The following is a 55113-nucleotide window of genomic DNA, read 5'->3' as shown; positions in this document are numbered from 1 at the left end:
GATAATGATGGTGTTGTCAATGATAAAGATTCATGTGCTAATACACCCTTAAACATAGAAGTAGACAATGAAGGGTGTCCTGTAATCATTCAACAATCCTTAATTGTGTATCCAAACCCTTTTAAAGATAATATATCAATTAGTATTCCAGATATCAAAATAGATGAAACTACAGTTGATGTATACATATATGATTTACAACAAAAATTAGTTTTAACTAAAACATGTTCTATTTTAAATAGTGAAATAGAAGTTTCGTTGAGTGATGTTCCGAATGGAATATATTTTATAAAAATAGAAAGAGAGACTCCTATCTTTTTAAAAATAATCAAACAGTAAACATAGTTTTACATCCAGCAAAGGCATAGAAATTTTTTCGTAGAAAAATTTTATGCTCTTGCAGTTATAATAACGAGAATCACGTAAAAACTTTTTGCACGTATGTTTTATCGAATACGCAATTTATAAGCTACCCATATGAAATAGAATTACTGTGGGATATTTTACACGAGTTTTTATAATTGATCACAAATCAATTATAAAAAGCTGCGGGTTGATGTGGCTGGGAACATTATAGCTACTAATAATAAACTTGCGTGTCGTAAAACGGCTTTGATATAATATCAAATACGCGGTATCCGCCGTTTTACTTATATCATACATTTGTACTATAATGTACTTGCGTTATGTCACTTTGCTTTGGACAAAAGCAAAGTTTATTTCCTCTACATTTTCTTTAAAAGTTTTCTAACGAAAAGTTCATTTAAAAAAAGGTAATGCAACACTTATTATACGAGCCGACGGCAGGAGGGGAGTGTAATGTGTGTGGAATGGGATTAAATTTATTGCATTTAAATTTTTTCGAAATTATTATGTTATATTTAATGCTTATATCTTCTAATGAAAACTACACCAAATCAAGACAAAAATAAGACCTTAAAAATAATTATAATACCAAGTATTATAGCTTTAATTTTTGCGATATCACTTTTTCTTTGGAAACGTAACTTCTTTGATTTTGACTCAACTGTAGACGCAGGAATGCTTGGAACTTTAGGGGATTTTGTAGGTGGAGTAATTGGTTCTATTTGGGCATTGGTTGGAGTGATTTTATTTTATTTAGCTTTAAAAGAGCAGAGAAGAGATATTGCAACAAATCAAAAAGCACTAGCTAAACAAATTGAAGCATTAGAAATACAAACAAATGAATTTAAATTGCAAAAAAATGAATTAATTGAGTCAAGAAAAGTATTTATTGAACAGTCAAAAACATTAAAAAAACAGCAATTTGAATCTACATTTTTTTCAATGCTAAAATTGTACAGTGACAACATTAGAATTCTAAATTCAAGATATTCTAATGGAGAAGATTATTTTATAGAATTCATAAAAAATTTATTATCTAAAGTAAAAATATCTAATAGTCCTTTAGATAATCATAAGGAGACTTTAGAAACATATAATGAACTTTTTTTTGATTGTAAAGATGATATTTCTCATTATTTCAGAATAGTATACAGACTTGTGAAATTCATAGATAATAGTACTATGTCTGATGATGATAAAAAAATGTATTCTAAAATATTACGTTCTCAATTTTCGGAAAAAGAATTGCTTATGCTTTATTATAACTCATACACAGTTTTTGGAACTAAATTTTATCCTTTAATTTTAAAGTATAATTTATTGAAACATTTGCCAAATGATTCTAAAATTGAATTTAAAAATTTGGTTTGCAGTAAAGTTAAGATGGATTTCAATAGACTTTTATTAATACAAGAACTATCTAATTATTTAAAATCATACTTTAAAGAGTTTAAACAATTAATGAAACAAGAGGTTATTAATGAAGAAGATTTTCCTTTTGAAAGGTCTGTGAAAACAGAAGATTCTTCAATGATCATTCACGTTATAGCAGATGAATTAACAGAAATAAAAATTTCTTTTTTGAATATAAAAGATGACATAATAAAAGACAAATATGATTTAGATTTGAATAACTTTATGGAATATGTTCTACATCATTTATATCATAAATTTGTCTTTGCAACATATAATGATTTAGAAGAATTAGATTTTAATATTTCTGAAAATTTAGATTCAAACAATGTCAAATATTTAATTACAAGTATTAAAGGGGTTTCACTATAAATAATTATGGAAAATAAATCAATAACATCACAATTATCTCAAAAAGAGTTTGAAGGCATTTTTAAAAACAATATGAAGATATCTTCATATTCAATGTCTATAAAAACACTCTTTAGCGATAGAATGCAAAAAAAGATTGACTACAATCCATATTACCAAAGGAATTATGTTTGGGATAGAGCTAAAGCTACTTTCTTTATAGAAAGTATATTATTAGGTACAGATATACCTCCATTAATCTTCTTTAATTCTGGTGGGAAAATAGAAGTTATTGATGGTAGACAGAGGTTTGAAACTATGAAAAAATTTAAAGAAGGTGATTTATCTCTAAACATAAAAGGACTTTTAGAATTATCTCAATTAAAAAATAACACTTTTAACAAACTTGATGATGATATACAGGGAATATTTGAAGATGTTAAAATAAGGATTTTTGAGTTTGAAGTAATTAATGAACCTAAATTATCTGAATATGTTGAAGATAAAATTAAAAAAGAAATATTTAGAAGATATAATTCGGGAATTACAGCTTTAAATACTTCTGAAATAGATAATGCTGTTTATGACGATGATAAAATCACAATTGAATTCAAAAAAATTCTTAAAGAAAATAAAGGATTAACTGCCAGAATTACTGAAACTTTTCTTGGTAAGAAATTTAAAGATAAAAATATTGATTTCTCTAAAATTTTACAGTTATTAAGAAAACATTTTGTTCTAACAAGTTTTCCAATTTCTCATTATGCAAGAACAAATAATAGACAAAATACACTTAAGCTTTTGTATGATGTTGTCCAAGAAAACAAAATAGTTGATTCTTCTTTAATAATTGATTTCTTTGAAAATATTAAATTAGTATTAACCTTAAAAGACTTTTTTCATAAAAATGGGTTTGAAGGAAACAAAACCTTATATGAATGCATATTATGGGCGATTTGTATTCTCAAAATTGAAGTTGTTCCTGAATTGAAAGAATTTACAGAAGAAGAAAAAAGGAAACTTCTAAATCATTATATCAACAATAAAGAAGCTTACAACACTGATTTTTATCATTATTATAAAGAAATAATTAATCGCTTTACTGATACTGCACAGATTTTCAAAAGTATTTTTTCTTTTGATTTTAAAGATTATATAAGAGATGAAAAATTTAATGCTAAAGTAAAATCTTTAAAACAAAGTGAAAATCAAGCCAAACTAAAATTAGATGAACTTTCTACCTTAAGAGTAAATAAACCAGATCCTTCATTTATTCCTGTTGAAGAGTTAATTAACGATTTACAAACTAAAAGATATTTAGTAAGACCTACTTATCAAAGACAAGAAAGAATAAACGAATATAAGGCTTCTGCAATTATAGAAAGTATAATATTGGGTATCTATTTACCTCCAATTTTTATTTACAAAAACAAGAATGGAGTTAAAGAAATAATTGATGGTCAGCAAAGGATACTGTCTATTTTAGGGTTTCTAGGAAAACAATATCTAAATGAAAATAATAAGTTAGTTTTCTCAAAAAATAATAATTATAAACTTCGTGGATTAAAAGTTATTAAAGAAATTAATGGATTTAGATATAGAGATTTAGATGAAAATGAATATCAAGAAAAGATTTTAGATTTTAAATTACAATTAATTGAGATTGATAGCGCAATTAATGAGAATTTCCAACCTGTTGATTTATTTATTAGATTAAATAATAAACCTTATCCGATTAAAGAAAATTCATTTGAAATGTGGAATTCTTTTGCTGATAAAGAAACTATAAAATTAATTAGAGAAATAACTCAAAAATACGTTTCCTGGTTCTACATAAAGAGTACAGACAAAAAGTACTTTATAGATAGGATGGAGAATGCAGAATTAATAACAATATTAGCATATATAAATTATAATAATAAATACAGAAAGGATTATAAAAGTGTTGGATATTATAATAGAAAAGACAAAATAACAGGAAGAATTGGGGACAAGAAAGATGTATCGAATATCGTTGAAAGATTATCTGTAAATGCTCTTATGAAAGATAATTTTATTCAATGTGTAAAAGAAATCGAAACATTTATAATTTTATTATCAAAAATTTTGGAAGAAAAGGATTTAAAAGAAAAATTGAATTCCTTATTTAATGTTGGAAAAGCTAAAAGATCAAAAATTGACTTTTATCTCCTTTATGATTTATTGCAAAATATACCTATTGATAAATATAAGCATCTAGAAATAAAAGATTTAAATGACGATATTTCACTTTTATCTTCTATTCTAAAGAATACAGAACAGAATTTAATTAATGATGATTACAAAACGAATTTTTTATCTGTAAAAGAAAAATTGGTTTCGAAATATCAAACATTAGTTAATTAGTTAAATGTAGGTTCTCTTATTATGTAAAATAGAACCTAAAAGTTTAAAAAACGGCCTCATAAAACTTTGGTACAAACAATAGGCAAAGGAGCGTCAATATTTTAGAGGTCTAGTACTAAGGTTTAATCAAAGTAATACATATTTATTCTAGTTGTAAACGATCTTATGAGTTAGAATGTTTTCTAAAATATAGCGACTGCGCCGTACATTGTTTCCAAAGTTTTGTGCAGCCTTGATTTTTTTGTTTCTTTTTTTATCAAGAAAAAAAGATAATGCAAACTCTTAGAAAGTCTAATCTGTGTTCCTAAGATAGCATGTGCATAGAAATTATCTCGTTAGAGTAATTTTATGCTTATGCGGGAACATCACGAGAATCGCATGAAAACTTTTTTTACGTATGATTGATCAAATATGGGATTTATAAGCTACCTAAAAGTTTTGTTTTTTTGGCGTTGGCTATGCGGTAGGAAATTGTGTATAAAAATAAATGCCATAACAGGCATTTAAATTTTTATAAAACAATCGAGCGCATAGGCAGCGGCAATTTTACATAACGGCAAATTATAGTTACAAATATAAACGTGAGGTTTAATCATAAACGCCTTAAAAGAAATATTAATGACCCAAGTAGCTAATATTGCTATGAAATAGAATCACTGTGGGATATTTTACATAATACTACATTATAGTTACAATAGAACTATAAAAGCCAATTTGCTATACTATACATTTGTACTATAATTTATATTATGTAAAATAGAATATTTGAATACTTCCCTGTTATTGATTTAAACTATTACTAATTATTCGATACTGCGGTATTATTTTTCTCTTCCAGCTTTAATACCTTACCTCTATATCGTATCGATGTTCGGTGATTACTCTGTATCATGATATCACTTCTCAAATTTGGATATAGTGTTACCGATACTCTAAGCCATTCTGTAGCATTCCTAATTCCAAATTTCATCAAGTACCGTTGTTTTTTCTCATCATAAGTAACCTTAACATCTTCTGGCACGCCATCAAATTCTATATTATTGTTCCTATTGTTAAAGCCTGCAGATATTCGACGTTCTCCATAGTATGGTAAATACACAGAGATACTATCTCCCAGGATTCTAAAATGATTAAAATTTCCGATCAGATTTATATTATTTGCTGTACTTCCTGCAGGAAATAAACCACTATTCGACAACGCATTAAGACTGCTAGTTGCTAACGGTGCTGCCCAATCCGAGATGATTTCGAGTTTTTTTTGTGCTACTAATTCATCTAAAGCCTTACTTTTCTCTGTAGATACCTCCAGATTTTGTGAGCTTCCGCAACTAATTAGTAAACAGCTTGTAAGTATTAAAAAAAGAGTTTTCATTTTTATTGAGAATATACTAATAATTGCATCAAATAGTATACCATTTTTTAAAATATTAACACATAAAATGCAGTAAATCAGATTATAAATAGGATATTTTCAGTCTCTAAAACCTATATCTTCCTCGTACATATAATAAATTTGGGGTTCCATAATACCCAAATTCAGATGTGCCAAAGTCTAGATTATGATTTACCTCTAAAGAAAAATTAGCATCAAAATCATACCCCATACCATACATAAACCTAGTCCGTAATAACGGAACTTTTATTATATCGTGAACATCTGCATTTCGTGTAAGTTCTATTTCCAAACCAGAAAAAAGACGAAATTTATTTGTTAAATGTAATTTTCCTCTAATCGGCATTTTAAAAACATCTGCAGACAGATATGTATCATTATACCCCTGTAATTCTATAAACAAATTTGAATTTACTTCATAATTAATTGTAAAATATGCATGCTGTTCACGACTTGATAGCCCAGAATATGAAAACCCACCGATTACCAATTTTGATTTCTCATCTACCACCCCATTTGCATCTGTTTCTTTTTCTTGTGCATATATTTGTTTTCCAGATAAGAAAACAGAAAATACAACTACTCCTACTACAAGAACAGTATACCTTTTCCTAGGTATTCGAAACAGTTTTAACCTTTGTTTGTTGTATCTTAAAGCGTCACTATTTTTCATAATTAAGTGATGATATTGGTTAAAAAATACTATTCGCATAAAAGACTATCAAAAATGATGTAGCGTTACAGAATATAACATTCTACTATAATTCTTTGTGGGTCAAATACGTTACTTTTGCCAGATGCAAAAAAATAAGTTAGCCCAGTTTGAATTTGTTACTCTGATGGCATCCCTAATGTCTATTGTTGCTTTGGCTATAGATGCACTTTTACCAGCACTGGACATCATAGGAATTACCATTGGTACCCGACAGATTGCAGACAATCAATTATTAATTACCATGATTTTTCTGGGCCTTGGTATTGGTCCATTAGTTTTTGGTCCTATATCAGATAGTATCGGTAGAAAACCAGTCGTGTATGTGGGGTTTGTACTTTTTATTATAGCAAGCTTTATTTGCATTTTTGCTACAAGTGTAGAAATGATGGTGTTAGGTCGGATTCTACAAGGTATTGGACTATCTGCCCCCAGAACCATTGCTATTGCCATGATTAGAGATATTTATAGTGGTGATTATATGGCACGTATCATGTCGTTTATTACTGTAGTCTTTATTTTGGTGCCGATTATAGCCCCTGCATTGGGGAAATTTGTGTTAGATCATTATGATTGGCAAGCAATATTTTATATACAAGTGCTATTTAGTTTACTCGTGTCTTTTTGGTTTTGGAAACGGCAAGCCGAGACCCTGGAAATATCTAAACGGATTAAGTTTACATCTACTATTTTTATGGATGGCCTAAAGGAATTAATGCAATACAAAACGACTATGGGGTATACTCTTATTTCTGGTTTTATTGTGGGATCTTTTATGGTTTATCTAAGTACCTCTCAACAAATTTTTGAGCAGCAATATCAGTTAAAAGAAGAGTTTCCGTATATCTTTGGTCTTTTGGCAATCTCGATAGGTTCTGCTATTTTCTTAAACGGAACACTGGTATTAAAATATGGTATGGAGAAATTGGTTACCACTTCTCTACTCGCATTTTTTGGAATTTCTCTTTTGTATATCGTGTTATTTTATAATTCTTCAAATCCAAGTGTAGAGGTTCTATTGCTATTCTTCGGAATGCAGTTTTTTGCTATTGGATTTTTGTTTGGAAATTTAAGGGCTTTGGCCATGCAACCAATTGGTCATATTGCAGGGATCGGTGCTGCAATTACAGGTTTTGTTTCTACGATTATGGCTGTTCCTATTAGTACTTATATCGGGAGGTTTGTTTTAAACACTACCCTACCTCTATTTATAGGCTTTTTGGTTTGCGCACTACTTTCAATTGTAATTCTTGTGTATATAAAAGTAGCAGTAAAAAAACAGAGTGTTACTCGCTAGGAAAGCGATTACCTGCGTTCATTATGCTCTTTACTTTCTTCTGGGATAGATAAATCACCATTTCCAGCAATGGCAAACTGGTCTCTTTTTGATCCATATCCAAAATTAGAAGACCTACGGTATTTATTCTGGAAATCTGCGAATCGTCTTTTTCTAGTGGGTTTTTCTTTACTATTCATAGTGGAAAGTTTTAGCGAATCATGCGGTTAATAATTAATTCTCTTTCTAAGTTATCATTTTTTTTTAATTTTAGTCTACTCATTCGCAGTACTTTATATTTATTTTAAGATACGTACGAACAATCCTTCTTTTAGGATTTAGAGTTCAATTAAAATTTTCTGTTCTTCATTTGTATTTAGTAGTATTGAAATTTTCCTGTTTGCATACCCTTCTGCGATAATGAGTATATCATATTTTCCCGGTGTTAGATCATTCCAAAAAAAAGCCCCAACATCATTGGTCACTTGTGCTATATCTACTAACCTTGTCATCCCAGTGATAGTTAAAGTTATCACTGCTTCTTCTATAGGTTTTTTAGATTTCTGTTCTATTATTTTTCCTCTAATTGCGGCTCCCATTGATATTTTGTTTATTAAAGAATGAGCATTCTCTTATAAAATGCTCATTCTTTCTATTTTACTTACTATTTATATTTGTTTTTCCAGTTTTTAAGATTTTTAAATACTGGTTTTGTAATTCGGGTAGCAGAATTACCCAATGAATATCCATTGGTATGAATTCCTACAACATAACGTTTGCCATTCTTGATTCTCCATACCGGAGATCCGCTTTGCCCCCCTGCTGTATCAATATTATATACGAGAGTCCTTGATGTAACAGTTTTAATTTTTCTGGCATGCCACCATTGTGTACCAGCAGGCTTATCACCAGGATACCCAGAAAGGTTTACTTTTAGTCCTAATAAATCAAAGAAACCATAATTTCCATATCCAAAATACCCTACTTTGTTACCATACTTACAGTTTTTTGGTAGTATGATAGCTCCATAGTCATGACTTCGTTTTTTACTCTTGGTCCATCCTTTAACCGAATGGAAATGAGAAGATTTACATGACCCGTATGGTTTTTTGGCACCATTTCTTCCTGGTATTACTTCGATACTCTTGGCCCAGCCCCCATGCTTATGCATATAGACCACATGACCAGCAGTAATGACTGTACGAGGACCGATAAGAAACCCCGTACCAATCCAACTAGTACCATCTTTGGCTTTAATTCTTAATGAACAGATGGCTCGCCAAGGATACTTGGTTGTTCCTTTAATTTGTTTACGATCATCTTTACCAATGACTACTTCCTGCATCATTTTTTTACCACTTTCACTGCGCATTAGCATAGCAGCAGTTGGATCTCCAAATTCTGCATAATACGCATCCAATACATTTTCATCATTATCCTCTTCTTCGTTTTCCTGCTCTTCTAGCACCGAATAATCATATCCTGAAACCTTTTCCAGAGTTCCGTCTTCGGTTTGAGAGCCTTCTGTGGCACCACTTTCATTTCCTTCAAAAGGAGTTTCCAGATCTTCAAAATCCTGATCTCCTCCACTACTTTCACTACTCACCTCCAGGTAATCATTAGCATACTCTTCTGTTTCTTCACCCAGAGTATCATCAAATTCGTCGGTTTCTATTAGGTCACCTGTTCCTTCAAAAGATTCTTCGATAACCGCTGTCTCATCAGTGATCTGATCTTCATATATTCCATTTTTCTTCATGATTTGTGTCTTTATAAAATTTGTTTGTACTATAGAGTTTCTTCTGCATTAGCCCTCTATTTCTTTTAAATTGCAATTTTATTCAAGAGCAAAAGTATAAACAATCACAATAATCAAAAAGAGTTAAATAGCTATAAATCAATAAGTTGAATAACTATTAGTTTTATAGGTAAATGATGGTGTACTATTGGGGTAAATAAACCCTTGGAATGATTCTTGATTATTTCTAACTTAGTAAAATTATAATTATCCCCCTATGAGAATATTTCTCTACATATTGATTAGTATTGTGTATATACAAGGATTTGGGCAAGATATCATTCCTAATGTCACACAGTTACCGACCAGTCCGACTTCTGATTATGCATTAATCAATGATTATCAAGGTATCGTTTTTGACAAAGAGAAGTCAAGAGTTTCTTTTGATTTTATAGAAGATAAAACTTCTGGTACGATTGCTGGATTAGATTTTAAGATTAATTTCAACCCTAAAGACCCGGAGAATTCGGCTTTTAAAGGTACTGCCCTTATTAATACACTAGACACTGATAATTTTTTACGTGATGGACACTTAATGTGGGAAAAATTCTTCTATAGAAAAAAGTATCCAAAAATAAGCTTTACAAGTACTGATGTTGTTTCTTTTGATACCAATACTTATAAGGTTATAGGTAATCTTACCATCAAAGGAACACAAAAAGAAGTGATTATCACATTCTCTCTTGATGATAAAAAATTATTGGGTAAAACAACTATTTATTCTAGTGATTTTGGTGTGAATATTCACGATGAGCGCGAAAAGAATAAATTAGATATACGGTTTTATTTTCCGATACTTCAATAAAGAAAGCAGCACTGCTTTTGTTTAATTGTTAAACTGAAACGACAAATGCCGAGTATTTTCCGTGATGTGTTATAGATATTGGCAATTGCATTGCTGTTTGGTTGATATTTACTATCGGTATTCCGTTACTATCTTTAGTTAAACAAATCAGAGAAGCATCTACATTAAGCTTTCTCGTAATAATTTCTTTCAATTTAGAGTGTATATTCATTGGTTTATCATATACCGAAGAGCGATAATCTATATCAGACCCCATAGCAATGGTATACACATATTCATTTTGGGTTTCAGTAACCGTTTTATAACTGTAATTATCCACATAGACCTCTCCTTTTGGTCTACATCTAAAACTTTGGGGGTTGTACCTGCTAGGAAGGTTAAATCGCCTTTGGTGAGCTTTATATGCCGCCTCTTTCATGCTCCAAAATTTCCAGATCAGTAATTCTATCTTTTCTGAAGCTAAAATATATTGCTGCTCCTGAATTGTAAATATTTTTTGAAGCCACCCTCTTCTCTGCCAATCACTCTGTGTATTGGCCAATTGAAGATCTACAATATCATTACCAATCATTTGGAAGCTAATTTATCTTCTATAACAGCAATTGAAGCTTTAATAGTTAACATCTTCTCCATAGACTCATTATCAATCTCAATATCGAATTCATCTTCAACATCAAGTACTACATCTACCAGATTTGCAGAATTAATTTCCAGGTCTTTTATAAAATCAGTGTTTTCGGTAAGGGTATTAAGCCCTTCTTCATTTTGCACATACGGAGTAATGATTGTTTTTAATTTAGAAAGTAATTCTTCTTTTGTCATAATCTAATTTGAGTTGATTCAATACTTATTTTAATACTACTTTATGTGTATTTCTTAAAGATAACGCAAGCGTTTACATCTCCAAATCCAAAACTAGCTTTTGCTATAATTTTGGGAGAATAGTCAAATGTTTTGGTGGGAATTCGATCTCTGGATACCAAATTTTCTATTTCGGGATGTAAATCTTCACAATTTACATTCCCAAAGATGAAGTCTTCTTTTAATTGTAATACAGTTGCTACACTTTCTATACTACCAGAAGCCGCCAGGCAATGCCCTACCATACTCTTAAGCGAATTGATATACGGAAAATCTTGTCCCTTTCGCCCTAAGGCAATACACCAATTTTGTATTTCGACACTATCCATCGTTGTGGCGGTCAAATGACCATTGATGGCATCGATTTCTCCCGGATCTATTTCTGCATTGGTTACCGCTTTACGAATACAATGTTGTACTGCTTCGCTATTAGGAGCTGTCATACTTCCTCCTTTACGTTGTCCACCACTATTTACATGTCCACCTAAAATTTCTGCATAAATTGGAGCTCCTCTTTTTTGGGCACTATCCAGGCTTTCGATAACCAAAGCCCCTGCTCCACTCCCGGGAACAAAACCACTAGCTGTAGCGCTCATAGGGCGCGAAGCACTGGTAGGATCTTCATTATACTTATATGGAAGGATACGCATAGCATCAAAACCTCCCCATACATAAGGCCCACTATCATTTGTACTACCAGCCAGAATGATTTCTGCTTTACCATCGCTTATTCGATCATAAGCCATCAAAATAGCTTCGGTACCTGTACTACAAGCCGAAGAATTAGTGGTAACCACATTTCCGCATCCCAACATACCTCCTAAAAAAGCACTAATACCACTGGCCATAGTTTGAATAACTGTAGTACTACCCAACCTTCTTACTTTACCTTCATCTACTTTATAAATGGCTTCTCGAAATTTATCTACACCTAATATTCCGGTTCCAAAAATAACACCAGCATCCCAAAGTGGTGTTTCAGAATCATTGATAGGTAACTTGGAATCTTTCCAAGCATCCATACCAGCAATAACTCCATACTCCATACCAGAAGCATTCAATCCGCGTAATTGAATAGAGCTAAAGTAATTATTTAAATAATCTTCTTTATATATTGGTAAACCAGCTATTTGACATGAAAAATTAAGATGATTTAATTCATCAATATACTCTATACCACTTACTCCATTACGAACGTGATTTTTAAACACTGAAACGTTCGTTCCATTTGGAGCAACTACACCTAAACCTGTTATAACTACACGCCTTCTATTCATCATTCATAGCTGAGTTAATAATCGATACTATTTTCTTTATAGCAATTTTAGCTTCAGACAGTATAGGTAGTATTGGCCATATATGAGGCATTCCTTTTCCTTTAATAACTTCTATTTTACCATGAACTTTTTTCACTTTATCTATTAGCACCTCTTGATCCGGAGTACATATGTCATTCGTAGCAGTAAACAGGTGCACTGGTGGAAAATCATTAAAATCACCATATACAGGGGAAATCAATTGATCTTTTAATGAAGATTGACCTGCACACATCTTCTTTGCAGATTTCACTCCTTTCACACTAAGAATAGGATCTATCAAATCAATTTCTTTAATTTTTGGATTTGTTAAGCTGGCATCCATCATAGGTGTAATCGCTATTAATCTATCGGGAAGTGTATGCTCTTCTTTTAGCAATCGCTGTGTAAGAGTCATAATCAAATTTCCCCCTACAGAATCACCTATTAAAATAATTCTAGAAGGATTATATGCTTTTGTAGCTTCCAGATATACCTGATATATGCTTTCTGTTATCGTTTTAATAGTGTTTTCCGGCGCTTTTGGATAATCTACCATCCAAGTGTGAGAATGTGCTTGTTTTGCGATTTTAGCGATTGCTATCCAGTTTTCCCGAGTTGGACCATAAACAAAAGCCCCACCATGACAATACAACAATAAGAAATCTGTATTGGCATCTCTTGGAACAATACTAGTCACTCTACTACCACATATCTCTTTGGTTTCAAACGTACTACCCAACAAAAGCTTTGCATTTGGGGCGTGTACGTCTTGTTTTCTTTTTTTGCGATAATCAATAGGATCCTTAGACCAGGATTGCTTTTCTCCTTTCAGCTTAAGAACTAATTTCACTAACGAATACCCTATACTCATCTCTTTATTTTATTTTCTAAAAGCCACTCCCGCTACAATACCTTTAGCAACTAACACATCCTTAGAATTATACATTGCTACTTTGCATTTTAACTTATTAAATCTAAAATATTCTTTATTAGCAATTACAGTCACTTTCTCTTCAGGATAAACGGGTTTATAAAAATTAATATCACTATTGGTCATTGCCACTCCAAAATCAGCTTTGTCCCACTCCCCTTTTAAAAGATAAATCCCAAAACATGCCATCCCAATTTGAGCCATACATTCGGTAAGTATCACTCCCGGCGTAATAGGATTATCTTTAAAATGTCCTGCGTAGAAATATTCATCCTTTAGAAACGTATAGCTTCCTTTGATATGATCATCATCGATTTCCAGAATTTCATCTACAAACAAAAATGGTTTGCTATAGGGTAATTTTTGTATAATATCTTCTATAACCAAAATTAAACGAGTTTAAAATGCGCATCCATCCGGAAGCGGTTGTTTTATTTCTAAATTATTAGCAAATTCACTATCCAGCATACTTTCTGTAAATCCTTCATTTACACTTCCCTTAAACACTTTATTACCGTACTTACTGGTGTTCATATGTGCACGCACATACACTATTTGATCTTTTTTAATAGGAACCGGCCCGCCTGACCGTATAAAAGGTTGCTCATTCACATGGCTATGTCCTAAAATTCTTCTATAAAGCAATTCTCCATCTTCAGAAATAACTTCCCACCAATCTGCATATTGATTACATCCTGTATCCGGACTCTTGATACCAACACTAAAAGAATATTTACTTTCTTCTCCGTTAACAGAAACACTACTGATTTCTGCTTTACCACCAGTAGTACTGATATCACTCTCTATTGTCCCGTTATCCTCTTTGCAAGACATTATGTAGAGCACCAGGGGCAAACACAAAATTACTATATTTTTCATTTTATTTGTTTTAGTTTAAATGTTCTCCTCCATTCACTGGTATTACACAACCATTAATCCAGGAAGCTTCTTCCTTGCATAGCAAATACACCACATTAGCCACATCTTCTGGTGTCGTAATTCGATTAAACGGGTTACGCTGCTGGCTATGAGCTATAATCTGCTCATGACCGGGTATCATTCGTAAAGATTGAGTATCGACTGCTCCAGGTTGCAGACAATTGGCTTTAATGCCATATGGAGCAAACTCTAGTGCTATACTTCTGGTAATCGCTTCGAGAGCTACTTTGGCTGCAGATACAGCTGCATAATTTTTCCAGGCCTTGGTATTTCCTTCACTGGTAAAAGAAATAATTCTTGTATCTTCTGCAAACAATGCTGCTTTAAAAATCGATGTAACCCAATCATAAAGACTAATTGCCATAGCATCAATTGTTAAATGAAAATCATCATTCTTTAATACATGCTCGGCATCTATCATAGGCTTTAGATTTCCTTTTGCAACACTATGCACTACTGTTTTTACTCGTCCTTCATCTATAGTATCTTTTATTTCAGTAATAGCTTCTATTCGTTTTTCTGGTTTCAAAAGATCTATATTAAACGAAAGAAAACCAACTCCAGTTTCTCTTATTGTTTCAAAATCAGCTTCAATATGATTCATTTCACTTTTGCGATTGCGATGCACAATAACAATATTCATCCCATGTAAAGCTAGTTTTTTGGCAGAGGCTAAGCCTAAACCACTACTACCACCCAAGATGAGTGCCCATTCATTTTTATCTGTAAAATCTTTATTCACACGTTTCGTTTAAAAAAGTTTTGCTTTCGCGGAAATGAAAAATAGTCTTTTTTACCATTCCAGCAATATTCTTTGCGCAGAAAATCCTGGTCCAAAACTAAGCATAAGTCCTGTTTCTCCTGGCGCCGGGTTTTGCTCTATGAACCGCTCTAATACATACAACACAGTGGCGCTACTCATATTACCGTATTCCATCAGAACAGCTTTTGTATCCTCGATATTCTTTCCCAAATGCCCAAAAAGCTCTTCTACGGTCTGTACTATCTTTTTCCCACCGGGATGAAAAATAAGATGATCTACCTCTTCAATGGTCTTGTTATATTTTGCAAGGAAAGGATGAATTACATTAGGAAAATGAGCCGCAATGGTCTCTGGTACTTTAGGATCTAATATCATTTGCAAGCCTCCGTTAGTTAGTTTAAAACCCATCATTGTTGTTGCATCATAAAAATGATACATTTCGTCTCCTATAATTTTTGGACCTATAGCATCTTCTTCAGATGATAATAATGTACACGCCGCTCCATCACCAAAAATAGCAGCACTTACCATATTAGTCATACTATGGTCATCCAGCTGAAATGTAGCTGTAGGTGACTCTATAGCAATTACTGCTGCTCTCTTTCCTGGATTGGCCTGTAGAAAGTTTCTTGCATAAATAATTCCCGAAACACCTGCTGCACATCCCATTTCTGTAACAGGTAATCTCACAATATCTTGTTTGAGATTAAGATCATTAATAATAAATGCATCAATTGAAGGGATCATAATACCCGTGCAACTTACAGTGATGATGTAATCCAGAGATTTAGGATTCCAATCCACTTTTTCTAATGCTTTTTTTAAGACAGAGGTTCCTAATTTCTTTACTTCTCGAATATAGATATCGTTTTTCTCCTCAAAAGAAGTAGCCGAAAACACTTCTTCGATACTCATGATCCCATAACGTCGATCTACTGCAGCATTTTCAAAGATCTTAATCACTTTACGTTTGAAACGATCATTCTCGCCCGATAACCATTGAGAAACAAAGGGTAATATCTCTTTTGTCTCTCGCATATACTGCGGGAGTTGCTTGGTTACAGTAGTTATTTTTACACTCAAATTATCTTACTTTTTTAATTTTACTCACTTGTGATTTTTATAATCCACCGATACCGAAAAGCCCATTTCCAATCCACTTTGTAATCTTGTAGATGAAGTACTTTGGCAAAATATAATAACTCTTGTTTTTTGAATCCTCTTTTTATAGAAACCAATCCATCATTTTTTGCAACATATCCTTTAATAAAAAAGAAACTGAATACTTTAAAAAGATAGTATGCCAGTCTACTACGATGAAGGTCATTAATTACTACTGCAGTTGTTGCCAGGTCAACTGCTTTTTTCATAACTTTTTTGATTTCCTCGTCTCTAAGATGATGCAATGTTAATGTGCAAATAATGATGTCACAAGAAAATTCTGCCCCCTCAATTTCTAAAATATCTTTGTTGAAAAATGATATTTCAGGATATGAAGTGCTTGATTCAATAGCATAATCTAAACACCTATTATTCAGATCAATACCAATTAATTTTATATTCTTTTTTTCTTTTTTAAATGAATCAGAAATAGCTCTTAGCATTTCACCATCACCACAACCTAAATCAAGAATTGTAATCTCTTGTGATGGATTCTGATTTTTAACCAATGTGTGCACAGCTTTAATAGTAATTGCATTACCTCCCAGCCATTTATTTACTCTCGAAATATCAGATAATGCTCGTTGCAAAGCCTTTTCTTCAACCTCTGGGTTATCCATGAGTTCTACCTCATTACTCCTATATTGTAAATTTGCTAGCATATCAAGGGCTCTCCGTGGGTTTGTTTTATAATTTTAGGTACAATAGCCGGTATTGTATTAGCTATTGTGTAAGAAAGCTCTTGTAGCCTGCCATTTAATAAGATTTTTTGTAACGCTCTACCAGCATATAATCTTTTAGAAAATGCTTTATTCCATTGCTTGGTGTAGTCTATTTCTATTACTTTTCTTGGGGTGATCAAACCCTGATCATAATTTTTTATTAGCAACTCACTAAGTATCTGGGCACTTTGTATTGCCATTGCCATACCATTACCGCAAAGAGGGTGAATTAAGCCAGCTGCATCTCCAGTCATAAAGACGTGATCTTCAACAGGTTTTTTCTTATCAAAATTTATCTGACTTATAGTAATTGGTGTATTAAACAATGATTCTGCGCTTTTAAAAAATGTATTTAAATGCGGATTTTTGCACAGGACTTCCTTTTGAAAGATACCTAAATCTTTATATTTTTTAAAACTATCATAGGTAGCCAGATAACAAGCATTTACAACATTATTCTCTACCATAGAAAGACCGCAGTATCCTCCTTCAAAATTATGCAGTGAGACCGTATTCGAATCAAAGTCGGTCTTGTAATGTGCCTTAACGGCTAGCCAAGGGGATTTTCGATAACTAAAACTTCGTTGCAGTGTTTTATCAAGTTGAGTTCGTTTTCCATAAGCACCAATAACATAATCACTGGTTAATACTCGATTACCAGCCGTTTTAATCCGAAAACTATTATTATGATAGTGCACATCTGTTACCTGATCACATAGTAATTGCACTCCTGCTACTGCTGCTTTTTTCCAAAGATAGTGGTCTAGAACATATCTGCTAACTCCAAAACCACCCAAAGGTAATGTGCTTTGTATGCATTTTCCTTTTTGTGTAGTTATATTAAATTTTGAAATCCTGGTAGGTTGTAAAGCATCAATGTCTATATCCAAAAAATCAAAATATGGTAACACTTCGTTAGATATATATTCACCACATACTTTGTGTTTTGGATACGTATTCATTTCGATAAGTGTAACAGGAACACCTGCCTTAGCCAAGTGAATAGCATTGGTTAATCCGGCAAGCCCTCCGCCAATGATTATTATGTGTGAATACGTGTCCAAGTATTGAAGATACATTAAAAATTAAGCATAAAAAAATCCCGACTGTATAGTCGGGATTTTAAATGTTTTATTACAAAAGTTTATTGTTTTACTTGCTTTTGTGCATCTTCTTTCATCTTATCATTAGCAACAATACCAAGCTCAACTCTTCTGTTTTTAGCTCTTCCTGCCGGAGTTGCATTATCATACTTTGGAAGTGTCTCTCCGTGAGCATAAGTCGTTAGACGACTTATGCTTATCCCTTGAGATACCAGATAATTTGTAACAGCATTTGCTCTTTTTTGAGATAATGACATATTATAACTATCATCACCTGTACTATCAGTATGTCCTTCTACAATAATATTAGTATCTGGATATTCTTTAAAAATACCTGCTAGTTTCTTAAGATTTGTTTTTGATTTTGAATTGATATCAGATTTATTGGTAGCAAAATATACTCCACTATTCTCATCAAATACTACATCAATACCTTCTCCTACTCTTGTTACTTCGGCTCCTGGTATTTCTGACTCAATCTTCTGAGCTTGTTTATCCATTTGCTTACCGATAACACCACCAGCAACACCTCCTACAACACCACCAATTACGGCGCCAAGGGCAGAGTTCTTGTTTTTTACATTATTTCCTATAATTCCACCTATTACAGCTCCAGCTGCAGTACCAATTACAGCTCCTTTTTGTGTGTTATTTGAGTTTTTAACGGCCTCACAACTTGTTAAAATTGTAACAGCCATTACGGCAACCACTATTTTTTTAAGATTTGTCTTCATCATTTATAGATTTGAGTTATTGTAATTTATTAAAATTCATAGTGATTACAAAAGGCTTCCCTTCTAGACTTACAGTCATTTTCCATGTCATTGTAGCATCATCAAGGTGATCTAATAGCATTCTGTAACCAGCATTATTATTTGTGCTTTTTTTCTTTTCGTTTATTGGTTTAAACATAAAGTAATACTCTCCATTACCTTCTGGCTTAGGAATTGTAAATCTAAAGTTTCTTGCACCTGTAGAAACACAACTACTTTGATTTACTTCGTACTTTCCTGTATTATTATTTGGGATAAATTTCCATACACTTCCAGTAAAGCATTCAGCAGAGGCATCATTATACAGATTTACTTCAAATATTCCTTGACGGTCATAAGAGATTTTATCAAGAGACCACTCTCCTTTCAGAGTCTTTTTTGCTGCAATAACGGTTTGTTGAGTAGTATTACAGGAAGCTAGTAGTACAACTACTAACGCTAACATAAGTTTTTTCATTGTCGTGAGTTTTATTATATAAAAATAGCTAATAACGATAACGTTTACAATATTATTATATTTCAAAAGGATTTTTAATTATCATTGGCTAAGTAATCTTAAAAACTAGATAAAATACACAAAAAAAGGACAAAAGATTCTTCCTTGCTTTTATCCATTTTTTTACTATTATAAAAACCTTACAAGATTTTATTGTGCTATCATTCTGTTCTCGGTACTCTAAATAATAAGACAAGACCCACAACAAAGAAAAGGATAAGAAAAAGAATCGAATATCGTACACTCCCTGTTACCTGAGCGATAATCCCGTAAGAGAACATCCCGATTACTATACCTATTTTTTCGGATACATCATAAAAACTAAAGTATGAGGCTGTATCAATAGCGTCTTCTGGTAATAATTTTGAATATGTAGATCTAGATAATGCTTGTATACCCCCCATAACCAAACCTACAATTGCAGCGGTAACATAAAACTCTGATGGTGTAGTAATTGTATAGGCATATACACAAATACCGATCCAGATAAAATTAATCACGATCAATGTTTGTATGTTTCCGAATTTTGAAGAAGCTTTAGAAGTAAGATATGCTCCTAGTACAGCCACAAGCTGAATTAACAGGATACTTATGATTAACCCGGTAGTAGGATTTTGTTCTCCCCAGTCCAATTCTTCGATACCGAAATACGTAGCAATAAGCATAATGGTCTGTACAGCCATACTATATACAAAAAACGCACTTAGATACCTACGAAGTTTTATGTCGTTCTGAAGTGCTTTCCATATCATTTTCAACTCTTTAAAACCATTAAAAACGACAGCTTTGGTTAGTACATCTTTCTTATTCCCTTTTGGTAGATAATAATAGGTGTACTGGCTAAATGCAATCCACCAAACTCCTACCATAATAAAAGATAATCTGGTTGGCACTCCTTCACTTTCAAAACCAAACCAGTCATATTTTAAAATCATGACAAGATTAATGATCAATAAAATCACACTTCCGATATATCCAAGAGAATACCCCTTGGCACTAATAGCATCTTGTTGTTCTGGAAATGCGATATCTGGTAAATACGAGTTATAAAATACTAAACTGGCCCAAAAACCAATTAAAGCCAAAAAGTAACATAATAATCCAAACCAAAGGTGTTCGAGATTAAACCAATAAAGTCCAATACAAGAAATAGCTCCTAAATAACAAAAGAATTTAAGGAAGTTTTTCTTATTACCTACATAATCAGCTATTCCTGAAAGTAAGGGGCTAATTATTGATACCGTTAGAAATGCTAAAGCGGTAACATAACTTATTAAAGAATCATTATTAAAATCATAGCCTAAGAAATGCACTGTATCATTAACAATATCTCCCTGATCATTTCTAACTATGGTTAGTGCTCCCCAAAAAATCGGAAAAACGGCTGAAGAAATCGTTAAATTATATACAGAATTTGCCCAATCGTAGAATGCCCAGGCATTTAATAATTTCTTATGCCCCTTTGGTAGTAGTTTACTCATTATGCTTATAAAATTAAAATATATCCATCAGATGATGAATACGTTTATATCTATTGATACGATCACTTCGCGAGTAGCCATTCATAGAAAAACAGTACTTTGACAAGTACCGCAGCGCTATCGAGAAGCATCGAATATACAATTTACGTAAAAAAAAAGCTGTTCTGAATTTGCTCAGAACAGCTTCTAAAGTAAGTATAATCTTTTTAAGATTATAAACTTTACAATTATTTAAAAGAGGTTACCCCAAATTTTTTGGCCTCAGCCTTTGCTGCAGGGGCCCACGCTGTAAGATTAGCAATACGTGTATCACTTGATGGGTGGGTACTCATAAATTCTGGTGGTGCTTGCCCTCCACTATTAGCTTTCATACGTTTCCATAACTCTGCTGCTTCATCAGGATTGTAACCGGCAATTGCCATTAATTGTAATCCTATACGGTCTGCTTCGGTTTCATGGCTTCTGCTAAAAGGCAGCATGACTCCAAATTGACTTCCTAAACCAAATGCAGTACCAACAATCTGTTGTGTTTTTTGATCTTTTCCGCTAACTGCAATTGCAGTTGCTGCTCCTGCTACTTGTTGGATTTGACCAGCACTCATTCGTTGCTGACCATGGTTTGCCAATGCATGAGCTACTTCATGACCCATTATTGCAGCCATTCCTGTTTCACTTTTTGCTATTGGTAAAATCCCTGTATACACTACTATTTTACCTCCAGGCATACACCAGGCATTAACATTTTTATCATCTACCAGATTATATTCCCATTTATAATCTTTTAGATATCCCTGGTAACCATTAGCATTTAGCCAACGTTCGGATGCTTTAGCTATTTTTTGACCAACTCTGGTAACCATAACTGCATCAGATGTTCCTTTTACTACCTTATTTTCTCCTAAGAACTGGTTATACTGCTGAAAAGCCATTGGTAATATCTGAGAATTAGGCACTAATGCCAATGTTTGTTTACCAGTAAATGGGTTTGTCGCACAGGACATGAATAATAAAACAGTTCCTAATAGGACTATAGATTTTCGTGTGTTCATATATTAATATTATCTTGAAGTTTCATTTTGTTAAAATTACGAAAATAACAGGCTACCTTCAAAAAACAACGGTTAATATTTATTTCAAAAAATCTATATAATGCTTTATTGCTCGATAAAAGGTAATTACTTAGCTATAATATGAAGTTCTGTAAAACTTTTAGGGACAATTAGCACATTATTTTCGGTATCAAAATGTACACTTTCAAATGAGACCACAACATTATCGATTTCAATTTCATTTATTTTAAACGGAAGCCCTATTAGTTCTATTTGCATAGTTTCATATTCGGTGATATAACTACCGTCTTTATGTTGCTGAATAATAACTTCATTTTCTTTCCCCGTAAAGGAAAAACTTCTAAGACTATATCTTCCTTTGGCATAGTCATAACCATCCTGAGCATCCTCATAAACTTTAGATACTTCTCTATTTCCTAATTTATAATATGCCTCTAGTTTTAATTCTTCTATCTTCTTTTCTCCAACATACTGTTGAACTGGATATTTAGGAATAATTGCTCCTTCTTTAATAAATAAAGGAATGATATCCAGATCGGCGTCTACCCATTTTTCTCTCCCTCCTTTCACATAACTTCTGGTCCAGTAGTTATACCAATTTCCGTTTGGGATATACATTCTTCTACCTTTGGCATTAGGTTCTTGTATTGGACATACGAGAATTTGGTTTCCAAATATAAATTCATCGGTTCTATAATGTGTTTGTAGATCTAATTGATCATATAACACCAGGGATTTTAGCATGGGAATTCCTGCTTCGGCATATTCCCAGAACATGGTATACAAATATGGTAATAGTTGGTAGCGTAATTCTACATATTTTCTGGTTACATCTACAACTTCTTCTCCAAAGGTCCATGGTTCTTGATTACCGTGATCTCCCGAAGAATGTGTACGACAGAAGGGATGAAATACTCCTAGTTGAATCCATCTGGCATATAACTCTCCTGTAGGATGTTCTGCAAAACCACCAATATCACTACCGGTAAAAGACATGCCACTCATACTCATACGCTGTGCCTGGATATTGGCTATCCAAAGATGTTCCCAGGTAGCCACATTATCTCCTGTCCATGAAGAAGTATAACGCTGCGCTCCAGAATATGCAGATCGTGTGATGATAAATGGTCGCTTAGGATATGCAAATCGTTTTACACCCTCATAGGTCGCTCTAGCCATTTGAGTGCCATATATATTATGTGCTTTTCTATGACTACAATAATTACCATCATAACTATGACGTACATCATCTGGAAATGTTTTACCAGGGACTTCCATTACAGCAGGCTCATTCATATCATTCCACACTCCTTTTACCCCTATCTCATCAATAATTTCTTTAAATAACCCAGCCCACCACTCTCTAACTTTGGGATTTGTGAAATCTGGAAAGAAACATTCTCCAGGCCATACTTTTCCTCTCATATAAGGGCCGTCGGCTCTTTTACAGAAATAATCATTTTTCATCGCCTCCTGATATACAGAATATTCGTCGTCAATTTTGATTCCGGGATCAATGATGACTACTGTTTTAAATCCATCTTCTGCCAGTTCGGCTACCATACGTTTTGGATCTGGGAAATATTCTTTATTCCAGGTAAAACACCTGAAACCATCCATGTAATCGATATCAAGATATATGGCATCACAAGGGATCCTGAGCTCTCTGAATTTATGAGTTACTTCTTTTACTTTTTTCTCGGGATAATAACTCCATTTACATTGATGATATCCTAACGCCCATAACGGTGGTAATTCTGGCTTACCGGTTAAATCTGTATATCGTGTAACTACATCTTGCATATTGGGGCCATAGAAGAAATAATAATTCATTTCTCCACCTTGTGCCCAAAAACTAGTTACATTACGTCGCTCATGGCAAAAATCAAAAAAGGTCTTGAATGTATTATCAAAAAATATCCCATAGGCTCTTTCTTCATACATCCCAATATAAAAAGGAACACTTTTATATAATGGATCTTGGTCTTTGCCAAAAGCATATTGGTCGGTTGCCCAGTTTTCTAAACGTTTCCCTTTTAGATTAAGGTGCATGGGTTTATCTCCAAGGCCATAATAACACTCCCCTTGAGGTGCAGACTTACTCATCTTTACAATATTTCCTCCATACTCATAGCTTTGCTCCCAATGAAAACCCCAATCATCTTTACAGATAATATTGCCTTCACTATCATAAATAGTTACATGTATATTTGCTTTAGCAATACAAATGCTAATTTTTGAAGTAGTAATAGTATATTCTATATCCGTCTCATCGACTTTCAGCATACTATACCCCCTGGCACCGGTTTCACTTATAGCATAAGAGAAGTCTTTTTCAAAATTATTATCGGTAGCATATCGAAAACGAATTACACTTCCTCTTAGAATAGTAACTTGTAAAATTACTCCATTTTCTGTGGTAAAATTTAATGTATCTACATGTTGCGAAAAGGAAATGATCTTACCAGGAAACAAATTCCCTTTTTGCTCTAGTTCTGTATTAGTAATCATATTTTTCTTTTTTCGATTAGTTAGGTTTGGGAGACTTCTACTGTTTATATTTTTTTATAGGTACTTATTTATTAATCTTAAATACAACTGCTCCTAAAGGAGGAATATCAACCGCTACAGAATATTTTTGATTGTGCCATTTTTTTGATGCTATAACCAATTCTTTTTTATTTGAAACACCACTACCCCCATATACTTTGGCATCACTATTAAATAGTTGTATCAGTTTTCCTTTATCTGGCAATCCAATACGATAATTTGTCCTTGGTATTGGAGTAAAATTGCAAACAATAATCAAGAGAGTTTCTTTTTCATTTCCTTTTCGCATATAGGCGATAACAGAATTTTCATGATCGTCATAACTTATCCACTCAAACCCCGATGTACTAAACTGTTTTTGATATAATGCAGGGTATTTTCTGTATAGTACATTTAAATCTTTTATTATTTTCTGAATTCCAGAATGATATGTATACTGAAGTATATACCAATCTAAGCTATTCTGAAAATTCCATTCTTCTCGCTGCCCTAGTTCGGCTCCCATAAACAAAAGGTTTACACCTGGATGTGTGAACATATAGGTATATAGCAATCTAAGATTGGCAAACTGCTGCCATTCATCTCCTGGCATTCTTCCAAGTATACTGCTTTTACCGTGAACTACTTCATCATGTGATAATGGAAGCATAAAATTTTCTGTAAATGCATAGGTCATACTAAAGGTAAGATCATTTTGGTGGTGCTTTCTATAAATTGGTTCTTTTGCAAAATACTGTAGTGTATCATGCATCCATCCCATCATCCACTTCATCCCAAAACCTAACCCTCCCAGATATGTAGGCTTAGAAACCATAGGAAACGATGTAGATTCCTCTGCTATGGTTTGCACATCGGGAAAACTACTATATACTTCTTCATTTAATTCTTTCATAAAAGAAATAGCCTCAAGGTTTTCTCTACCGCCATATATATTAGGTTCCCATTCTCCATCCTCACGAGAATAATCCAAAAATAATATAGAAGCTACTGCATCTACACGTAATCCATCAGCATGATATTGATCCAACCAAAAAATAGCATTACTAATCAGAAAGCTTTTTACTTCATTTCTTCCGTAGTTAAATATTAAACTTTTCCAATCTGGATGATACCCTTTTTTTCTATCGGGATGTTCATAGAGGCATGTTCCGTCAAAAAAACCTAATCCATGAGCGTCTTCAGGAAAATGTGATGGTACCCAATCCAGGATAATACCAATATCATTTTGGTGAAGTTTATCTACCAATACTTTAAATTCTTCTGGATACCCAAAACGAGATGTAGGTGCAAAATATCCTGTAAGCTGATATCCCCATGAGGGATCATAAGGATACTCCATCACTGGCATCAATTCTACATGAGTAAATTGCATTTCTTTGACATAAGAAACCAATTCATCAGACAGTTCTATATATGATAAAGATCGATCTTCTTCTATCTTTTTTTTCCAGGAACCTAAATGCACTTCATATACAGAATAGGGAGCATCAAGAGCATTGTGTTCTTTGCGTTTTTTCATCCATGCCGCATCTTCCCAATTATATTTATCATCCCAGACAACAGAAGCCGTTTTTGGAGGATGCTCACACCGCCGGGCATAAGGATCTGCTTTTTCTGTCTTGATATCATTATGATTAGAATGAATTTTATATTTATAGACACTTCCTTTTCCTATACTCGGGATAAAGCCTTCCCATATTCCGGACTCATCCCATCTCACATGTAATTGATGTTTTCCTTCAATCCAATGATTAAAATCTCCAATTACAGAAACAGATTTTGCTGACGGTGCCCAAACGGAAAAATAAGTACCCTCTACTCCATTAATTGTAGTGATATGAGAACCGAATTTTTCGTATAAACGATAGTGTTTACCTGTTTTAAAAAGGTTTATATCAAATTCTGAAAAGAAACTACAAGGAGTTACACTATCCATACACACTATAATTTAAATCCATCAGGGATTACAGTCCCCTTTTTTATAACAACAACTCCTTCTCTTATTACATATGAATCTTGTTCGGTGTCTTCAAGATGAGTTCCTCCATTAATAACAACATCATTTCCTATCCTAGCATCTTTATCGATAATAGTATTAGTAATAGAACATCGATCTCCTACACCGATCGGCGGAATCCCATTATCGCGATCATTTTCTAATTCATTCATATTTTGATAAGTATTACTTCCGATCATATAGGTGTTTTTGATCATTGTATCGTCTCCGATTCTTGAGCGAATACCAATTACTGAGCGTTCTATTTCTTTAGCATTAATAATACAACCTTCGGCAATCATGGATTTGTTTAATTGGGTGCCCGAAATTTTTGAAGGAGGAAGTATACGTGGCCTGGTTAAAACCGAATTTTCATTGTTGAATAAATCGAATTGAGGAATATCATCGGTTAAGTTAATGTTTGCTTCAAAAAAAGCAGGTACATTTCCAATATCTGTCCAATATCCTTCATATTGATATGCCAATACTTTATTTTTTGAAATTGCCTGTGGAATAATTTCTTTTCCGAAGTCAACAGTATCTGGATTTGATAAAATATCAACCAGAAGTTGTTTATTAAATACATAAATCCCCATGGATGCAAGATAATGTCTGTTCTCTTTTTTCATTTCATCACTTACTTCAGACTCCCATCCAGAAAGTTCTTCCAGATCTGGTTTTTCTACAAAAGAAGAGATAAAACTATCCTCATCTGTTTTTAGGATCCCAAACTGAGTGGCTTCTTTAGATTTAACAGGAATAGTTGCGATAGAAATATCGGCTCCCTTATCTACATGCGCATCTAACATCTCATTAAAATCCATTTGATATAACTGATCACCAGATAAGATCAATGCGTATTCGAACTCATGGTTTAATAATTGATACATCGATTGGCGTACTGCATCTGCAGTACCTTGATACCATGTTTTATTATCAGGAGTTTGCTCTGCTGCCAGAATATCAACAAAAGCATCACTAAAATTACTAAAAATGTAAGTGTTCTTAATGTGCCTATTCAAGGATGCAGAGTTAAACTGAGTAAGCACGAACATTCTTTTTATATCACAATGTATACAATTAGAAATAGGAATATCTACTAACCTGTACTTTCCAGCTATAGATACTGCAGGTTTAGATCGTTGATCTGTAAGTGGGGATAATCGGGTTCCCTGACCTCCTCCTAAAATAATGGCAAGAACTTTTTTATTGATCATTTTATGATATTAGTGATTTGTATATGGCAATATATTGATGAGCAGATCGATCCCATGAGTGATCGATTTTCATTACTTGTTTTTGTATATTTCTATATTTTATTTGATCATTATATAGGTTTACTGCACGTTCTATTGCATAGCAAACATCCTGCACTGAGGCATTATCATGACATATCCCAAAACCTTCTTCTCCTACATCAATAACTGTATCCTTAAGTCCACCGATTCTTCTAACTATAGGAATGGTTCCATACCGCAATGCATACATCTGATTAAGGCCGCAAGGCTCTACCCGAGACGGCATTAATAAAAAATCTACTCCTGCATAAATGATATGAGATAACTTTTCATCATACCCTATGTATGCATTATATCTACCGGTAAATTTTTCTTGTAATGCTCGCAATTGCTCTTCTGTTTCGGGATTTCCAGAACCCAAAATCATAATGTTTATATCTGTAGTGCACAGAGATTCTCTAATAATGTCTGGTAGGAGATCTGCTCCTTTTTCTCCTACTAACCGTCCAATAAAGCCAAAAAGAGGTTTATCTATGTCTAAATCATAATGAGTACAGATCCATTTTTTATTTTCGTTTTTGGCAAAAACTACATTAGACTCTTGATAATTGCTAATTACCATTGGATCTGTTTCGGGGTTCCAGGTATGAGTATCAATACCATTAAGGATTCCTATACATTTTTTTCTTTCATGCCTTAAAAGTCCTTCCAGGCCATTTGCGTTATCTTGCAGCTCTTCCATATAACTTGGGGAAACCGTAGTTACTCTCCAAGCACATTTAATTCCTGAAGCCAATGGATTAATACAGTTATCCCAGTCTAGCAGCCCTATTTTCTCTTTATCGAAAGCAGGTAAGTAATGTAATTTATCATATGATAACTGCCCTTGGTATTGTGCATTATGAATAGTTAAGACTGTAGGTGTTTTCTGAAGGTTTACATATGGTTTTGCATGGGTCATCAAAAAAGGAATCAATGCCGTATGATGATCATGACAGTGAACTACATCAGGCATCTCCTCTAAACTTGTTATCCAATCCAAAACTGCTAATTGAAAAGTAATGCATCGCTCTGCATCATCCTCGTAATTATACACATTGGGCCTATCTAATACTCCTTTGATATATACGAGATATGCATTGAATCCAATATCAGGAGATTTTATTTTTTCTATGACATATGGATATCTGAGCTCTCCTAACTGTATTGTGCTTTTGTATATCGTTTTGAGCTTCGAATCCTTGACAAATTGATTATCATAAAATGGAGTTATTACACTAGTAGTAAGCTCCATTTTGTTTTGGTATTTTGGCAAAGCCCCTACAACGTCTGCCAGCCCACCAACTTTGGCAATGGGATAACATTCAAAACTTGTATGAAGAATATTCATGAATAAAACGAACCTATTTTTTTTAACTTGTTTTTATTGATTTAAAAATCATTTAAAACTATGAAAAACCCAATAGATACTGATTGTAATTATCTCAAAAACAAGCAGTGTTAATGATTATTTAATAAAAAAATAACCAAAAAATTTCATTATCAACATTCAGTGAAGAATTCGCAATAGGATGAACTATATTATATCATTTTATGACTAGTTGGTATTAAGATTAGATTCTGTTGAAAAATAGAAATCCTGATATTCTATCTTAGAACTCATCTTTACTTATTTATAGTTCGCAGTGCTTTTTTAAGAATATACTGTGTTTCTTTGGTCGTGGATTCTTTTGCCCATCTGGCGCATATATTTTTCACCCAATCTGGCCTGGTTTTGCTGGCATCATTTAGCCAGTTGCCAACAGAATCCCTAACATATTTAGAAGAATCCGATTTAAGAGGGTCTAGTAATGGAATCCCTTTTTCTGGGTATTCTTTGAGTTCATCTATTTTTTTGGTCCACACTCCTATGGGACGTGTAGTTTCTACAGCATATCGTCTAACATTTTCATCAGTACTAGAAGTCCATTCTGATAAAATATCTATTGCCATATCCAGATTCTCAATAATAGCTTCTTTACAGGCAAATATTGCTACTTCTCTAACTCCAAAGTGTACATCTGCTGCATAAGGAGCAATGACTTTAAGTTTTTTATCAATTTCGCTTTCTCGAAGACCTGCCCAATATGTAGCCCAGCACCGTGGTACATCAGAAGTATGATTAGAAAGGTAATCAATAATACTTTGGTCATTGGTTAGCTGTAGAAATGTCATTCCTATAACTTTGGTATTAGCATTAGCAGAAGGTTTCTTTTGGGCTGACACGGCCTCATAAAAGCTATCATACCAATCCGGCTTTTTTAGATCATCAAGAATCTTTTTTAAGAGTACCAACTGGTCCACAGTAAGCCACTCCATAAGATTTGCAGTTTGGATCAATCCTTTATTTAAATAGGATATAACTTCGGTATCAAGGTCTTTAAAACTTCTAGCTCCTTTTCTATTAAGAATATGTTCTGGAATCATAGTAATGATATGTGTATAATGTACTTTTTCAAATGTAAAAAAATAGTGTATAGGTAAGAAAAGTAAGTTTCTTAACCCCCTTCGTAGAAGAGGGTATTTTAATACTTAAAAAAAGAATTATTCTTCAAATTGATTAAAAGTATCAAAGTGATGCATTTGAACCGATTCGGGTTTAATGATACTAAAAGCCGAAGTGGCTATATCGTTTTTCATAATATCTGTAGCTGCATCTTTGGCAGATTTCATATCACTCCAATACACAATATCTATATATTTTCCATCTCCATTTTTTGCTGTAGTTCTTTCTATAAATCCGTAATATAGTTTTAAAACATCATTTAAAGAAGATAATGCTTTTTCGGCTTCTGTATTTGAATATCCTGGATTTACTTCAAATAATACAACTTCTACTACTTTACTTCTGGTTTTCATTAACAAAGGGTTTTGATTAAGTTTTGTTGCACAATTAAACAATAGGCTTACCATAATTGATTAGGATTAATTGTTTGTAATTTATGATTTTCATCAAAACTAAATCACACCTGTGACAACCCTATGTCAGTAGTATTTTTCTTTTGGAAAAGTTGAATAGCTACACTCTTCAGCTCTTTTTTTGTAATAATCTTCCAGACTAAAATGTTTAGGAGAAAAAAGTTCTTGAGTTTCAATAAGATTAACAATACGATCTGTTCTAAACTCACGGTAATCTTTTCTTAATCTACAATGAGCAATCATAATCCAGGTATTGTTAGTAAAATAAGCTCCAAGTGGTTCAATCAACCTTTTACTATACTCCCCGGATGCTTTGGTGTATTGGATTTCGAGCACTCTAAAATCTGTAATGGCTTGTTGAATGACAGATAAAGAAGTACTTGGGTGAATTGCAGTTCTGTTATACGTAAAAACGCGTTCTTCTAGAATTTTGAGTTTTTCTTTTTGTGTAGTTTTAAGTACTGCAATTACCTTATCTATAGCTTCCTGATATTCATTAATCAGGGATTGGTCATTATTGGTTTTTATAATTTTGGACGCAGTAAGTAGTGCATTTGCCTCTTTTTCGGTAAACATAACTGGTGGTAAAGAGTACCCATCTACCAGATAATATCCTGTACCTGCTTCGGCGCCAATTGGCACTCCTGCATCAGTGAGAGCCTGCATATCTCTATATATGGTACGTAAACTCACATCAAACTTATTCGCGAGTTCTGCTGCCTGAACAACTTTTTTGGATTGTAATTTTACTAATATGGCTGTTAATCGATGTAAACGTTTCATTATTCGGTTTCATGTTCATCAGATGATGATAAAGCATCATCAATCTCACTTAGATCTGTTGTGTTATTAATAAAGTATTCAGTTTCTTCTATACTTTCATTAGGTTCTGCTGTTTCCAATTCTTGAGTTGGATTCATTTTTTTATCTCTTATCATCCCTCCTGTCATAATCAAGCTAGTACCTATAATTACAAATAACAATATTCCCGGTTCGAATCCTTCAATCATAGCTTCTGCGGGGATAGCATAAAATAAAAGTACTGTAATTAACCCCCTTGGTGCAATAAACAATTGGGGTGAAATATCTTTTCCCATAAAAAGGCGTAGCAACCCATATCGTATAACATAAATAGAGATTAATATCAAAAGACTAATCAGAGTAACTTTTAGACTTAACAAGGAAGAAAGCACAATGGTAATTCCGAAAATCACAAAGAACAATGTACGTATCACAAAGGCAGTTTCTGCAGTAATTACGTGCAACTCATGATAGATAGATTTTGCTTTTTCGAGATGAAGGTATCCTCTAAGTTTTCCTTGAAAAAATAATTTCATATTGGCAATAACTAATCCAAAGATCAGAATGATTATTAATGATGATAAGTGCATTTTTTTTCCTAAAGCGTATAATAACAATAGTACTGCGATAAGTAAAAACAGTTTTACCTGGCTTTTGATCTTCTGAAATATCAGAATAATAGCATAACTAGCTACTAACGAAATCACAATCGTAAGAATTAGATTAAGAAAAAAACCACCTACTCCCGAATCTTCTGCTGGATTTAATCTTCCGGTAAGGAAATAAAACAGCATAATTCCCAGAATATCAGAAAATGTACTTTCATAGATATGAAATTCTTTTTTTGCAGTTGGCAGTGATGATACGCTAGGTATAATAATTGCACTGGATAATATAGATAATGGTGTGGCATACAACCATGCAGATTGCATTGTCATTCCTTTTACTAATGCTTTTAAAATCACAGCTGCTATAAATGTAGAGGCTACCAATCCAATTAAAGCAATGGCCATCGATTTAAGAATGGGCATGAGTTTATCACTTTTTAACTCTAACTCCAAGGCTGCCTCGAGAACGATCATAATCAACCCTACAATACCCAGCATTTCCAGCATTGGGAAAAAATCAATAGTATCGCCTCCAAAAGCTTTAAGAATATATTGTATGATAATCCCCAGAACAATTAATAGTAGTACCGCAGGAACATTAGTTTTTTTGGCAACTCCATTAAAGATAAAGGATAAGATGATAATAAGCGAAATTCCTATAATAACATTGTAAGAAGAGAAAATTTCCATAAGGAGGTCTTGGTTGATTATATTTAGATGATCTATAAACGAATGAAAAGATAGTAAATTATTTTAAAGTAAAAGAGTTACTTTTAACTACTTTATAGTTTGATATAAGTATACTCCAGAGGTAGAGGTTTTTACTAAAACATAATACTATAAAATTTACCTATCGTATTCTATTCTAGAAAATATTACCTCCATTGTAAAAGGGATAACCCGATCCCAACAGTAGTTTGTTTATGATTATAATCTATAAGGCTTTCTCCATATCCATGAAATACCTGTGCATGAATCTGTAATAGATCCAGTACTTTAATTGCATAATCCAACTTAATACTACCTCGATTTCTACTTCCTCCTCGTAATGAATGCCTTGCTATTATGCTTACATCATGTCTTCCTCTAGAGAATGCCGATAATAATTCCACTCTTCCTATATAATTTTCTATTCCCGGGTTGTTGTCTTCTATAGGAGTTTCTTGTACACGCCACCATGGTCGTAGTACAATACTTAAAGAAGGGGTTTCCCATCCAACCTGTAAAATAACCCGGTTCCAACTTCTGGATAAGGGATTTGACCTCCCATTACTTTGATGATTAACACCAATCCCTGCAAATACACCATTGAGTCCCCAAATTTTATAAGCTGTAGGAAAGGTTAGCATAAATTCTGGTTCATAATTAGTTTCTCTAAAAGGTCTGGAGATATGTGCACTGTATAGTTGCCATCTAGAAGATTGAGTATAGGCAGCCCATAAATCACCGCCTATCTTTTTACCAAATATGTTTCTTACAGCTCTGGTTTTAAAACTAAGTTGAAATTTTAATTCGGTATTTGAAAAATCAGAAGATTCATCTACAGAATTTATTGGGTTATCACTTATGGGTTGATTATTTATATCACTGGTATAGTTGGCCAGCAAGAAATAGACTGGTTTATATGGTACTATTTTAAAAAGTTTAATAGTATCATTATTGATTAGCCAACGTTGGGATAAATTTCCTCCCGGATCATGGATTATGGTTTGACCCAAACTAAAAGAGTAGGTAAAAACCAATAAAATTAGAGAAATAAATACTTTCACGAATGCAATTTTCTTACTCTTAATACTCAACTATATTGAAAATGATTCCTAATATTCTAAATGAGGTATATATGTAATTTTTAAAATGTAGGATGGGATAAATATACATACTTTTAACAAGTAACTATTTATCAAATAGAGTAAATTATTTGTACACAAAAAAGGATACTCTCTATTCCATATACAATACTTTCTGCTTTAATAAATACATCTTGTACTACGTCTACTTTCTAAAAGTCTAAAGATTAAAAATCAAATCGATAATTCATTTTAAAGGCGACTCCCCAGTTTGTACGAGTGATATCTTTGTTATAATTATCAGAAACAACCAAATATACATATGATAAAGGTTTGTATTCCCATTGTAATCTGCTGTTGATATTAAAATTATCTCGTTGTGTATTGTACTGCACATAGGTTGTCCAGTTTAAACGATTTGAAAAGAAAACTTGCCCCGTAAAACGAGTTAAATGAAAAGTTTCTTTTCCTAACAGATTCAAATCAATTTTATTAATATCATACCTTAATTCTAAATTAGCAAAAGGTAATAACTGATAATTTAAATATGCTCCCACAGCTATTCTTTTTCCGCTATAATAATTCCCTTTTTGCACATTAAAACGGTATCTTAATTTTTGATTATTGGCAGAATTGTATCCAACCTTTAAAATACCAAAACGATACTCATCTGGGGTTAAAGAATTACCATTCCCCAATGGATCAAAACCATATCTTAAATCAACATAATCATATTTAAACACATAATATATAGCTGATAGATTTTTAAAGAATATAGCTGAGTTTAAGAAGTGTGATGACTGATTCAATTTACCATGTTCATCAAAATAGGTATCATTCTTATAATTTAAATAACGAACAGAGTTTAATCTTTTTGATTTTTCATAAAATTTCTCGTACTCTAATCCCGCAGTAGTTTGGGTATACCCTTCTCTTATAACAACATCATTAATAGCATCATAATTATACAATCTAGGTGTAAAACCAACATCTGTTATATAGTTTTTACCTAGATTTTTGATAGAAGCATTCCAGCTTAATCCTCTTTTATTAAACCAAATTGCTGCATTATAAAAATTATTGTCTTTAGAAATCCCATCATTAAAACTCTTTCCATAATTTGCCAAACCAAGCCATTTATTATTATCTGATTTATAATTGAGATTGATTCCTACTACCCGATTATAGTCATTAGTGAATTTAAATTTATCTGTTTGTTGGCGATTGATAAGAAAACCAGTTGCAGTAAATTTTTTTGATAATTGCTGCTCGGCAACCAGGGCTCCAAAATTTTCTGATGCAATTTCGTTTTCTTTATCTGTTTGTACGTCTAAAATTCCAATTCTAGTTTTTGGAGATACATTTCCTGATAATTTTAATCCAAATTGAATATCTGAATTTGCTCCAATACGCCTTGAGTAAAAAGGATTTACTCCATCAACACCAAGATTTGAAAATAGATCTGAATTTTCAAGAAAAAAATTACGTCTTTCTGGAAAAAAAATCGAAAACCGAGTAAGGTTTGTTACCTGTTGGTCAATATCAATCTGCGAAAAATCAGGATTTATTGTCGCATCTAATCGTAAAGAAGAAGTTACATTATATTGCACATCTAAACTTGGTTTAAAAGTAGTTTTTGTATCATCATCCACCACATCATTCTGATAATTTGCGGTAATAGATGGTGTTGTCGTAAAACGTGAAATTGATGTATTAGGCAATGCTTCAACGGTCATTTTTTCTGTAAAACGTAAGTCAAAAAGGCGATAGTTTCGTTTTACATTTTTTAAAATAGTCCAGGAATTCTTTTTAATATCTCTAACATAAAACTGAACTCCGAAAACAGCATTATTCGCATTAAAATTTAGTGCCTTTAATGGAATAGCTATTTCATATTGCTTTTGCTTTCCATTAATAAAAGCTTTGGCTTTCCATACCGTACTCCAGCTTGTACTGAAACTATACCCTTCATTGATACGTTCAACAAGACCATCTATTTGTGTACTGTAACTATTTACTGAAAAATAATATGCACTTTGTTGTTGATTTTGAGTATCCAAAACCATGGCAAATCCATCACTTAACCCTATAGGAACATCTCGTTTTAATGAATTAACTCGTGTTTTTGTTGTAGTATCATTATAAATTAAACTCACATATAAATATTCTCCATCATGAAATAGTTTTACAGAAGTTTGATTTTCTGCTAACCCTTCATCTGTTGGCATATAATTATAAAATCCTGTATGCTCATGAAGTTCATTCCAAATAGGCTCCTCTAACTGACCGTCTATAGTAATTGTAGCATTCTTAAATTGAATTGTTTTTGTTTGCGCCTGAGTATGTAAAGCAGAAAAAAAACAAAGTACTATCAGAAGTATTTTTTTCATATATAAAATTTAAAAATCTATAATCGTGTTGCTGTTTTGCTAATTATTTTCCAATCATCCTTTAGCTTTTTTAATAGAAAAAGATCTATCAATTTTAATTTTCTTTCAGGTATTAAAATTTCGACTTTGGCTGTGGCTATATCACGGTGTATCTCGATAGAAAGAATATTTCCTATTCTTCCATTATAGGCTCCTTTTTTCTTATTCTTAAAAAACCTGAGATAATCTGTTGGAGTTAATCTTTTAAATGTATCTCTTACTGTAAGATATAAAGTTGCATCAGCAGTAAAGGCACTTTCTAGTTTTTTTACATCATTATAAGAACTCCCTTGAATATAATTCTTAAGTGTTTTTTCAATCATTTCCTTTTCTGATAATGAATGGTTTGTTTTGACTATCGCGTTTAAACTATTATAAAAAGGCATATCGTTATTTATAATAGTTTTATCATGGTTAATCATCTTGTTTTGTGATAAAACAATTAAAAAACAAAAAGGGAGCGTGGTAAAAAATAGACGTTTCATGGTTTTGTATCTTAAGTTTGATCAAAACTATGGTTGATATTCATACGGTTTTTAAAAAGTAGACCGAAGAGAAAATTTTGTCGATTAAGGCCTTTTTAGGTTTTGGTCATTGATTTTTGCCTATTTGTAGCTATAAATACTAGCTTGGTAGATAAATAATCTTTATGCGAGTTGTATAAGTTATATTTGCTATTTGGTATATGGAGTCTTTAAAAACATACTTTAATAAATCAGAAATACGACACGTATTGTTCTGGATGGGTATATTCTTGTATTTCACATTATCTGCTAATATTGATAACTATAACAGCTATCTACAAATAGTTGAGTCTTATATAATCTTCATTGCAATACAAATACTGCTGGCATACACTTGTCTATACTATTTGGTTCCAGTTTTTTTGAATAAGGGAAAAACAGGTTTGTTTGCTCTATGGTTGATTATACTATTGGTTTTTATGTACGCCTTGTATATTCTTTATAGAATATACTACTATGACGTTAGGTACTTTGAATATTATAGCCCAATAGTGCAACATTATGCAAAACAATCTTTTTGGGAAAGGCTTTCAAGTTTTTCGGTTTTTTTAAGTAAGAGTATTAAATTTTTAACCCCTACTGCCCTACTTTTAATGTTCAGGTTTTATAAAAACCAACAGAATTATTTAAAACTCAATGAACAGAAAAAAATAGCCGAATTGACTGCTCTGAAAAATCAATTAAATCCGCATTTTTTATTCAATACACTTAATAATTTGTATGCTCTAGCCATAAAAAAATCAGATCAGGCACCAGAAGTGATTGAAAAACTATCCGATATTTTGGATTATATGCTGTATCGCTGTAATAGCAAATTTGTTTCTATCCAAAAAGAAATAGAGTTGATTGAGAATTATATTGCTTTAGAAAAAATACGGTATGGAAATAGAGTTCGTATTTCTTTTAAAAATAGTAGTACAGAGGACTCTAAAATAGCCCCCTTACTGTTATTAACTTTTATTGAAAATGCATTTAAACATGGTGTGAGTCAGGAACTAAAGGAAGCTTTTATTTCAATCACAATTAGCTCAGATAACAATCATATTATTTTTAATATTGAAAATTCTAAATCAACGATATCTGTTGAAAATAAAAATCAGAAGTGTATTGGGTTAAGTAATGTTCAAAAACAATTAGATTTATTATACGGAGAAGATTATTCTTTGGATATTAAGGAAGAAAATGATAAATATTGTGTTCATTTAATTTTGGAAGCTAAATAATGTATAGATGTTTAATAGTAGATGATGAAGAATTGGCTAGAGAGCTAATCGAAACACATTTGAAACAGTTGGATGGTTTTGAATTAGTGGCATCCTGTAATAGTGCCATAGAAGCTAGTAAAGTTTTACAACAACAATCAATTGATTTACTCTTTCTCGATATAGAAATGCCTGTATTAAATGGTACGGATTTTTTTAAAAACCTTATTGTTAAGCCGCATGTAATATTTACCACGGCATATAGAGATTATGCTCTTGACGGGTTTGAATTGAATGCTGTAGATTATCTTTTAAAACCCATAACATTTAGTCGGTTTTTTATGGCAACCGAAAAATTTATCTCATTGCAAAATACACGATCAATCTCAACCGAAGTTGAGAAGACTACCACTACCCAAAAGGATAATTTTATTTTTATACGTGAAGATCGAAAACAAGTGAAAGTCTTTTATGATGATATTTTATATATAGAAAGTGTGAAGGATTACATTAAGATTCATTTATCTAATAAAACTCGACTTATAAAGTATAGCTTAACGGCATTCGAAGATAGATTGGATGAACGATTTATAAGGACGCATCGTTCCTATATCGTAAATCGAGATAAAATTACAGCATATACAAAACAAGATATTGAAATTGATGCTATTGAAATTCCTATCGGAGAAAATTACAAAATGAATATATCTGATTTGTAGTTTTTTTATTCTGCTAAGAGTGCTATTTGAAAATGTTTATTGGTAGTATTAGCTCCCTTGAATCCTCAGTAAAACATATAAATTAACATCCTCAATTTATAAATATATACCACCCGCTCTTGTTTTTTAGTTATTCATAGTACTATATTCGCCATAGGAATAGACTTACACTGATTTAAGTAAGGTTGTGGATATACAAGCTGATAGAGTACGTGTTTATGGTCTAATTTTAATTGGAAAAATAAAAGGAATACAAACAAAATGAAAAAACGTTTTTTAAATTACTCATTAATTACATTACTATTAGTTACGGCCTTTGGTTGCGGTTCAGACTCAGATGATAGCCAAGATCTTAATGAACAAATAGAAGTAATAGACGCCAAGGTTACTTCTTTTTCTACAGAGTATGCCTATGTCAACGATCTAGTATCTATTCTAGGAGAAAATTTTGGTAGTGATATAACCGATACAAAAGTATATCTGGACAATAAAGCAGTTGAGGTTACTATTGTTAACAATACTGCAATAACAATAAAAGTACCTGAGGGGCTTAGTGCGCTTCCAGATTTAAAAATTGAAATTCCAAATACGACTATTTCTTTTAATGATTCGTATAAAAACATAGCTGTATTAGACAATACAAAAAATAAGTGGATAATAATTGATCATGATTATAATTCGATTGAAAGCATAAAGGATTTTAGAGGTGTTGATAAAGAAAAAGTTTATTTTTCGATACAAAATAATTCATCCAATGATGTTTTTGAAGTAACCAAATCGTTTAACGGGGGAGTTAGTATTTCTAATATTAATCAAGATCATAATTTTCTTGATGGAGGATTCTTTTTAAGTTCAAAAGAAAATGAATACTCATTAAGATCATTGGCTTTATACCGTAAAAATAAAGGAGGAGAAAGCAAGTTGCTTAATGATTTTACTCAAAATGGTTCTTGGGGATTAGATTTTTTTGTTGATAATGATGAAACTAATATCATAGTCGCAACATCAGAAGGAAGAATTTATAAATCTACTGATACTGGTAGTACATTTGATAAAGTACATGAAAATGTTCCTTCAAATTTCGAATTCGATACTTTTTTTGCACTTTCTTCAAGTCAGGTTTGGTTAGGAGGATATACATACCCATTCCCTGAAAACAAGTCTTACTATCCTGCTAAGCTATTATACTTAAAAGATGGAAACTGGACTAATAAAGAAATACAAATAGAAAATAAAGCGGGTAATTATGAATATATCAAGAAAATTCATTTTGTAGATGCAACTACAGGGTATGCCATTGCTTATGTTAAGAACCTTAATGGTGATGAAAAATATGTGATTATTAAATCAGAAACAAAAGGAGATACCTGGAGTATTATTCGTGAAAGCAGCTCAAAAGCAGAAGCATTTGCATTTAAAAACAAAGACATTGGTTGGTATATCTCAGGAAAAAATATTTTTAAAACTGTAGACGGAGGAGCATCATGGGAACTTTATTATACTAATGATACAGACTGTAAAGGAGTTTTATACAACGAGGATACACTTTGGGTTATAGCGAATGGAAAGATACTAAAGCATTATTTTTAAATAATTGAAACGTGTATTACGAGCTTACTAAGTTTTAGGGTTTTTCTGCTTTTCGAAATATACTATTGAAATCCCAATCGAAGAAAATTACAAAATGAATATATCTGATTTGTAGCTATATTATATTATTCTAAAAGTGTTATTTGAAAATTGAAATGAGATTAAATCACTTATAAAACACGTATTGTTACGTGTTTTATAAGTGATTATCTTTGAAGAATATGTATTAACTCTGTTTATTATGAATTAATTATTTTGTCATTTTCACTTCTCTTCCATTTAATGGTTGTTCATTTCTATAATTATTTAAAGGCATCAGATCTCTTAAGATTTTTACTTGTCTTAAAGATATTGTGATGGGTTCTTTAAAAATAAACCAATTTACACCTTGAGTACATGGTGGTGTGGTCAATGATCCTACATAGGTATAATATCCTTTATCTTTTGGAAGGTTATAACTAAGATTAAATGGCATTCCTATAGTTTTAGTTTCCCCATTTTTAACAGGTAAATAACTTTCTAAAAATCTGAAAGGAGCACTGGTTTTCCCTTCTTTTGCCATTACAGCAAGAACTAAGTATTCTCCTTTAGAATTAATATGTACCATATGTATTACAATTGGATATCGAATACCATTTATGGTATGTTCTGAAGACTCATGAAAATGAATTTGCTTTAAATTATATTTAGTATCCTTGTACATAAGATAATCTCCTTCTTCAAAATTATATTGAATTGAATGCCCGTTATTAACCACATCATGTATTTTGGTATTAGATACATAATGAATAGCTAAGGGTTTTAAATTAGTATCAACTATTGCATTTAAACTCACAATATTTATAGGGGATTGAAATTTCCCTCCGCAATCTGAATTCTTTTCAATTTCTGCCCAATGTTCTGGACTCGTTTCCCCTACATAACTCCAATGCTTTTTTGCATGATTTGTTGTCGTAATGGTTTTTTCTTTAGTAATTTCTAAAGAGTGTTCCTTTCTAATTTTCTCTTTTGTATTCGTACAAGAAGTTATTACAATTATCGTTGTAATTGCTACTATACATACAGTATTAATATAGATTTTCATTTCTTTTATTTAAATATGAAACTTAAGTGTTGTTTGTAAAATGTGGTTATTCCTAAAATGATTAGTCGTTGTTGATACATAATCATTCATATAACCAAGTCCTATGAATGTATTTTTAAGTATAGGATATGATAACCCAACATAAAACCAGTTTTGATTTAAAGATTTAGGAACAATCCCCGAGTCTGTATTCAACCAAATTTCATCAAAAACAACTCCCTTTACTTTTGTATTATCATACACTGTGAACAAAGGAATCTGAAATGTAAAACGATACCTAAATCGCATTTTAAAATCTGTTTCATTGGTTTTGAAAACATTAGGAGTTACTTCTGTAACCTGATCAATGAAACGTTGTTCAAATCTAAATCGATGTTTAAAATTAGATTTCCCAGACATATGAGATAATGTCACTTGTTCCCAAACATTGTTTTCATTAAAGTTATGTGTGGGCTTATAATTTTTTGCAAAACTATAACCTACTGCAAAATCCAGAGTTTCATTGGATTTATAATGTATAGAAGGTCTAATTAATATTTGTTGCCACTCTTTTAAAAAACTGGTTCTTCTAAAATGTGCTTCATTTTTTATATAAACTTTATTGTTTATAGCGTAATCGACAATTATAGAATTCCAGAAGCTATAACTCTTTTCTGTGGTCAGGTTTTGACCAAATACTGTTATTGGAATAATAAACAGTATGATTTTTATATATTTCACAATATTATTATTAAAATTAAATATCAAAATCAGGGATTAACTTTTGTCAATCCCTAACATTTATGATTTATAAATAATAATTTTATGAATATACTTTTAGGCAACAGTACAGGATATAGTACTTACTTTTTACAGCAGAAAATCGATAATTTTTTTTATTAAAATCATCATTATTTTTAGTAGTAACCTTTCTATTTAGAAATGTACAAAAAGCACTTTTAGAGTATTCTTCTTCTTCCCTGTCTTCAAATTCATCAAAGTCTATACTATCAATAAACGTTTGATCTTTATACTCAAGATCTGTATCACTATCAACACTGTGTATAGAAAAAGATTCGGTTACTAAATTGTTATAAGAAGTAGTATCTGCATTAGCTTTATTACCTAAAAAAAGTGCAGATATCAGAGTTATTAGTACTCTAAATGAATAATATTTAACAAAGGAAAGATTCATTATACCAACAAAAGTATCTATTTAGACTAATTGGTTATCTGTAGTGTAGTTGTTTTTAACACAAACTTTAACACCTCTTTCCTATATCATGATTTTTACAACAGGGTTCTATTACTTTTTTTTAATTAGTCTTAGAGTATATTCCATAACAGTATCTACATTGTTTAGATAATCATCTATAGATTGTGTAATAGTATAATCTGGCATAATACCACGATCAACAGGAAGTGTAGTTGCTGTGGTTACATAGGTGTTTCTGCTTACTGCATAAATGATACCCGTATTTGGTAACCTAAGTCTTTTTTGTCCACCTGTGCAGAATTGATTTGAGCCCAATTCTTCTCCAACCAGAGTTGCCAACTTTAAGTGTTTTACCAACGACATAAAATGCCCGGTGGTAGAACCACCATTTCCATCAATAGTAAAATATAAATTGTTTTTAAATCCATTTTCAAATGGTTTAACGGGCTCTAATTTTTCATTAAATTGAGAATTCGAAAAGTATACAAATGGTTTTTGAGCAAGATATTTAAGCAAATAGATACCGGCATCAGATGGTCCACCACCATTTCCTCTTACGTCAATTACTAAATTTTTAATCTTTTTTTGTTCCAGTTCTTTAAAACTAGTATCCATAAATGCTTTAAATTCTGGGAATTTACTTCCATAATAAGCAAAAGAACGTATTGTCATTATTGCAGATGTATTATCATTCATATACTGTAAACACAACTGCTCTTTGCACAAATATTCTGGGAGTTTTTGAAAATTATTTTGGTAGTTTTTGAGTTTTTTTAATTCAACTGGCTTAGATTTTCCTTTTATAGTCACTACATAAGATTTTGGAAAACCCAGTGCATAAGGAATGATCGATGTAGAATGTGAATTAATGAAGTTCTTTTTGTACGTTTCGATATTACCTTGTGATGAGATATGTTTATAGATTTCGTTTTTGATAGTTTCAAATTCAATTCCGTTAATTGAGGTAATTTCACTTTTAGGTACTACTATCTCTCTATTGATTAGCGGATCTGACACGTATAATTTGTCACTAATTAATTTTACTTCTATAGGAAAGCGTAAATCTATAGGCATCATCTTTCTTTCTTGATTAAAATACCCCATTGATGTATGACTACAACTAATATTTGCTATAATCTCACTACAATGCCAGATAAATTCACTAAAAGTTGTACGTTCTGTTATCAAGCTCTTTTTTACTTCTATTGCTTTCCAGAAATCATCTTTAGTAATGAATTTATAGGCATTAGGATTAACTTCTGTTAATCGGCGACCTAATTCGTCTAAGTCATTTTTATATTGTTTTATTGAATACACTTTATGAAATCTTGTAGAATCATATTCGGCATATTTAATTTTATTGATCCAATCTTCGGCATTTATATTTTTAGAATTTAGCTTAAGAGATTTTTCATAATTCTGAACTGCCAATTCTTTATTACCATCGGCATGATAAGCTTCTCCTAAACTATCATATGGATTTGAAGAATTTGGAAATTCTGCAACCAATAGTTCGAAAATCTTAATAGCATCCTTTATTTTGCCCTTATCTAGTAATTGATAGCCATAATTATTAAGCTCATTTTCATCATCAAAATTATAAGCTTTCGGGTTTTCTCTTTTAAGCCTGTGATAATGCGCTATGATTTCTTCAATACTTGTGGCAGAAATACTAGAAATCGTTTCTACAATTGATTTTTTAACCACAGTAGAATCATTATTTAGTAAAGCATCTGTTTTACTTTTTTCTTGAGAGATACAGCTTGTTAATAGGCATGTGCATATAAACACATTAAAAAGAATTTTGATTTGTTTTTTCATTATGTATTGATTGATAAATTCTTTTACAAAAAACAGAGTTTTGTTACAATTATTGGGTATGAAACTAGACTGTTTTGGTTTGAATTTATAAATATGAACTTAAAACTGTTCTTTGTATTTTGCCGGAGTCATACCTACAAGTTTTTTAAATACTGTGTAAAATGTTGATTTTGAATTAAATCCAGATTCATTTCCTATTGCATCTAATGTATATTTGGTATTTGACCTAATGATTAGCTTTGCTTCTTCAATTCTATATTCATTTACAAATGCCGGAAAGCTTTTTCCTAAATTATCATTCAGAAATTGCGAAAATTGGTGCGTAGATATATGAAGTATTTTTGCAATGTCTGAAGATTTTAAATTTGGATCTTTATACAACTTTTGCTCACTCATGAGGATATCTAATTTTTCTATCAGTATTTTTGCTGTCGTGTTGTCAATCTTTTTATCTGCATACTTTTTTTCATCTCCAAAAATTTGATTTTTCTGTTTCTTATTAAAAAGAAAATACAGGAAGAAAGAATAAAACAATACTGAAAAAGTGATAGATCCTATTACAAAATAAGAGTATTTCGTAAAGAAAAACATTAACCATAGGATTAATACAGCTAAAAGTAAAAATGCTAACCATAAATTAATAGGAAGGAGTTTCTCTTCTTTTTGAGATATGTTTTTCATTCTTTTGGCCAAATAATATCCCGAAACCAGAGTATAACATAACCACTGAATATTTATAGAAACCAAAATATATCTTTTCCAAAATATAGGATCACTTCTGAAAGGATATATAAAATGTATACCTATTGCTATACCTATCCAAAATGCAATATGATATTTCCAATACTTAATGTTTTTAGTATTTAATTTAAGTACGGATAGTACATATAAAAACAAAAAAGGGCCAATAAAAATAAAGGTAATAGGGCCAAATGCTGAGTAAGAATTTGGTGTAGCATCACTAAAAAAATAGATAAGAGACCGTAATGCGCGCTCACTTAAAAATAAGAGAAAGATTCCGAATAGTATATTTGAAAAATCTTTAGGTTTCTTTATAATTATAAAATAAAGACTTATCAGGAAGCTATTAAAAACCCCTAATGCACCAAAGAAAAATAAGATTTGAGAATATAAATTCATATTTAGATTAAAATATCAAATATATAAACTTGTATAAAAATGGTGTAGTAAAAACTGATTACAAATATAGAAGTAATCATTTAGGTATTTAGATTGCTTTTTGCTCGATTTTATACAATCTAGGTAAAAGTATTTTTACAATAAAAATTGTATTTATTTCTTTAACTTAAAAGCACTTCTTCTTATTCATTTAAAAATAAGCCTATTTGATGAATTATAGTTTTTATAATTATACAATTTCAATACATTAGCTGTGCAATAAATTATTATAATAATGGCAAAAAAATCAAGAGCTTATTGGAATAGATTGCTACATAGAGACTTAGCATATTTTTTTTTAGGTTTAATCATAGCTTTTTCTATCTCGGGAATCACGCTAAATCATCGACAGAGCTTTAGCTCAAGAGAATATACTGTAAAAGTTGAGCCTTTACAGTTAAAACTACCCAAAGATAAATCAAAAATAAATGAGGAGTATTTTAAAACTATAGCAACTACTATTTCTCAAAATAATTTTAAGACGTTTAGACTAAGAGGTGAGGAAGGTAGAATCTATTTTGAAGATGCTTTTGCCACGGTAAACTTATCGACAGGGAAAGGAACAATAGAGTATGTAAAACCAATTCCTGTGTTAAAACAAATGGCCATTTTACATCAAACCACAAATAAATGGTGGATTTGGTTTTCAGATATTTTTGGTATTGCAATGCTTATAATTGCAATTACGGGAATGTTTATTTCTAAAGGCAAATATAGTTTTAAGAAACGAGGGTGGATTCTAACAACCTTGGGATTATTGTTTCCTTTTATATTTCTATTTCTTATACGCTAAATAAAAAAAGCCAGTAAAAACATCTGTTTTACTGGCTTTTTTTATTTTTTAATCAAGATTTATTCTTTTATCTTTTCCAAATCCATCATAAACGCATAGTATAAAGCGGTACGTTTATAACGCTGAAAACGCCCAGATGCTCCACCATGACCTGTTTCCATATCACAATCCATGATCAACATATTATTATCTGTTTTTAACTCTCGTAGTTTAGCAATCCATTTTGCAGGTTCCCAATATTGTACCTGGCTATCCCAATAGCCTGTTGTGATCAATAGGTTTGGGTATGCTTTTGCTTCAACATTATCATAGGGAGAATATGACTTCATGTAATCATAATATTCTTTATTCTTAGGATTTCCCCATTCATCAAATTCAAATGTAGTTAATGGTATAGTTTCGTCCATCATAGTAGAGACTACATCAACAAAAGGTACAGCAGCCACAACACCATTCCATAATTCTGGTTTCATATTTATGATAGCTCCCATCAATAGACCACCGGCACTACCTCCTATTGCATACATATGTTCTGAACTTGTAAGTCCTTCATTAACCAGAAATTCTCCACAATCGATAAAATCAGTAAATGTATTCTTCTTTTTAAGAAGCTTACCATCCTCATACCAATGTCTTCCCATTTCTTGTCCTCCTCTAATATGCGCCATCGCATACACAAATCCTCGATCTAATAAGCTAAGCCTATCGGATCTAAAGCTTGGCTCAGAACTACTACCATATGAACCATAAGAATATAGTAATAAAGGTGTTTTACTACTTCTTTCAATTCCTTTTTTGTACACAATAGAAATTGGTATTTTTACACCATCTTTTGCAGTTGCATAGAGACGCTCTGATACATAATTATCTTTTGAGAAATTTGGATCTAATACCTCTTGTTCTTTTAAGATTTTCTGCTCTTTTGAATCCATATTATAGTCTATTGTACTATTAGGAGTTGTTAAAGAGGTATATCCATATCGTAAAATATTGGTATCAAAATCAAGATTAGTAGTTGGGTATGATAGATAAGCAGGATCGTTAAACTCAATATAATGATCATTATCACCATTCCATTTCATAACACGAATAGTACGTAATCCGTTAACGCGTTCTTGTAAAACTAGGTGTTCTTTAAAGAGTACAAAACTCTGTAGTAGAATATCTTCGCGATGCGGGATAACATCTACCCAGTTTTCTTTTGCAGTAGCTGTAATACGTGTTTTTACCAAACGAAAATTCTTAGCATCAAGATTTGTTCTTATATAAAAATGATCATCATAATGATCAACACCATATTCTAAATCTCTTTCTCTTGGTTGAATGATCTTCCATTCTGCATTAGGAGTATTGGCATCTAAATATCGATATTCTGTCGATAAGGTCTGACTACTACCAATCATAAGGTATTTATCTGATCTGGATTTAAATATAAAACAGCTAAAAGTCTCATCCTTTTCATGAAAAACTAACTCATCCTTAGATTGATCTGTTCCTAATACATGCTTATATATCTTATCTTGTCTAAGTGTTATAGGATCTTTAGAAGCATAAAAAACAGTTTTGTTATCATTTGCCCATACGGCTCCTCCTCCTGTATTTTTAAGTTCATCTGATAGCATTTCTCCTGACTCCAGGTTTTTAAAATAAACTACATAACGACGTCGGGAAACAGTATCTACACTGTAGGCCAAAAGTTCATTATCTGGACTTACAGATCGACCTCCTATAGCAAAATAAGCATGAGCTTTTGCAAGTTCTGGCCCGTTAAGCATGATATCTTCTTTATCATTGTCATCTAATTTCTTACGACAATATAAAGCGTAATCCATACCTTTTTCATAGCGAGTATAATAGGAATAACCATTGTCATTATAAGGAACAGAAGAATCATCTTTTTTAATACGTCCTACAATCTCATCGTATAATTTTTTCTGCAAACCTTCTGTATGTTTCATTGCCTCATCCTTATAATCGTTTTCGGCATTAAGATAATCCAGCACATCTTGCGTTTGAGCATCAGGTGTTTCGGCGTTTTTTTGCTTATCACTTAGACGCATCCAGAAATAATTATCGATACGTGTATCTCCATGTGCTTTTAACTCTTCGGCAATTTTTTTGGCGACAGGAGCTTCAATGGATTGATAAGGTTCTAAATCAGGTTTTTTTTCTGTATTACATGCCATAAAGAACATCGTAAAAATTAGAAGTGAATAGATGAATTTAGTTTTCATAAAGTATTTAAAATTAGTTTTTAATAAGCCTCTTTTTAAATCATTGCCACAATTTAAATTATAAAATATAAAAAATGTAATAAAAAAAATATAATTCTTAGTTTTTGGACTTGCTATATTATTCTATAATAATAGACCTTAAGCATATTACGATTCTATTTTACACGGTAAGTGTGGTTAAGGAGTATGTATAGAAACTTATGATTATATGTCCTGAATAGCCTTAAGCAAAGCTTCTAAGATTACATTTTCTTCTATTGTAGAACTTGGTGAAATTGTACGATTAAGATTTAATTGTCCTTCAGATGCTATTAACGTATTACTTTTAATAATAGTAGATATAATTATAGAAACCTCTTGTAGCTCGCTATTCGATATACTTTTTTGGGTTTCTTGTGATACTAAAACAGCTTGTTTAAATTGATTAAAGTAATACACAACCTTTGAAGCAGATAAGTAGGTTTCATTTTCTTCAATTTTAAATTGTATGGTTTTATAATCCTGACGACTCTGAATGCCAGAAATTACAGAATCGATTGTTTGAATTAACTGATGAGCAGTATTCATATAGGTTTTCTTCTGTTTTTTATTAAAAACAACGATTATTTGAGATTTGTTATAGGTTATCTTGTGATTATTCTTTCATTGTAACTTTGCCTCCAAAATTCACTCCCCAATTGATTCCGAATACTGTAACCAAATTATCATCTACCGGGAAATCTTTTCCAAAACCACCTATCAATGTGATGTCTTTTGAAAGTATATATTTTAAAGTTCCTACAGAACGCTCACTATTGATACTTCCATCACGAGAAATATATTCATATGCCAGCGAAAATCGATCTATTTCAAGTTCTACTTTTGCTCCCAGATCCCGATAAAATGTTTTGAAAAACTGGTCGTTATCGCCAATATTAAACTCATCTTCAATATATCTGGCAGTTACCAATACATTAAGGTAGTTATTTCGTTCACTATCCGACCCTTCATTTAGAATCAAACTTCCTTGTCCTGTTATCCAACTCCCAAGACGATTAGCTGTACCAGAATCTATCTTATCTCCTTTAAACAATGCACTATATCCAATAGCTCCATCTACACTTACATAGGGTTTGGTGGTTTTTTTAAACTCTTTTAATTGCGGGCTTATTTTCTCTTTTTCTTTTTTATAATGCTCAATAATAGCTTTCTCTGCTATTGCTCGTTTTACAGGGTCGTCTCCACTAGCATCTGTTAATACACTAACAGGAGGGCTATCAAGGTTTTTAAGAATATTACCTACTTTTTTTGCTTCGTTATATATTTTATCTTTATCATAAAAACGTAACAAAGTTGTTCGTAATCCTATAGAATAGGTTTTTCTTTTACCTTCAATGCCTTCGAATTCTTTATCAACATAAGCAGCAGATAATGTTGTCGTATTTAATCCTCTAAATGGCTTCTGTTTAATCTCTCCCGTGGTCTTGTCCTCTTCTATACCGATATATTTATAGTATGTTCTGTCCTTACTCTTTCGGTTAATAAAAAAGTAAGGAGCTACTTCTATCGAAAAACTTTCCCCAAAATTATTGAATACGTGTAGTGCTAATGCTTTCAGGTTAGTAGGTGTATAAATTTCTGTTGGGGACTCTCCTACTAATAAAAAAGCTGGAGAACTGGGATTGCTCATTGTAAAATCGCTTAGATTTTGGTCAGTTTTACCCTCCTGTGCCGAACCAAAATATGAGAGGTGTGCTAAGATGACAATAGATAAGATAGATTTGTAATTCATCGTCCTAATTTTTAATTAATTCAATAACATCAAAAACAATGAAAAATTCATCATCAATTTTTAGTTTTTTGCCCTCATAACTTTGTTCATTTTCATCATCTTTTAGATTGATTTTATAAACAGTGTTTTCCAGAATTGGATCAATGTTTTCATCGGTTACAAAACAGTTCGTTACTACATTAAGTTTTTTATTTACAATATCACTACTATTACCTAGATTAGCAGAAAAGTTATATGTGCTGCTTTTTTTTATGATTTTACTATCTAGTTTAACATTAGTACCTACTAAAGCCTCTGTACTAATTTTTACATTAAGTTTGACCTCAGAATTAGTACTCATTTTAAATGTTTTCATGGTTATATATTTATATTTTGTAGTTGGTTACTAATTCTATAAGCCATCTTCAACTTATTAGATCAAAAATACCAATAAAAAGGTACTTTTGATCTCTGATAGGGTATATTTATAAACGAAAGATATATAATCATTTTACTTTTTTACGAAAAAAAAGAATCTCGACCCACTTTTCCATAGTTAATACCAGGTAATAAAGTGAAATGGTTAGTGTCATCAATATAAAAAAGATCACGAAAACCCATTTCAGCCTAACAAACCAATAAAAAACAGAAAATATACTGAATGCATTTTTGCTTGTATCACTACCTATCAAATCCACTAAATATAAACCACATAAATTTTCTACAATATCAAATACCCCAGGGATAAAACAAATAATAAAAAACCAAGGTCTAAGTTTTAAACTTAAGGTACTTTCAAAGACCCGAAGTGAGTAATAGAAGAGAAATGAATAGGCTATAATAAAAACAAAATCGTAATAGGTATTATTCTTAAAATACACTGGGTTTTTAACTAAATCATTAAATTCTGATAGGCTATTAGAAAATTCTATCTTAATAAGATGCTCTACCTGTATGGACGGAATATATGCGAACAGAACACCTAATATCACAACTAGTAGGACATTAATTCTCCAGAGATTGCTATAAAAATTTAGCTTTTTCATTACTTCAGGTTTTTAATTTTTTCTTCACGTATATCTTTATAGGTTGTCCAGTCAAACTGTTCAATTTGTCTGATCGCGGCATCAACACCTTTATTAAAGAGTTTTGCTTTTTCTAAATCATCCATCCAAAAGTCTAACCAATTATGATCTTTTGTATCTACGGTTACTACCCTTTTCTCAATTTCTTTATTATTGAATAAAAAATCATTGTCATAAAAATTTCTGAATGTACTTATGAAAGATGTGATATATCCTATCAATGTAATTTCTTCTAGTTTTTTTACACTCTTCGATGGGTTTTTATTTTCTTTTTGATCACCTACTACCCTTTCACTAAGGAGAACACCAAACGTTGGAAATCTTGGTACAACATTATCCTTTCTATGAAATTCCCGAATAGGAAAATTAGAGAGCATTCCTCCATCTACAAACCTTGCATTAAGTTTTACTGAATTTTCCGCTTTCATTTCATTTTTGTAGTGCTCTGTACCAGGAATGAAATTTTTATAAATAAAAGGAATTGACATTGTCGCCCTTAAAAATGCTGCTGGTTTTATATTCCCCGGGGTAGTCCAATAATCATCTGCTCTCTCAGGGAATTTCACAATACGATTATGTGTTAAATTAGAGGTAATTAGTACTAATCGTGGTTTGTCCCCTTTTTTTGCGTTAACCAATTGTACCAGATCCATCCTTTTTGTAAGGTCATTTTTGGTTTCTATTTGTATTGACATTAGTAGATTCTCTGCCCAACTATAGAACCTTTCTCCGGTATTAATACCAAAATCCTTATCTAATATTTTCACAAAAAGGATATAAATAAATACTAGAAGTGCAACTACATTTAAAGTCCCTATTATAAAATCAAAAAGTCGAAGTTCTGTTCCCGAAATTCCATTTGTAATATTAAAAACAATGCCGAAAAGCCCATATATACCAACGAGAAACCCAATGGAAAAAATCCCTAAAAAAAGTTTTAAAATGATAGACTTATAGTTTCTGAGTAATTTTTGCTGTAACCACCCAATTATTCCATTTTTTTCCATGAACTTACTAAAATTTGTATTTGCAATGATATGAGTAAGTATTTCAGATTTAGTAGCTTGATGTGATTTATCGTTATATTGAAATTTTGAATCTTCAGCATATATAGTATTAGGAATGGACGCTAGAAATAAGGCATTGATTGCCCCAGCACTTGTTCCCCCATGACTATAAAACCGGATACCTATCTTTTCCATAATATAGGTATACCCTAATAATGCAATTCCGTACATTCCGCCTCCTTGTTGAACCAAATCGACAACAGGTCTTTCTATAGATTCTCCTGCATAGTTCTCATTAACTGTAGCATCAGATATAAGTTCTTTTTTTATAAGACCATCAGTAGTAAACTTGTTCTTTAAATTACGTTGTGGATCATTAATTGATTTCTCTAAAATCTCATTTGCAGTAGTAAAAAAACGAGTTGTTTTTTTTATATTCTCCTCACTATGTATTGACACTCTCGAGGTAGTAGAAAAGCCCTCAATAATTTGTTCTTGTATATTCATTTTAGAAATTACTTTTTATTACTATTAGCTATAATAGGAACTTAACTGATCTGGTTAACTAATGAATGAAACTATGATTAACCATCTCATCTATAATGACTTAATTACTGTTAGTTAGTACAAAATCGGGGTGATATTATGCGACGATTGAAGTATTTAAATTTAATAAAAATATACTTCTAAAAAAAGAGGTGAATCCCCCTATTTTTTAGAAGTATTTATATACAAATCGAAATAAAATAAATATAGTGAGTATTTTTATGATAAAAGGAGAATGATTTGACCTGAACACTCCTAAAAACAAGGTAAGGCATAACCAAAAATTACTCTTAAAATGAAAAACTCATTTAAAAACCTGTTTATTTTAAGCTTCTTTTTCGTCCTTTTATTGGCATGTACAAAAGATAGTTTACCAGAAAATGAAAATTTAGTAGAGAATGTAAATGATTCAGTATTTAAAACCATAGTGAATTTAGGGTTTCCCGAAAATGTTATTGAAGATTACGGAAGTTATTATTTGGTAGATAGAGATATTGTTTTTTACAAAAACAAAAAATACCATTCTCCAGTAATAGACCCTGTAACTAAACAAAGACGACATCCCAATTCTGTAACAATTAGCAATGTTAATGTCTATATAAATCCCGGAATGAATTTGGCCTGGAGAAATGCATCTACTGTTGCTATTAACCGTTGGAATGCAGTTAACTCTAGCCTAAATTTAAATATCACATCATCTACAGCTAATGCACATATTCGAATTATGTATGATTCGCAAGATCCAAGTGTTACTTTGGCTAACAATGTTTTTGGAAGAGGAGAATTTCCTACAGCTAATGGCTTGCCGGGCGTAAGAATATGGATAAACCCAGATTTTGCATCTAATACATTTTGTGGCGGACCTATTACTCAAAATATGAGAATTTCTAATGTTCAACATGAATTAGGGCATAATTTAGGAATTACTCATACCAATCAAGGTTTTGGAAGTTTGATTCCAGGAACACCAGGAACAGATGCACAATCTGTTATGAATGGAGGGCAAGCCTGTACTATAAATAATTTTAGCGCAGGTGATATTACAGCTATAGAATACCTGTATCCAGTTGCTTGGGTAGGACTACCAAAAGCATATACCCGATTCCCTGATCCAACAATATGTACAAATGTTTTTGTTCAGCAAGATTCATATATACTTCCCGTATCTCCCGGGGCAGATACCTATGAACTTACTTCGAACTCCCCCAATCTTTATGTAGATACTAATGTTAGTCCCGGACACATCATAACCATGATTACTAATCATACCGGTAATTATACAATTACACTCAAGACCACCAATCAATATGGTAGTAGTTATGCAACTATATATGTTACTGCTATACAATGTAATGGCGGTGGCGGAATAGGGTTTTAATTCACTAGTATGAAATTCTAAAAAGACCAATCTCTACAATCATATAGTTGTAGAGATTGGTTTTAATTAATAGTAATTGGCTTGATTATGAAGCTACCTTGTTACTTACTATTGATAAGTGTTTGCAGATTGTCTTCAATTTTTCTATCGATTAGTTTATTTAGCGGGTCAATACCTGCTTTGATCGGTTTTTGATCCACAATAATTTCTAATTGCATTACCTGATCGGTAATTTTGTGTTTCTCTAAATAAATTAACTCTTCTCCTCCATCAGGTCCTTCTCCATATACGCCAATATCAATCCAATCCTGTACAGGTACTGATTTTTCTATTCCTGCACTATCAATACGATATTTTGTAACGTCTAATACCAGATTTACTTTAAATGTATTTTTAGAAAGCTCTTCATACACTCCTTTGGTAGCCTTATTTTCATATAATGTCACTGTTTCAAATAAATCAGTAATAATATACTGTAGATTATCAGGTGTAACTTCCCTAAAATAACCTAATAAATCTATTGTAGTAGGATATCTTTCTGT

At 31.9% G+C, this 55113-nt stretch carries 51 protein-coding genes (1 of these 51 only partly in view); 10 read left to right on the top strand and 41 right to left on the bottom strand.

Features of this window, described 5'->3' with window-relative positions:
• The 3 genes from Z054_RS0111530 to Z054_RS0111520 all read left to right on the top strand — a co-directional run.
• On the top strand, nucleotides 1-339 hold a 339-nt coding region (locus Z054_RS0111530; protein ID WP_024770222.1), incomplete at its 5' end, for a T9SS type A sorting domain-containing protein.
• A 561-nt stretch (nucleotides 340-900) separates the two neighbouring features.
• On the top strand, nucleotides 901-2151 hold the full coding sequence (locus Z054_RS0111525) for a putative phage abortive infection protein (RefSeq protein ID WP_024770221.1): 1251 nt from the start codon (nucleotides 901-903) through the stop codon (nucleotides 2149-2151).
• Between the two features lie 6 nt (nucleotides 2152-2157).
• Nucleotides 2158-4515 carry a DUF262 domain-containing protein gene (locus Z054_RS0111520; protein WP_024770220.1) on the top strand — a complete coding sequence of 786 codons (2358 nt, stop codon included), beginning with the start codon at nucleotides 2158-2160 and terminating at the stop codon, nucleotides 4513-4515.
• 799 nt (nucleotides 4516-5314) lie between these two features.
• Here Z054_RS0111520 and Z054_RS0111515 read toward each other — a convergent pair.
• Together Z054_RS0111515 and Z054_RS0111510 are read right to left on the bottom strand one after the other, a co-directional pair.
• Nucleotides 5315-5887: a DUF4251 domain-containing protein gene (locus Z054_RS0111515; RefSeq protein WP_024770219.1), complete on the bottom strand. Its 573-nt coding sequence runs from the start codon at nucleotides 5885-5887 to the stop codon at nucleotides 5315-5317.
• Between the two features lie 106 nt (nucleotides 5888-5993).
• Nucleotides 5994-6581, bottom strand: coding sequence for a hypothetical protein (locus Z054_RS0111510; RefSeq protein ID WP_024770218.1), 588 nt, complete (start codon nucleotides 6579-6581; stop codon nucleotides 5994-5996).
• A 124-nt stretch (nucleotides 6582-6705) separates the two neighbouring features.
• Between Z054_RS0111510 and Z054_RS0111505 the strand changes: the two genes are divergently transcribed.
• Nucleotides 6706-7917 (top strand): multidrug effflux MFS transporter, encoded by a 1212-nt coding sequence (locus Z054_RS0111505; protein WP_024770217.1) that lies wholly within the window; start codon nucleotides 6706-6708, stop codon nucleotides 7915-7917.
• 8 nt (nucleotides 7918-7925) lie between these two features.
• Here Z054_RS0111505 and Z054_RS31705 read toward each other — a convergent pair whose 3' ends face one another.
• From Z054_RS31705 to Z054_RS32315, 3 genes are all read right to left on the bottom strand, one after another.
• On the bottom strand, nucleotides 7926-8096 hold the full coding sequence (locus Z054_RS31705; protein ID WP_161635283.1) for a hypothetical protein: 171 nt from the start codon (nucleotides 8094-8096) through the stop codon (nucleotides 7926-7928).
• Nucleotides 8097-8234: 138 nt separating this feature from the next.
• Nucleotides 8235-8495 (bottom strand): carboxypeptidase regulatory-like domain-containing protein, encoded by a 261-nt coding sequence (locus Z054_RS0111495; protein ID WP_024770216.1) that lies wholly within the window; start codon nucleotides 8493-8495, stop codon nucleotides 8235-8237.
• Nucleotides 8496-8560: 65 nt separating this feature from the next.
• Nucleotides 8561-9655 (bottom strand): trypsin-like serine peptidase, encoded by a 1095-nt coding sequence (locus Z054_RS32315; RefSeq protein ID WP_024770215.1) that lies wholly within the window; start codon nucleotides 9653-9655, stop codon nucleotides 8561-8563.
• A 256-nt stretch (nucleotides 9656-9911) separates the two neighbouring features.
• Between Z054_RS32315 and Z054_RS30150 the strand changes: the two genes are divergently transcribed.
• Complete coding sequence (locus tag Z054_RS30150) at nucleotides 9912-10499, top strand: YceI family protein (protein WP_024770214.1); 588 nt, start codon at nucleotides 9912-9914, stop codon at nucleotides 10497-10499.
• A gap of 28 nt (nucleotides 10500-10527) precedes the next feature.
• Here the strand turns inward: Z054_RS30150 and Z054_RS0111480 are convergent, their stop codons facing one another.
• From Z054_RS0111480 to Z054_RS0111360, 25 genes are all read right to left on the bottom strand, one after another.
• Nucleotides 10528-11070, bottom strand: a complete 543-nt coding sequence (locus Z054_RS0111480; RefSeq protein WP_024770213.1) for a 4'-phosphopantetheinyl transferase family protein — start codon at nucleotides 11068-11070, stop codon at nucleotides 10528-10530.
• Entirely contained in the window at nucleotides 11067-11321 is a 255-nt protein-coding gene (locus Z054_RS0111475) for an acyl carrier protein (protein WP_024770212.1), read from the bottom strand. Before Z054_RS0111475 ends, Z054_RS0111480 begins: the two co-directional genes overlap by 4 nt.
• A 41-nt stretch (nucleotides 11322-11362) precedes the next feature.
• Entirely contained in the window at nucleotides 11363-12640 is a 1278-nt protein-coding gene (locus Z054_RS0111470) for a beta-ketoacyl-[acyl-carrier-protein] synthase family protein (RefSeq protein WP_394331059.1), read from the bottom strand.
• Entirely contained in the window at nucleotides 12630-13529 is a 900-nt protein-coding gene (locus tag Z054_RS0111465; RefSeq protein ID WP_024770210.1) for an alpha/beta hydrolase, read from the bottom strand. The genes Z054_RS0111470 and Z054_RS0111465 overlap by 11 nt, the downstream gene beginning before the upstream one ends.
• Before the next feature lie 9 nt (nucleotides 13530-13538).
• Complete coding sequence (locus tag Z054_RS0111460) at nucleotides 13539-13976, bottom strand: 3-hydroxyacyl-ACP dehydratase FabZ family protein (protein ID WP_024770209.1); 438 nt, start codon at nucleotides 13974-13976, stop codon at nucleotides 13539-13541.
• Between the two features lie 12 nt (nucleotides 13977-13988).
• Nucleotides 13989-14468 carry a hypothetical protein gene (locus tag Z054_RS0111455; protein ID WP_024770208.1) on the bottom strand — a complete coding sequence of 160 codons (480 nt, stop codon included), beginning with the start codon at nucleotides 14466-14468 and terminating at the stop codon, nucleotides 13989-13991.
• Nucleotides 14469-14478: 10 nt separating this feature from the next.
• Nucleotides 14479-15270 (bottom strand): SDR family oxidoreductase, encoded by a 792-nt coding sequence (locus Z054_RS0111450; protein WP_024770207.1) that lies wholly within the window; start codon nucleotides 15268-15270, stop codon nucleotides 14479-14481.
• Nucleotides 15271-15321: 51 nt separating this feature from the next.
• Complete coding sequence (locus tag Z054_RS0111445; protein ID WP_024770206.1) at nucleotides 15322-16374, bottom strand: type III polyketide synthase; 1053 nt, start codon at nucleotides 16372-16374, stop codon at nucleotides 15322-15324.
• Nucleotides 16375-16394: 20 nt separating this feature from the next.
• Nucleotides 16395-17114: a methyltransferase domain-containing protein gene (locus Z054_RS0111440; protein WP_024770205.1), complete on the bottom strand. Its 720-nt coding sequence runs from the start codon at nucleotides 17112-17114 to the stop codon at nucleotides 16395-16397.
• Nucleotides 17108-18238, bottom strand: a complete 1131-nt coding sequence (locus tag Z054_RS0111435) for an NAD(P)/FAD-dependent oxidoreductase (protein ID WP_024770204.1) — start codon at nucleotides 18236-18238, stop codon at nucleotides 17108-17110. Before Z054_RS0111435 ends, Z054_RS0111440 begins: the two co-directional genes overlap by 7 nt.
• 80 nt (nucleotides 18239-18318) lie before the next feature.
• Nucleotides 18319-19011 carry an OmpA family protein gene (locus Z054_RS0111430; protein WP_024770203.1) on the bottom strand — a complete coding sequence of 231 codons (693 nt, stop codon included), beginning with the start codon at nucleotides 19009-19011 and terminating at the stop codon, nucleotides 18319-18321.
• A gap of 16 nt (nucleotides 19012-19027) precedes the next feature.
• Nucleotides 19028-19507, bottom strand: a complete 480-nt coding sequence (locus tag Z054_RS0111425; RefSeq protein ID WP_024770202.1) for a lipocalin family protein — start codon at nucleotides 19505-19507, stop codon at nucleotides 19028-19030.
• A gap of 200 nt (nucleotides 19508-19707) precedes the next feature.
• The gene (locus Z054_RS0111420; protein WP_024770201.1) at nucleotides 19708-21027 is read right to left on the bottom strand and encodes an MFS transporter; all 1320 of its coding nucleotides are present in this window, start codon (nucleotides 21025-21027) and stop codon (nucleotides 19708-19710) included.
• A 227-nt stretch (nucleotides 21028-21254) separates the two neighbouring features.
• On the bottom strand, nucleotides 21255-22076 hold the full coding sequence (locus Z054_RS0111415; RefSeq protein WP_024770200.1) for a M48 family metallopeptidase: 822 nt from the start codon (nucleotides 22074-22076) through the stop codon (nucleotides 21255-21257).
• Between the two features lie 126 nt (nucleotides 22077-22202).
• The gene (locus tag Z054_RS0111410) at nucleotides 22203-24608 is read right to left on the bottom strand and encodes a glycoside hydrolase family 31 protein (RefSeq protein WP_024770199.1); all 2406 of its coding nucleotides are present in this window, start codon (nucleotides 24606-24608) and stop codon (nucleotides 22203-22205) included.
• Nucleotides 24609-24672: 64 nt separating this feature from the next.
• Nucleotides 24673-26583: a 1,4-alpha-glucan branching protein GlgB gene (glgB, locus tag Z054_RS0111405; RefSeq protein ID WP_024770198.1), complete on the bottom strand. Its 1911-nt coding sequence runs from the start codon at nucleotides 26581-26583 to the stop codon at nucleotides 24673-24675.
• Nucleotides 26584-26588: 5 nt separating this feature from the next.
• Complete coding sequence (locus Z054_RS0111400) at nucleotides 26589-27860, bottom strand: glucose-1-phosphate adenylyltransferase (RefSeq protein WP_024770197.1); 1272 nt, start codon at nucleotides 27858-27860, stop codon at nucleotides 26589-26591.
• A 1-nt stretch (nucleotide 27861) separates the two neighbouring features.
• Nucleotides 27862-29271, bottom strand: coding sequence for a glycogen synthase (locus tag Z054_RS0111395; RefSeq protein WP_024770196.1), 1410 nt, complete (start codon nucleotides 29269-29271; stop codon nucleotides 27862-27864).
• A gap of 275 nt (nucleotides 29272-29546) precedes the next feature.
• Nucleotides 29547-30347, bottom strand: coding sequence for a DNA alkylation repair protein (locus tag Z054_RS0111390; RefSeq protein ID WP_035091493.1), 801 nt, complete (start codon nucleotides 30345-30347; stop codon nucleotides 29547-29549).
• A 117-nt stretch (nucleotides 30348-30464) separates the two neighbouring features.
• The gene (locus Z054_RS28335; RefSeq protein WP_024770194.1) at nucleotides 30465-30779 is read right to left on the bottom strand and encodes a hypothetical protein; all 315 of its coding nucleotides are present in this window, start codon (nucleotides 30777-30779) and stop codon (nucleotides 30465-30467) included.
• A 126-nt stretch (nucleotides 30780-30905) separates the two neighbouring features.
• Entirely contained in the window at nucleotides 30906-31622 is a 717-nt protein-coding gene (locus Z054_RS28330) for a helix-turn-helix transcriptional regulator (protein ID WP_051473723.1), read from the bottom strand.
• Complete coding sequence (locus tag Z054_RS0111375) at nucleotides 31622-32938, bottom strand: cation:proton antiporter domain-containing protein (RefSeq protein ID WP_024770193.1); 1317 nt, start codon at nucleotides 32936-32938, stop codon at nucleotides 31622-31624. Before Z054_RS0111375 ends, Z054_RS28330 begins: the two co-directional genes overlap by 1 nt.
• A 185-nt stretch (nucleotides 32939-33123) precedes the next feature.
• Nucleotides 33124-34017 carry a phospholipase A gene (locus tag Z054_RS0111370; protein ID WP_084050290.1) on the bottom strand — a complete coding sequence of 298 codons (894 nt, stop codon included), beginning with the start codon at nucleotides 34015-34017 and terminating at the stop codon, nucleotides 33124-33126.
• A gap of 245 nt (nucleotides 34018-34262) precedes the next feature.
• Entirely contained in the window at nucleotides 34263-36425 is a 2163-nt protein-coding gene (locus tag Z054_RS0111365; protein WP_024770191.1) for a DUF5916 domain-containing protein, read from the bottom strand.
• A 17-nt stretch (nucleotides 36426-36442) separates the two neighbouring features.
• Nucleotides 36443-36886, bottom strand: coding sequence for a nuclear transport factor 2 family protein (locus Z054_RS0111360; RefSeq protein ID WP_024770190.1), 444 nt, complete (start codon nucleotides 36884-36886; stop codon nucleotides 36443-36445).
• A 761-nt stretch (nucleotides 36887-37647) separates the two neighbouring features.
• Between Z054_RS0111360 and Z054_RS31700 the strand changes: the two genes are divergently transcribed.
• The 3 genes from Z054_RS31700 (at nucleotide 37648) to Z054_RS0111345 (ending at nucleotide 40499) form a co-directional block, all read left to right on the top strand.
• Entirely contained in the window at nucleotides 37648-38211 is a 564-nt protein-coding gene (locus Z054_RS31700) for a sensor histidine kinase (protein ID WP_161635282.1), read from the top strand.
• Nucleotides 38211-38909: a LytR/AlgR family response regulator transcription factor gene (locus Z054_RS0111350; protein ID WP_035091487.1), complete on the top strand. Its 699-nt coding sequence runs from the start codon at nucleotides 38211-38213 to the stop codon at nucleotides 38907-38909. Before Z054_RS31700 ends, Z054_RS0111350 begins: the two co-directional genes overlap by 1 nt.
• Before the next feature lie 261 nt (nucleotides 38910-39170).
• A complete protein-coding gene (locus Z054_RS0111345; RefSeq protein ID WP_024770187.1) occupies nucleotides 39171-40499 on the top strand; it encodes an IPT/TIG domain-containing protein in 1329 nt (442 codons plus the stop codon).
• Nucleotides 40500-40749: 250 nt separating this feature from the next.
• On the opposite strand, the gene Z054_RS0111340 is transcribed toward Z054_RS0111345, so the two are convergent.
• The 5 genes from Z054_RS0111340 to Z054_RS0111320 all read right to left on the bottom strand — a co-directional run bounded on the left by Z054_RS0111340 (nucleotide 40750) and on the right by Z054_RS0111320 (nucleotide 45739).
• The gene (locus Z054_RS0111340) at nucleotides 40750-41583 is read right to left on the bottom strand and encodes a carbonic anhydrase (protein ID WP_084050282.1); all 834 of its coding nucleotides are present in this window, start codon (nucleotides 41581-41583) and stop codon (nucleotides 40750-40752) included.
• Between the two features lie 9 nt (nucleotides 41584-41592).
• Nucleotides 41593-42303, bottom strand: coding sequence for a DUF2490 domain-containing protein (locus Z054_RS0111335; RefSeq protein WP_024770185.1), 711 nt, complete (start codon nucleotides 42301-42303; stop codon nucleotides 41593-41595).
• Between the two features lie 82 nt (nucleotides 42304-42385).
• On the bottom strand, nucleotides 42386-42757 hold the full coding sequence (locus tag Z054_RS0111330) for a hypothetical protein (protein WP_024770184.1): 372 nt from the start codon (nucleotides 42755-42757) through the stop codon (nucleotides 42386-42388).
• A 111-nt stretch (nucleotides 42758-42868) separates the two neighbouring features.
• The gene (locus tag Z054_RS0111325; RefSeq protein WP_024770183.1) at nucleotides 42869-44599 is read right to left on the bottom strand and encodes a S41 family peptidase; all 1731 of its coding nucleotides are present in this window, start codon (nucleotides 44597-44599) and stop codon (nucleotides 42869-42871) included.
• A 99-nt stretch (nucleotides 44600-44698) separates the two neighbouring features.
• Complete coding sequence (locus Z054_RS0111320; protein ID WP_024770182.1) at nucleotides 44699-45739, bottom strand: helix-turn-helix domain-containing protein; 1041 nt, start codon at nucleotides 45737-45739, stop codon at nucleotides 44699-44701.
• 274 nt (nucleotides 45740-46013) lie between these two features.
• Between Z054_RS0111320 and Z054_RS0111315 the strand changes: the two genes are divergently transcribed.
• Complete coding sequence (locus tag Z054_RS0111315; protein WP_024770181.1) at nucleotides 46014-46571, top strand: PepSY-associated TM helix domain-containing protein; 558 nt, start codon at nucleotides 46014-46016, stop codon at nucleotides 46569-46571.
• Between the two features lie 59 nt (nucleotides 46572-46630).
• On the opposite strand, the gene Z054_RS0111310 is transcribed toward Z054_RS0111315, so the two are convergent.
• From Z054_RS0111310 to Z054_RS0111285, 5 genes are all read right to left on the bottom strand, one after another.
• A complete protein-coding gene (locus Z054_RS0111310) occupies nucleotides 46631-48805 on the bottom strand; it encodes a S9 family peptidase (protein ID WP_084050276.1) in 2175 nt (724 codons plus the stop codon).
• A gap of 204 nt (nucleotides 48806-49009) precedes the next feature.
• A complete protein-coding gene (locus tag Z054_RS0111305; RefSeq protein WP_024770179.1) occupies nucleotides 49010-49372 on the bottom strand; it encodes a hypothetical protein in 363 nt (120 codons plus the stop codon).
• A 67-nt stretch (nucleotides 49373-49439) separates the two neighbouring features.
• Nucleotides 49440-50576: a hypothetical protein gene (locus Z054_RS0111300; protein ID WP_024770178.1), complete on the bottom strand. Its 1137-nt coding sequence runs from the start codon at nucleotides 50574-50576 to the stop codon at nucleotides 49440-49442.
• Nucleotides 50577-50580: 4 nt separating this feature from the next.
• On the bottom strand, nucleotides 50581-50931 hold the full coding sequence (locus tag Z054_RS0111295) for a hypothetical protein (protein WP_024770177.1): 351 nt from the start codon (nucleotides 50929-50931) through the stop codon (nucleotides 50581-50583).
• A gap of 669 nt (nucleotides 50932-51600) precedes the next feature.
• Nucleotides 51601-53154 carry a patatin-like phospholipase family protein gene (locus Z054_RS0111285; protein WP_024770175.1) on the bottom strand — a complete coding sequence of 518 codons (1554 nt, stop codon included), beginning with the start codon at nucleotides 53152-53154 and terminating at the stop codon, nucleotides 51601-51603.
• A gap of 334 nt (nucleotides 53155-53488) precedes the next feature.
• Between Z054_RS0111285 and Z054_RS30145 the strand changes: the two genes are divergently transcribed.
• Entirely contained in the window at nucleotides 53489-54571 is a 1083-nt protein-coding gene (locus tag Z054_RS30145) for a zinc metalloprotease (protein WP_084050272.1), read from the top strand.
• A 101-nt stretch (nucleotides 54572-54672) separates the two neighbouring features.
• Here Z054_RS30145 and Z054_RS0111275 read toward each other — a convergent pair whose 3' ends face one another.
• Nucleotides 54673-55113, bottom strand: the 3' end of a protein-coding gene (locus tag Z054_RS0111275) for an ABC transporter permease/M1 family aminopeptidase (protein WP_024770173.1). The gene runs 3192 nt beyond the window's last position; 441 of the gene's 3633 nt are visible here — the last part of the coding sequence; its start codon lies off the right edge, out of view; it ends in the stop codon at nucleotides 54673-54675.

The organism is Aquimarina macrocephali JAMB N27 (assembly GCF_000520995.1).
GTDB lineage: Bacteria > Bacteroidota > Bacteroidia > Flavobacteriales > Flavobacteriaceae > Aquimarina > Aquimarina macrocephali.
The sequence above is the reverse complement of the archived record's forward strand: the minus strand, read 5'-3'. Positions and strand labels throughout refer to the sequence as shown.

What these genes read in the sequence shown, in the direction of transcription:
- Z054_RS0111320 (WP_024770182.1), bottom strand. Translation starts at nt 45,739, where the DNA reads ATGAATTTATATTCTCAAATCTTATTTTTCTTTGGTGCATTAGGGGTT.
- glgB (WP_024770198.1), bottom strand. Translation starts at nt 26,583, where the DNA reads ATGGATAGTGTAACTCCTTGTAGTTTCTTTTCAGAATTTGATATAAAC.
- Z054_RS32315 (WP_024770215.1), bottom strand. Translation starts at nt 9,655, where the DNA reads ATGAAGAAAAATGGAATATATGAAGATCAGATCACTGATGAGACAGCG.
- Z054_RS30150 (WP_024770214.1), top strand. Translation starts at nt 9,912, where the DNA reads ATGAGAATATTTCTCTACATATTGATTAGTATTGTGTATATACAAGGA.
- Z054_RS0111395 (WP_024770196.1), bottom strand. Translation starts at nt 29,271, where the DNA reads ATGAATATTCTTCATACAAGTTTTGAATGTTATCCCATTGCCAAAGTT.
- Z054_RS0111345 (WP_024770187.1), top strand. Translation starts at nt 39,171, where the DNA reads ATGAAAAAACGTTTTTTAAATTACTCATTAATTACATTACTATTAGTT.
- Z054_RS0111315 (WP_024770181.1), top strand. Translation starts at nt 46,014, where the DNA reads ATGGCAAAAAAATCAAGAGCTTATTGGAATAGATTGCTACATAGAGAC.
- Z054_RS0111325 (WP_024770183.1), bottom strand. Translation starts at nt 44,599, where the DNA reads ATGAAAAAACAAATCAAAATTCTTTTTAATGTGTTTATATGCACATGC.
- Z054_RS0111340 (WP_084050282.1), bottom strand. Translation starts at nt 41,583, where the DNA reads ATGAAAATCTATATTAATACTGTATGTATAGTAGCAATTACAACGATA.
- Z054_RS0111470 (WP_394331059.1), bottom strand. Translation starts at nt 12,640, where the DNA reads ATGATGAATAGAAGGCGTGTAGTTATAACAGGTTTAGGTGTAGTTGCT.
- Z054_RS31705 (WP_161635283.1), bottom strand. Translation starts at nt 8,096, where the DNA reads ATGAATAGTAAAGAAAAACCCACTAGAAAAAGACGATTCGCAGATTTC.
- Z054_RS28330 (WP_051473723.1), bottom strand. Translation starts at nt 31,622, where the DNA reads ATGAAACGTTTACATCGATTAACAGCCATATTAGTAAAATTACAATCC.
- Z054_RS28335 (WP_024770194.1), bottom strand. Translation starts at nt 30,779, where the DNA reads ATGAAAACCAGAAGTAAAGTAGTAGAAGTTGTATTATTTGAAGTAAAT.
- Z054_RS0111350 (WP_035091487.1), top strand. Translation starts at nt 38,211, where the DNA reads ATGTATAGATGTTTAATAGTAGATGATGAAGAATTGGCTAGAGAGCTA.
- Z054_RS0111505 (WP_024770217.1), top strand. Translation starts at nt 6,706, where the DNA reads ATGCAAAAAAATAAGTTAGCCCAGTTTGAATTTGTTACTCTGATGGCA.
- Z054_RS0111285 (WP_024770175.1), bottom strand. Translation starts at nt 53,154, where the DNA reads ATGAATATACAAGAACAAATTATTGAGGGCTTTTCTACTACCTCGAGA.
- Z054_RS0111430 (WP_024770203.1), bottom strand. Translation starts at nt 19,011, where the DNA reads ATGAAGACAAATCTTAAAAAAATAGTGGTTGCCGTAATGGCTGTTACA.
- Z054_RS0111410 (WP_024770199.1), bottom strand. Translation starts at nt 24,608, where the DNA reads ATGATTACTAATACAGAACTAGAGCAAAAAGGGAATTTGTTTCCTGGT.
- Z054_RS0111305 (WP_024770179.1), bottom strand. Translation starts at nt 49,372, where the DNA reads ATGAATACTGCTCATCAGTTAATTCAAACAATCGATTCTGTAATTTCT.
- Z054_RS0111475 (WP_024770212.1), bottom strand. Translation starts at nt 11,321, where the DNA reads ATGACAAAAGAAGAATTACTTTCTAAATTAAAAACAATCATTACTCCG.
- Z054_RS0111365 (WP_024770191.1), bottom strand. Translation starts at nt 36,425, where the DNA reads ATGAAAAAAATACTTCTGATAGTACTTTGTTTTTTTTCTGCTTTACAT.
- Z054_RS0111455 (WP_024770208.1), bottom strand. Translation starts at nt 14,468, where the DNA reads ATGAAAAATATAGTAATTTTGTGTTTGCCCCTGGTGCTCTACATAATG.
- Z054_RS0111480 (WP_024770213.1), bottom strand. Translation starts at nt 11,070, where the DNA reads ATGATTGGTAATGATATTGTAGATCTTCAATTGGCCAATACACAGAGT.
- Z054_RS0111510 (WP_024770218.1), bottom strand. Translation starts at nt 6,581, where the DNA reads ATGAAAAATAGTGACGCTTTAAGATACAACAAACAAAGGTTAAAACTG.
- Z054_RS0111525 (WP_024770221.1), top strand. Translation starts at nt 901, where the DNA reads ATGAAAACTACACCAAATCAAGACAAAAATAAGACCTTAAAAATAATT.
- Z054_RS0111425 (WP_024770202.1), bottom strand. Translation starts at nt 19,507, where the DNA reads ATGAAAAAACTTATGTTAGCGTTAGTAGTTGTACTACTAGCTTCCTGT.
- Z054_RS0111330 (WP_024770184.1), bottom strand. Translation starts at nt 42,757, where the DNA reads ATGAATCTTTCCTTTGTTAAATATTATTCATTTAGAGTACTAATAACT.
- Z054_RS0111400 (WP_024770197.1), bottom strand. Translation starts at nt 27,860, where the DNA reads ATGATCAATAAAAAAGTTCTTGCCATTATTTTAGGAGGAGGTCAGGGA.
- Z054_RS0111360 (WP_024770190.1), bottom strand. Translation starts at nt 36,886, where the DNA reads ATGATTAACCATGATAAAACTATTATAAATAACGATATGCCTTTTTAT.
- Z054_RS0111375 (WP_024770193.1), bottom strand. Translation starts at nt 32,938, where the DNA reads ATGGAAATTTTCTCTTCTTACAATGTTATTATAGGAATTTCGCTTATT.
- Z054_RS0111310 (WP_084050276.1), bottom strand. Translation starts at nt 48,805, where the DNA reads ATGAAAACTAAATTCATCTATTCACTTCTAATTTTTACGATGTTCTTT.
- Z054_RS0111465 (WP_024770210.1), bottom strand. Translation starts at nt 13,529, where the DNA reads ATGAGTATAGGGTATTCGTTAGTGAAATTAGTTCTTAAGCTGAAAGGA.
- Z054_RS0111520 (WP_024770220.1), top strand. Translation starts at nt 2,158, where the DNA reads ATGGAAAATAAATCAATAACATCACAATTATCTCAAAAAGAGTTTGAA.
- Z054_RS30145 (WP_084050272.1), top strand. Translation starts at nt 53,489, where the DNA reads ATGAAAAACTCATTTAAAAACCTGTTTATTTTAAGCTTCTTTTTCGTC.
- Z054_RS0111295 (WP_024770177.1), bottom strand. Translation starts at nt 50,931, where the DNA reads ATGAAAACATTTAAAATGAGTACTAATTCTGAGGTCAAACTTAATGTA.
- Z054_RS0111420 (WP_024770201.1), bottom strand. Translation starts at nt 21,027, where the DNA reads ATGAGTAAACTACTACCAAAGGGGCATAAGAAATTATTAAATGCCTGG.
- Z054_RS0111440 (WP_024770205.1), bottom strand. Translation starts at nt 17,114, where the DNA reads ATGCTAGCAAATTTACAATATAGGAGTAATGAGGTAGAACTCATGGAT.
- Z054_RS0111515 (WP_024770219.1), bottom strand. Translation starts at nt 5,887, where the DNA reads ATGAAAACTCTTTTTTTAATACTTACAAGCTGTTTACTAATTAGTTGC.
- Z054_RS0111300 (WP_024770178.1), bottom strand. Translation starts at nt 50,576, where the DNA reads ATGAATTACAAATCTATCTTATCTATTGTCATCTTAGCACACCTCTCA.
- Z054_RS0111495 (WP_024770216.1), bottom strand. Translation starts at nt 8,495, where the DNA reads ATGGGAGCCGCAATTAGAGGAAAAATAATAGAACAGAAATCTAAAAAA.
- Z054_RS0111390 (WP_035091493.1), bottom strand. Translation starts at nt 30,347, where the DNA reads ATGATTCCAGAACATATTCTTAATAGAAAAGGAGCTAGAAGTTTTAAA.
- Z054_RS0111415 (WP_024770200.1), bottom strand. Translation starts at nt 22,076, where the DNA reads ATGAACACACGAAAATCTATAGTCCTATTAGGAACTGTTTTATTATTC.